The sequence below is a fragment of the Streptomyces sp. CA-179760 genome (assembly GCF_050937045.1).
GTDB lineage: Bacteria > Actinomycetota > Actinomycetes > Streptomycetales > Streptomycetaceae > Streptomyces.
This window is the reverse complement of record NZ_JBNJLZ010000001.1, coordinates 1,653,003-1,697,500: the sequence shown is the minus strand read 5'-3', so window position 1 is coordinate 1,697,500 and position 44,498 is coordinate 1,653,003. Positions and strand designations below refer to the sequence as shown.

Annotated in this window: 41 protein-coding genes, 2 rRNA genes, 2 pseudogenes and 1 riboswitch (2 of these 46 cut by a window edge); of the genes and pseudogenes, 29 read left to right on the top strand and 16 right to left on the bottom strand. The window is 69.1% G+C overall.

The window, feature by feature from the left end; genetic code table 11:
* The 12 genes from ACQEV8_RS07480 to ACQEV8_RS07425 all read left to right on the top strand — a co-directional run.
* A 23S ribosomal RNA gene (locus ACQEV8_RS07480) occupies nucleotides 1-2,197 on the top strand; it begins 924 nt to the left of the window's first position.
* Between the two features lie 92 nt (nucleotides 2,198-2,289).
* Nucleotides 2,290-2,406 (top strand): 5S ribosomal RNA (gene rrf / locus ACQEV8_RS07475).
* 108 nt (nucleotides 2,407-2,514) lie between these two features.
* Nucleotides 2,515-3,123, top strand: coding sequence for a CDP-alcohol phosphatidyltransferase family protein (locus tag ACQEV8_RS07470; protein ID WP_432958377.1), 609 nt, complete (start codon nucleotides 2,515-2,517; stop codon nucleotides 3,121-3,123).
* Between the two features lie 116 nt (nucleotides 3,124-3,239).
* Entirely contained in the window at nucleotides 3,240-5,735 is a 2,496-nt protein-coding gene (locus ACQEV8_RS07465; RefSeq protein WP_432958375.1) for a sugar phosphate nucleotidyltransferase, read from the top strand.
* A 98-nt stretch (nucleotides 5,736-5,833) separates the two neighbouring features.
* The gene (locus ACQEV8_RS07460; RefSeq protein WP_432958373.1) at nucleotides 5,834-6,745 is read left to right on the top strand and encodes a DUF881 domain-containing protein; all 912 of its coding nucleotides are present in this window, start codon (nucleotides 5,834-5,836) and stop codon (nucleotides 6,743-6,745) included.
* Complete coding sequence (locus tag ACQEV8_RS07455; RefSeq protein ID WP_003988855.1) at nucleotides 6,742-7,074, top strand: small basic family protein; 333 nt, start codon at nucleotides 6,742-6,744, stop codon at nucleotides 7,072-7,074. Before ACQEV8_RS07460 ends, ACQEV8_RS07455 begins: the two co-directional genes overlap by 4 nt.
* 5 nt (nucleotides 7,075-7,079) lie before the next feature.
* On the top strand, nucleotides 7,080-8,018 hold the full coding sequence (locus ACQEV8_RS07450; RefSeq protein WP_432958372.1) for a DUF881 domain-containing protein: 939 nt from the start codon (nucleotides 7,080-7,082) through the stop codon (nucleotides 8,016-8,018).
* A gap of 61 nt (nucleotides 8,019-8,079) precedes the next feature.
* Nucleotides 8,080-9,027, top strand: coding sequence for a zinc-ribbon and FHA domain-containing protein (locus ACQEV8_RS07445; protein ID WP_261683213.1), 948 nt, complete (start codon nucleotides 8,080-8,082; stop codon nucleotides 9,025-9,027).
* A 54-nt stretch (nucleotides 9,028-9,081) separates the two neighbouring features.
* A complete protein-coding gene (gene ftsR / locus ACQEV8_RS07440) occupies nucleotides 9,082-9,822 on the top strand; it encodes a transcriptional regulator FtsR (RefSeq protein WP_432958370.1) in 741 nt (246 codons plus the stop codon).
* An 85-nt stretch (nucleotides 9,823-9,907) separates the two neighbouring features.
* On the top strand, nucleotides 9,908-10,381 hold the full coding sequence (locus ACQEV8_RS07435; protein WP_432958368.1) for a bifunctional nuclease family protein: 474 nt from the start codon (nucleotides 9,908-9,910) through the stop codon (nucleotides 10,379-10,381).
* A 313-nt stretch (nucleotides 10,382-10,694) separates the two neighbouring features.
* Nucleotides 10,695-11,378 (top strand): MerR family transcriptional regulator, encoded by a 684-nt coding sequence (locus tag ACQEV8_RS07430; protein ID WP_432958366.1) that lies wholly within the window; start codon nucleotides 10,695-10,697, stop codon nucleotides 11,376-11,378.
* A gap of 134 nt (nucleotides 11,379-11,512) precedes the next feature.
* On the top strand, nucleotides 11,513-12,919 hold the full coding sequence (locus tag ACQEV8_RS07425) for a DNA polymerase IV (protein WP_432958365.1): 1,407 nt from the start codon (nucleotides 11,513-11,515) through the stop codon (nucleotides 12,917-12,919).
* 17 nt (nucleotides 12,920-12,936) lie between these two features.
* Here ACQEV8_RS07425 and ACQEV8_RS07420 read toward each other — a convergent pair whose 3' ends face one another.
* Entirely contained in the window at nucleotides 12,937-13,311 is a 375-nt protein-coding gene (locus tag ACQEV8_RS07420) for a PRC-barrel domain-containing protein (RefSeq protein ID WP_432958363.1), read from the bottom strand.
* 113 nt (nucleotides 13,312-13,424) lie between these two features.
* A riboswitch (glycine riboswitch) is annotated at nucleotides 13,425-13,520 on the top strand.
* 176 nt (nucleotides 13,521-13,696) lie between these two features.
* Between ACQEV8_RS07420 and gcvP the strand changes: the two genes are divergently transcribed.
* Entirely contained in the window at nucleotides 13,697-16,582 is a 2,886-nt protein-coding gene (gcvP, locus tag ACQEV8_RS07415; RefSeq protein ID WP_432958362.1) for an aminomethyl-transferring glycine dehydrogenase, read from the top strand.
* 74 nt (nucleotides 16,583-16,656) lie between these two features.
* Here the strand turns inward: gcvP and ACQEV8_RS07410 are convergent, their stop codons facing one another.
* The 4 genes and pseudogenes from ACQEV8_RS07410 to ACQEV8_RS07395 all read right to left on the bottom strand — a co-directional run bounded on the left by ACQEV8_RS07410 (nucleotide 16,657) and on the right by ACQEV8_RS07395 (nucleotide 19,995).
* The gene (locus ACQEV8_RS07410) at nucleotides 16,657-17,076 is read right to left on the bottom strand and encodes a TOBE domain-containing protein (RefSeq protein ID WP_432972514.1); all 420 of its coding nucleotides are present in this window, start codon (nucleotides 17,074-17,076) and stop codon (nucleotides 16,657-16,659) included.
* A 180-nt stretch (nucleotides 17,077-17,256) separates the two neighbouring features.
* Nucleotides 17,257-17,597 (bottom strand): annotated as a pseudogene (locus ACQEV8_RS07405) (molybdate ABC transporter permease subunit); the annotation flags it as partial.
* Between the two features lie 137 nt (nucleotides 17,598-17,734).
* Nucleotides 17,735-17,829: pseudogene (locus tag ACQEV8_RS07400) on the bottom strand (TOBE domain-containing protein); the annotation flags it as partial.
* A gap of 186 nt (nucleotides 17,830-18,015) precedes the next feature.
* Nucleotides 18,016-19,995: an amino acid transporter gene (locus ACQEV8_RS07395; RefSeq protein WP_432958360.1), complete on the bottom strand. Its 1,980-nt coding sequence runs from the start codon at nucleotides 19,993-19,995 to the stop codon at nucleotides 18,016-18,018.
* A gap of 446 nt (nucleotides 19,996-20,441) precedes the next feature.
* Here ACQEV8_RS07395 and ACQEV8_RS07390 point away from each other — a divergent pair, with 446 nt between their 5' ends.
* The 4 genes from ACQEV8_RS07390 (at nucleotide 20,442) to ACQEV8_RS07375 (ending at nucleotide 24,719) form a co-directional block, all read left to right on the top strand.
* Entirely contained in the window at nucleotides 20,442-21,734 is a 1,293-nt protein-coding gene (locus ACQEV8_RS07390; RefSeq protein WP_432972511.1) for an extracellular solute-binding protein, read from the top strand.
* A gap of 6 nt (nucleotides 21,735-21,740) precedes the next feature.
* Complete coding sequence (locus ACQEV8_RS07385) at nucleotides 21,741-22,739, top strand: carbohydrate ABC transporter permease (RefSeq protein WP_432958359.1); 999 nt, start codon at nucleotides 21,741-21,743, stop codon at nucleotides 22,737-22,739.
* Nucleotides 22,736-23,569 (top strand): carbohydrate ABC transporter permease, encoded by an 834-nt coding sequence (locus ACQEV8_RS07380; protein WP_432958357.1) that lies wholly within the window; start codon nucleotides 22,736-22,738, stop codon nucleotides 23,567-23,569. The genes ACQEV8_RS07385 and ACQEV8_RS07380 overlap by 4 nt, the downstream gene beginning before the upstream one ends.
* Nucleotides 23,570-23,642: 73 nt before the next feature.
* Nucleotides 23,643-24,719 carry an endo-1,4-beta-xylanase gene (locus ACQEV8_RS07375; RefSeq protein ID WP_432958356.1) on the top strand — a complete coding sequence of 359 codons (1,077 nt, stop codon included), beginning with the start codon at nucleotides 23,643-23,645 and terminating at the stop codon, nucleotides 24,717-24,719.
* Nucleotides 24,720-24,733: 14 nt separating this feature from the next.
* Here ACQEV8_RS07375 and ACQEV8_RS07370 read toward each other — a convergent pair whose 3' ends face one another.
* From ACQEV8_RS07370 to ACQEV8_RS07360, 3 genes are all read right to left on the bottom strand, one after another.
* Entirely contained in the window at nucleotides 24,734-25,768 is a 1,035-nt protein-coding gene (locus ACQEV8_RS07370) for a LacI family DNA-binding transcriptional regulator (protein ID WP_432958354.1), read from the bottom strand.
* Nucleotides 25,769-25,982: 214 nt separating this feature from the next.
* Nucleotides 25,983-26,189, bottom strand: a complete 207-nt coding sequence (locus ACQEV8_RS07365; protein ID WP_432958352.1) for a DUF5999 family protein — start codon at nucleotides 26,187-26,189, stop codon at nucleotides 25,983-25,985.
* Nucleotides 26,190-26,633: 444 nt separating this feature from the next.
* Nucleotides 26,634-27,218, bottom strand: coding sequence for a hypothetical protein (locus ACQEV8_RS07360; protein WP_432958350.1), 585 nt, complete (start codon nucleotides 27,216-27,218; stop codon nucleotides 26,634-26,636).
* Between the two features lie 572 nt (nucleotides 27,219-27,790).
* Between ACQEV8_RS07360 and ACQEV8_RS07355 the strand changes: the two genes are divergently transcribed.
* Both ACQEV8_RS07355 and ACQEV8_RS07350 read left to right on the top strand, forming a co-directional pair.
* Nucleotides 27,791-29,308, top strand: coding sequence for a glutamate-cysteine ligase family protein (locus ACQEV8_RS07355; protein WP_432958349.1), 1,518 nt, complete (start codon nucleotides 27,791-27,793; stop codon nucleotides 29,306-29,308).
* A 123-nt stretch (nucleotides 29,309-29,431) separates the two neighbouring features.
* Nucleotides 29,432-30,235, top strand: coding sequence for a CPBP family intramembrane glutamic endopeptidase (locus ACQEV8_RS07350; protein ID WP_432958347.1), 804 nt, complete (start codon nucleotides 29,432-29,434; stop codon nucleotides 30,233-30,235).
* Between the two features lie 91 nt (nucleotides 30,236-30,326).
* Here the strand turns inward: ACQEV8_RS07350 and ACQEV8_RS07345 are convergent, their stop codons facing one another.
* Nucleotides 30,327-31,145, bottom strand: a complete 819-nt coding sequence (locus tag ACQEV8_RS07345) for a PhzF family phenazine biosynthesis protein (protein WP_432958345.1) — start codon at nucleotides 31,143-31,145, stop codon at nucleotides 30,327-30,329.
* Between the two features lie 116 nt (nucleotides 31,146-31,261).
* Between ACQEV8_RS07345 and ACQEV8_RS07340 the strand changes: the two genes are divergently transcribed.
* The gene (locus tag ACQEV8_RS07340) at nucleotides 31,262-31,930 is read left to right on the top strand and encodes a HEAT repeat domain-containing protein (RefSeq protein WP_432958344.1); all 669 of its coding nucleotides are present in this window, start codon (nucleotides 31,262-31,264) and stop codon (nucleotides 31,928-31,930) included.
* Nucleotides 31,931-31,936: 6 nt separating this feature from the next.
* Complete coding sequence (locus tag ACQEV8_RS07335) at nucleotides 31,937-32,941, top strand: HEAT repeat domain-containing protein (protein WP_432958342.1); 1,005 nt, start codon at nucleotides 31,937-31,939, stop codon at nucleotides 32,939-32,941.
* A gap of 114 nt (nucleotides 32,942-33,055) precedes the next feature.
* Here the strand turns inward: ACQEV8_RS07335 and ACQEV8_RS07330 are convergent, their stop codons facing one another.
* Nucleotides 33,056-33,709, bottom strand: coding sequence for a class I SAM-dependent methyltransferase (locus ACQEV8_RS07330; RefSeq protein WP_432958340.1), 654 nt, complete (start codon nucleotides 33,707-33,709; stop codon nucleotides 33,056-33,058).
* 364 nt (nucleotides 33,710-34,073) lie between these two features.
* On the opposite strand from ACQEV8_RS07330, the gene ACQEV8_RS07325 reads away from it, so the two are divergent.
* The gene (locus ACQEV8_RS07325) at nucleotides 34,074-34,709 is read left to right on the top strand and encodes a PadR family transcriptional regulator (protein ID WP_432958338.1); all 636 of its coding nucleotides are present in this window, start codon (nucleotides 34,074-34,076) and stop codon (nucleotides 34,707-34,709) included.
* Between the two features lie 66 nt (nucleotides 34,710-34,775).
* Here ACQEV8_RS07325 and ACQEV8_RS07320 read toward each other — a convergent pair whose 3' ends face one another.
* Nucleotides 34,776-35,204, bottom strand: a complete 429-nt coding sequence (locus ACQEV8_RS07320; RefSeq protein ID WP_432958337.1) for a type II toxin-antitoxin system Rv0910 family toxin — start codon at nucleotides 35,202-35,204, stop codon at nucleotides 34,776-34,778.
* 218 nt (nucleotides 35,205-35,422) lie between these two features.
* Between ACQEV8_RS07320 and ACQEV8_RS07315 the strand changes: the two genes are divergently transcribed.
* Nucleotides 35,423-35,980, top strand: a complete 558-nt coding sequence (locus ACQEV8_RS07315) for a Clp protease N-terminal domain-containing protein (RefSeq protein ID WP_432958336.1) — start codon at nucleotides 35,423-35,425, stop codon at nucleotides 35,978-35,980.
* 85 nt (nucleotides 35,981-36,065) lie between these two features.
* The gene (locus ACQEV8_RS07310; RefSeq protein ID WP_432972508.1) at nucleotides 36,066-37,070 is read left to right on the top strand and encodes an EamA family transporter; all 1,005 of its coding nucleotides are present in this window, start codon (nucleotides 36,066-36,068) and stop codon (nucleotides 37,068-37,070) included.
* A gap of 3 nt (nucleotides 37,071-37,073) precedes the next feature.
* Here the strand turns inward: ACQEV8_RS07310 and ACQEV8_RS07305 are convergent, their stop codons facing one another.
* Nucleotides 37,074-37,760 carry a pyridoxamine 5'-phosphate oxidase family protein gene (locus ACQEV8_RS07305; protein WP_432958334.1) on the bottom strand — a complete coding sequence of 229 codons (687 nt, stop codon included), beginning with the start codon at nucleotides 37,758-37,760 and terminating at the stop codon, nucleotides 37,074-37,076.
* Nucleotides 37,761-37,796: 36 nt separating this feature from the next.
* Between ACQEV8_RS07305 and ACQEV8_RS07300 the strand changes: the two genes are divergently transcribed.
* Complete coding sequence (locus ACQEV8_RS07300; protein WP_432958333.1) at nucleotides 37,797-39,158, top strand: aminotransferase class I/II-fold pyridoxal phosphate-dependent enzyme; 1,362 nt, start codon at nucleotides 37,797-37,799, stop codon at nucleotides 39,156-39,158.
* Here the strand turns inward: ACQEV8_RS07300 and ACQEV8_RS07295 are convergent.
* Entirely contained in the window at nucleotides 39,149-40,105 is a 957-nt protein-coding gene (locus ACQEV8_RS07295; protein ID WP_432958331.1) for a DMT family transporter, read from the bottom strand. The two genes, ACQEV8_RS07300 and ACQEV8_RS07295, sit on opposite strands and share 10 nt — an antisense overlap.
* A 75-nt stretch (nucleotides 40,106-40,180) precedes the next feature.
* On the opposite strand from ACQEV8_RS07295, the gene ACQEV8_RS07290 reads away from it, so the two are divergent.
* Nucleotides 40,181-41,083 (top strand): LysR family transcriptional regulator, encoded by a 903-nt coding sequence (locus ACQEV8_RS07290; protein WP_432958329.1) that lies wholly within the window; start codon nucleotides 40,181-40,183, stop codon nucleotides 41,081-41,083.
* 26 nt (nucleotides 41,084-41,109) lie between these two features.
* On the opposite strand, the gene ACQEV8_RS07285 is transcribed toward ACQEV8_RS07290, so the two are convergent.
* Nucleotides 41,110-41,580, bottom strand: a complete 471-nt coding sequence (locus tag ACQEV8_RS07285) for a pyridoxamine 5'-phosphate oxidase family protein (RefSeq protein WP_432958327.1) — start codon at nucleotides 41,578-41,580, stop codon at nucleotides 41,110-41,112.
* 136 nt (nucleotides 41,581-41,716) lie between these two features.
* Here ACQEV8_RS07285 and ACQEV8_RS07280 point away from each other — a divergent pair, with 136 nt between their 5' ends.
* The gene (locus ACQEV8_RS07280; protein ID WP_432958325.1) at nucleotides 41,717-42,367 is read left to right on the top strand and encodes a cysteine hydrolase; all 651 of its coding nucleotides are present in this window, start codon (nucleotides 41,717-41,719) and stop codon (nucleotides 42,365-42,367) included.
* Here ACQEV8_RS07280 and ACQEV8_RS07275 read toward each other — a convergent pair.
* Complete coding sequence (locus ACQEV8_RS07275) at nucleotides 42,354-42,791, bottom strand: Rieske (2Fe-2S) protein (protein ID WP_432958323.1); 438 nt, start codon at nucleotides 42,789-42,791, stop codon at nucleotides 42,354-42,356. The two genes, ACQEV8_RS07280 and ACQEV8_RS07275, sit on opposite strands and share 14 nt — an antisense overlap.
* Nucleotides 42,792-42,987: 196 nt before the next feature.
* Here ACQEV8_RS07275 and ACQEV8_RS07270 point away from each other — a divergent pair, with 196 nt between their 5' ends.
* Complete coding sequence (locus tag ACQEV8_RS07270; RefSeq protein ID WP_432958322.1) at nucleotides 42,988-43,743, top strand: HipA family kinase; 756 nt, start codon at nucleotides 42,988-42,990, stop codon at nucleotides 43,741-43,743.
* Complete coding sequence (locus tag ACQEV8_RS07265) at nucleotides 43,740-44,153, top strand: DUF3037 domain-containing protein (RefSeq protein ID WP_432958320.1); 414 nt, start codon at nucleotides 43,740-43,742, stop codon at nucleotides 44,151-44,153. Before ACQEV8_RS07270 ends, ACQEV8_RS07265 begins: the two co-directional genes overlap by 4 nt.
* Nucleotides 44,154-44,177: 24 nt before the next feature.
* On the opposite strand, the gene ACQEV8_RS07260 is transcribed toward ACQEV8_RS07265, so the two are convergent.
* On the bottom strand, nucleotides 44,178-44,498 hold the 3' portion of the coding sequence (locus tag ACQEV8_RS07260) for an excalibur calcium-binding protein (RefSeq protein WP_432958318.1). The gene runs 102 nt beyond the window's last position; only the last 321 of its 423 coding nucleotides appear in the window; its start codon lies beyond the right edge, outside the window; it ends in the stop codon at nucleotides 44,178-44,180.

Below are 44,498 nucleotides of genomic sequence, written 5' to 3'. Positions count from 1 at the left end.
TGCATTTAGGTGCAGCGTCGTGTGTTTCTTGCCGGAGGTAGAGCACTGGATAGGCGATGGGCCCTACCGGGTTACTGACCTTAGCCAAACTCCGAATGCCGGTAAGTGAGAGCGCGGCAGTGAGACTGTGGGGGATAAGCTCCATGGTCGAGAGGGAAACAGCCCAGAGCATCGACTAAGGCCCCTAAGCGTACGCTAAGTGGGAAAGGATGTGGAGTCGCAGAGACAACCAGGAGGTTGGCTTAGAAGCAGCCACCCTTGAAAGAGTGCGTAATAGCTCACTGGTCTAGTGATTCCGCGCCGACAATGTAGCGGGGCTCAAGCGTACCGCCGAAGTCGTGTCATTGCGATATATACCCCCAACGGGGATCGTGATGGGTAGGGGAGCGTCGTCTGCCGGGTGAAGCAGCCGCGTAAGCGAGTTGTGGACGGTTGACGAGTGAGAATGCAGGCATGAGTAGCGATTCACACGTGAGAAACGTGTGCGCCGATTGACTAAGGGTTCCTGGGTCAAGCTGATCTGCCCAGGGTAAGTCGGGACCTAAGGCGAGGCCGACAGGCGTAGTCGATGGATAACCGGTTGATATTCCGGTACCCGCTGTGAAGCGTCAAACATCGAGCATCGTGATGCTAAGGCCGTGAAGCCGTTCCGGACCCTTCGGGGAAAGGAAAGTGGTGGAGCCGCCGAACCAAGCGGTTAGTAGGTGAGTGATGGGGTGACGCAGGAAGGTAGTCCATCCCGGGCGGTGGTTGTCCCGGGGTAAGGGTGTAGGCCGTGGTCTAGGTAAATCCGGATCACTTGTGGCTGAGACCTGATGCCGAGCCGATTGTGGTGAAGTGGATGATCCTATGCTGTCGAGAAAAGCCTCTAGCGAGTTTCATGGCGGCCCGTACCCTAAACCGACTCAGGTGGTCAGGTAGAGAATACCGAGGCGTTCGGGTGAACTATGGTTAAGGAACTCGGCAAAATGCCCCCGTAACTTCGGGAGAAGGGGGGCCACATCCGGTGATCCGATTTACTCGGTGAGCTGGGGGTGGCCGCAGAGACCAGCGAGAAGCGACTGTTTACTAAAAACACAGGTCCGTGCGAAGCCGTAAGGCGATGTATACGGACTGACGCCTGCCCGGTGCTGGAACGTTAAGGGGACCGGTTAGTCAAGATTCGTCTTGGCGAAGCTGAGAACTTAAGCGCCAGTAAACGGCGGTGGTAACTATAACCATCCTAAGGTAGCGAAATTCCTTGTCGGGTAAGTTCCGACCTGCACGAATGGCGTAACGACTTCTCGACTGTCTCAACCATAGGCCCGGTGAAATTGCACTACGAGTAAAGATGCTCGTTTCGCGCAGCAGGACGGAAAGACCCCGGGACCTTTACTACAGTTTGATATTGGTGTTCGGTTCGGCTTGTGTAGGATAGCTGGGAGACTTTGAAACTCGCACGCCAGTGTGGGTGGAGTCGTCGTTGAAATACCAGTCTGGTCGTGCTGGATGTCTAACCTGGGTCCGTGATCCGGATCAGGGACAGTGTCTGATGGGTAGTTTAACTGGGGCGGTTGCCTCCTAAAGAGTAACGGAGGCGCCCAAAGGTTCCCTCAGCCTGGTTGGCAATCAGGTGTTGAGTGTAAGTGCACAAGGGAGCTTGACTGTGAGACCGACGGGTCGAGCAGGGACGAAAGTCGGGACTAGTGATCCGGCGGTGGCTTGTGGAAGCGCCGTCGCTCAACGGATAAAAGGTACCCCGGGGATAACAGGCTGATCTTCCCCAAGAGTCCATATCGACGGGATGGTTTGGCACCTCGATGTCGGCTCGTCGCATCCTGGGGCTGGAGTCGGTCCCAAGGGTTGGGCTGTTCGCCCATTAAAGCGGTACGCGAGCTGGGTTTAGAACGTCGTGAGACAGTTCGGTCCCTATCCGCTGTGCGCGTAGGAATATTGAGAAGGGCTGTCCCTAGTACGAGAGGACCGGGACGGACGAACCTCTGGTGTGCCAGTTGTTCTGCCAAGGGCATGGCTGGTTGGCTACGTTCGGGAGGGATAACCGCTGAAAGCATCTAAGCGGGAAGCCTGCTTCGAGATGAGTATTCCCACCTCCTTGAGAGGGTAAGGCTCCCAGTAGACGACTGGGTTGATAGGCCGGATATGGAAGCACGGTAACGTGTGGAGTTGACCGGTACTAATAGGCCGAGGGCTTGTCCTCAGTTGCTCGCGTCCACTGTGTTGGTTCTGAAACCACGAACAGCCCCATGCCAGGTGATGGTGTGGTGCGGCAGTTCAACAGTTTCATAGTGTTTCGGTGGTTTTAGCGTTAGGGAAACGCCCGGTTACATTCCGAACCCGGAAGCTAAGCCTTTCAGCGCCGATGGTACTGCAGGGGGGACCCTGTGGGAGAGTAGGACGCCGCCGAACTCCTTTTAGAGCTCTGGCTCTTGGGCACACAGCCCGAGAGCCAGAGCTTTTTTGCGTTGAGGTAAGGTCAGTGAGCATCGTTGGCACGTTCCCACAGGAGGCCCCCGGGTGGAGGTTCAGGAGACTCGCGTCCAGACGGACCGTGTGCTCACCATCCCGAACATCCTCAGCATGGCTCGGCTCGTCGGCGTACCCCTCTTCCTGTGGCTGATTCTAAGGCCTGAGTTCGGTGGGCCCAAGAGTGATGGATGGGCCCTCCTGGTGCTGGCCCTGAGCGGTATCAGCGACTACCTGGACGGCAAGCTCGCTCGGCGCTGGAACCAGATCAGCAGTCTCGGCCGGCTTCTCGATCCGGCAGCGGACCGGCTCTACATTCTCTCGACTCTGGTCGGTCTCACCTGGCGTGAGATTCTGCCTCTTTGGTTGACCGCTGCACTTCTGGCGCGAGAGCTGGTTCTGCTGGTGATGGTGGGCATCCTCCGCCGTCATGGCTATCCGCCTCCCCAGGTGAACTTCCTGGGCAAGGCCGCCACCTTCAACCTGATGTATGCCTTCCCGCTGCTCCTGCTCAGTGACGACAGCGGGTGGATCTCGTCACTCGCTGCTATTTTCGGATGGGCGTTCGCCGGATGGGGTACAACGCTGTACTGGTGGGCAGGAGTCCTCTACGTGGTACAAGTCCGCCGCCTGGTCCGTGCGGACGCCATGGCCGACTGAACTTGCGGATTGGTCCCACCGTGGCTGTCCGATGGCCCGTGGTCGAAAAGTGGGGGACAATCCTGGCGGGGGAAGTCGGCTAGACCGTCGTCTGTTTAGAGGAGGACGCTTCCGACATGAAGGCCGTCGTGATGGCCGGAGGCGAAGGCACGCGTCTTCGCCCCATGACCTCAAGCATGCCCAAGCCGCTCCTGCCCGTGGCCAACCGCCCGATCATGGAGCACGTGCTGCGGCTGCTCAAAAGGCATGGGCTCCATGAAACAGTCGTTACTGTCCAGTTTCTGGCCTCGCTCGTCAAGAACTACTTCGGTGATGGCGAAGAGCTCGGGATGGAGCTGACCTATGCCAATGAGGAGAAGCCACTCGGTACCGCCGGAAGCGTCAAGAACGCCGAAGAGGCATTGAAGGACGATGCCTTCCTCGTCATCTCCGGCGATGCTCTGACCGATTTCGACCTCACCGAGCTCATCAATTTTCACAAGGAAAAGGGTGCGCTGGTCACTGTTTGTCTGACGCGTGTTCCCAATCCGTTGGAATTCGGCATCACCATTGTCGACGAGGAAGGCAAGGTGGAGCGCTTCCTCGAGAAGCCCACCTGGGGCCAGGTTTTCTCCGACACGGTGAACACCGGCATCTACGTGATGGAGCCCGAGGTCTTCGACTATGTCGAGCCCGATGTGCCCGTCGACTGGTCCGGTGACGTCTTCCCGCAGTTGATGAAGGAAGGCAAGCCCGTCTACGGCTACATTGCCGAGGGGTACTGGGAGGACGTCGGCACGCACGAGAGCTATGTGAAGGCGCAGGCCGACGTCCTGGAGGGCAAGGTCGACGTCGACATCGACGGATTCGAGATCTCCGCAGGCGTCTGGGTTGCCGAGGGCGCGGAGGTGCATCCCGACGCCGTGCTCCGCGGTCCTCTTTACATCGGGGACTACGCCAAGGTCGAGGCCGGGGCCGAGCTGCGTGAGCACTCCGTCGTGGGTTCCAACGTGGTGGTCAAGAGTGGTGCCTTTCTGCACAAGTCGGTCGTTCACGACAACGTCTACGTGGGGCCGCACAGCAATCTGCGCGGGTGCGTGGTCGGGAAGAACACCGACATCATGCGCGCGGCGCGGATCGAGGACGGGGCGGTCATCGGTGACGAGTGCCTGATCGGTGAAGAATCGATCGTCCAGGGCAATGTGCGGGTCTATCCGTTCAAGACCATCGAGGCCGGTGCCTTCGTCAACACCTCGGTCATCTGGGAGTCCAGGGGACAGGCGCACCTCTTCGGAGCCCGTGGTGTGTCCGGAATCCTGAACGTCGAGATCACGCCGGAGCTGGCCGTGCGGCTCGCCGGTGCCTATGCGACCACCCTGAAGAAGGGTTCGACCGTCACCACGGCCCGGGATCATTCGCGTGGCGCCCGTGCGCTGAAGCGGGCGGTGATCTCCGCGTTGCAGGCGAGCGCCATCGACGTACGGGATCTGGAGAACGTTCCGCTGCCCGTGGCCCGGCAGCAGACCGCGCGGGGCAGTGCGGGCGGGATCATGATCCGTACCACGCCCGGGGTGCCGGACTCCGTGGACATCATGTTCTTCGACGGGAACGGTGCCGACCTGTCGCAGGGCAGCCAGCGGAAGCTGGACCGGGTGTTCGCGCGGCAGGAGTACCGGCGGGCGTTCCCCGGTGAGATCGGGGATCTGTATTTCCCGGCCAGCGTCTTCGACTCGTACACCGGGTCGTTGCTGCGGAACGTCGACACGACGGGTATCTCCGAGTCCGGGCTGAAGGTCGTCGTGGACGCGTCCAACGGCAGCGCGGGACTCGTGCTGCCGAGTCTGCTCGGGAAGCTCGGTGTCGACTCGCTGACGATCAACCCCGGTCTGGACGAGTCCAGGCCGACGGAGACGGCCGACATGCGGCGGTCGGGGATGGTGCGTCTCGGGGAGATCGTGGCGTCCTCCGGTGCCGCCTTCGGGGTGCGGTTCGACCCGGTGGGTGAGCGGCTGTCCCTCGTCGACGAGAAGGGGCGCATCATCGAGGACGACCGGGCGCTGCTCGTGATGCTGGACCTCGTTGCCGCCGAGCGGCGTAGCGGCAGGGTCGCGCTCCCGGTGACCACGACCCGGATCGCCGAGCAGGTGGCGGCGTACCACGGGACCCAGGTCGAGTGGACGACGACCTCTCCCGACGACCTCACGCGCGTCGGTGGTGAGGAAGGGACGATCTTCGGCGGTGACGGCAAGGGCGGGTTCATCGTCCCCGAGTTCAGCAGCGTGTACGACGCCACCGCGGCCTTCGTACGGCTCATCGGGCTGGTGGCGCGGACGCAGCTCACGCTCAGCCAGATCGACGCCCGGATCCCCCGGGCGCACGTCCTGAAGCGGGACCTGGCGACCCCCTGGGCTGTCAAGGGCCTCGTGATGCGGCGGGTCGTCGAGGAGGCCGGAGACCGCTTCGTGGACACCACGGACGGTGTGCGTGTGGTCGAGACCGACGGGCGCTGGGTGATGGTGCTGCCCGATCCGGCTGAGGCCGTCACCCACCTGTGGGCCGAGGGGCCGGACGACGCCTCTGCCCAGGCACTGCTGGACGAGTGGTCGGCGGTCGTGGACAGCGCCGGCCGGTAGAACTGGCTGTACGCGTGCGTGCCGGACAAGTGTCCTCAACGGGGCCTGTCCGGCACGCCGGTGGGGCCGTTCGGAGGTAGTGGCCGCGACGTGCGACGATGTGCGGCATGCCGCAGCAACCCCCCATTCGGAGCACACCGACGCGGCCCCGGCGCCTGGATGCGTCCATGTCGTTGCTCACCAACGTCATGGACCACAGTCTCGACGACGGATATGCCGAGGCCGCCGAGCGGAAGAGGGCCGCGGGCGACGCCGGCATGCCGAAGACTCTCAGGGCGAAGCTGGGACTCGCGGTGGGCCTGGTGCTCGCCGCACTGATCGTGACCGTCGGAGCGGCACAGGCGCGCGTCGCCGCCCCCGTCGTCGCCAAGGAGCGGGAAGAGCTGGTCGACCGCATCGACCGGGAGAGTGAGACGGCGGACAAGCTGGAGGACTCCGTCGACGAGCTGCGTGCGGACGTGAGCGCCCGGCAGCGCGAGGCGTTGAAGCACAGTGGCAGCGCCGGGTCCGATCTGGTGGGCATCCTGTCCGGCGCTGCCGCGGTGCACGGTCCCGGCGTGAAGCTCGTGGTGAACGACGCCAAGGACACCGGTGCGGGCGGCGACGGCGACCCGCGCGAGGCCTCCGGGTTCTCGGACACCGGCCGGGTGCGTGACCGGGACATGCAGCGCGTGGTCAACGGGCTGTGGGAGTCGGGCGCCGAGGCCGTCTCCATCAACGGGCAGCGGCTGACGGCGCTGTCCGCGATCAGGGCCGCGGGGGACGCGATACTGGTCGACAACAAACCGCTGGTGCCGCCGTACACGGTGCTCGCGGTGGGGGACGGGCAGCGGCTGAGCACGCGGTTCCAGAACAGCGCGGACGGGTTGTATCTGAACGCGCTCCAGGAGAGCTACGGAGTCAGGACAGCCATCTCCGCGGAGGACGACCTCCGGCTGCCCGCCGCACCGAGCGTGATCGTACGTACAGCACAGCCGAGCACTGAGAAAAGCGAGAAGGGCACATCGTGATCGCCGTACTGGGCCTCGTCGTGGGAGTCGTGGCCGGCCTGTTGGTCCGGCCTGAGGTTCCGGCGGTGGTCGAGCCTTATCTGCCGATCGCTGTCGTGGCGGCGCTGGACGCCGTCTTCGGCGGTCTGCGCGCCATGCTCGACGGCATCTTCGACGACAAGGTCTTCGTGGTGTCGTTCCTGTCGAATGTGGTCGTGGCCGCGTTGATCGTGTTCCTGGGTGACAAGCTGGGGGTGGGCGCTCAGCTGTCCACCGGTGTGGTGGTCGTCCTGGGTATCCGGATCTTCTCCAATGCCGCGGCGATCCGCCGGCACGTGTTCCGGGCGTGAGGCCGATGAGCGAGAACGACGAGAAGCGCGCTGAGAAGAGCGGCGACACGCGAGCGGAGCAGCGCGACAGGAACGGCGAGTCCGGGAACCGGCTCCGCGAGGAGCTGCCTCAGGAGGTGGCCGCGGCGGAGCCTGCCACCCAGGACACCCCGGAGCCCGAGCAGGTCCCTGAGCCGGCGCCCCATCCGGAGCCGGATCCGGAAGTGGCGCCCGAGCCGCGGCTGACCGGTCGGCGGCGGCTGGTGCAGGGGCTGTGGCCGCCGCGGGTCAGCCGGGCCCAACTCATCGTCGCGCTGCTGCTGTTCGGTCTGGGCTTCGGGCTGGCCGTGCAGGTGGCCTCGAACAGCGACAGTGACAGCGCCCTGCGCGGTGCGCGCCAGGAAGATCTTGTCCGCATCCTCGATGAACTGGATGACCGTACCCAGCGTCTTGAAGACGAGAAGCAGGGTCTCGAGAAGCAGCGCGACGAGCTGGAGAACAGCTCGGACCAGGCCGAGGAGGCCCGGAAGCAGACGGTGGAGAAGGAGCGGCAACTCGGCATCCTGGCGGGGACGGTGGCCGCGCAGGGGCCCGGCATCACCATGACCATCGAGGACACGAAGGGGACGGTCGAGTCGGACATGCTGCTCGACGCGGTCCAGGAACTGCGTGCGGCGGGTGCCGAGGCGATCCAGGTGAACGGCGTACGGGTCGTCGCAGGTACGTATCTCACGGATTCCGGCAAGGGTGTGAGCGTCGACGGGAACAAGATCAACGCGCCCTATCGTTTCAAGGTCATCGGCAAGTCGCAGGACCTCGAGCCGGCGCTCAACATCCCCGGAGGCGTGGTGCAGACTCTCGAGAAGGAACAGGCCATCGTCACCGTGGAGCGGTCGACCAAGATCATCGTCGACGCCTTGCGAGCAGCGAAGCGGCCTGACTACGCTCGGTCGTCCTCCCAGTGAACCGGCGGTGCATGGGCGGCGTCCGGCGAGGGCATGAGGTTGCGGGGGGTCGGCGCACCGAATGGGTGGTGCGTGGTGGAAACTGTCTGGTGCAGACGGACGTTGTCAGGATGTCCGGGTCGGCCAGAGTGTTCAGTCAGGGTTCGTCCTGCCCCACGGGCGGGTCTGTTTCGGTCAAGGGGAATCGCCCGTGAAGTTGTTTGCGAAGTTGTTCGGCAAGAGCCCGCGAGAGGGCAGCGACAATGCGACCGCCCGTCATCGCGCACAGCCTGACGCGGAGGGCCAGCGGCCGCTGTTCCGGGACCAGGTCGGCGGTCCGGGCGGCGATGTTTCCGGAGGTCAGGGCGCGCCGTCGGTTGACCCTGCGCAGCCCGGCGGCATAGGTTTCGGGCAACCCTCAAGTGCGGGTGGAGGGTTTTCCGACCCGTATGCGTCCAATGCTCCCGGTGGGCAGCCGCGGCAGGAGGATCCCATGTCGGCCCTGGTGTGTACGAGGTGCGGCAACCGCAACGCGGAGAACAGCCGCTTCTGCTCCAACTGCGGCGCGCCGCTGCGGGCGGGTGCGACACCGGAGCGTCCGTCCGAGACGACCTCCACGATCTCCATCTCCGGGCTCGAGGCGTACGACGCCGAGGCCACCGGCCAGACGCCCACGCCGACGTTGTCTCCCGAGGCGCAGGCGGCCGTGGACGCGCTCCCGCTGGGTTCCGCGCTCCTGGTCGTGCGCCGCGGGCCGAACTCGGGCAGCCGCTTCCTGCTGGACGGCGATCTGACCACGGCCGGCCGTCATCCGCAGAGCGACATCTTCCTGGACGACGTGACCGTTTCCCGGCGGCACGTGGAGTTCCGTCGCGGTCAGGACGGCTCGTTCACGGTGGCCGACGTGGGCAGCCTGAACGGCACGTATGTGAACCGCGAGCGGATCGACCAGGTCGCCGTGAGCAACGGTGACGAGGTGCAGATCGGCAAGTACCGACTGGTCTTCTACGCCAGCCAGCGGGGCTACTGACCCGGGACTGTCTCCGGGACACCCCAGCGAAGGTCCGTCCGTCAGGGAAGGTCCATGCTTCATACACCGAGCGGCGGTGCCGGGCACGGCGCCGCCGCCACGGACAGTGGGCTGATGAGCATCGGCACAGTGCTGAACGTGCTGCGCGTCGAGTTCCCCGAAGTCACCATCTCCAAGATCCGCTTCCTGGAGTCGGAGGGGCTCATCGAGCCGCAGCGGACCCCCTCGGGGTATCGCAAGTTCAGCGCCCGTGACGTCGAGCGCCTCGGGCATGTCCTGAGGATGCAGCGGGACCACTATCTGCCTCTGAAGGTGATTCGCGAGCACCTGGAGGCCATGGAGCGCGGCGAGGCCGTCCCGCTGCCGACCGTGGGCCGTCAGCGTGACGGAGATGCCGCGCCTGAGCCCTTCGAGGGGCCGCCCACGGCTGCCAGGGTCGGGCGTGACGAGCTGCTCGCCGCCGCCGGGGTGGACGAGGCAGAGCTCAGGGAGTGGGAGTCGTACGGGCTGGTCACTCCACTGGAGGACGGGGCGTATGAGGCGGAGGCGGTCACCGTGGCGGCGCTCGTCGCCGAGCTGGGGCGGTTCGGGATCGAGCCGCGGCATCTGCGGGTGATGAAGGCCGCCGCCGACCGCGAGGCCGGGCTCGTGGACCAGGTAGTGGCCCCGTTGAAGCGGCACCGGAACCCGCAGACCAGGGCTCATGCGGAGGACCGCACCAAGGAGCTGGCGGGGCTCACGGTGAAGCTGCACGCCGCGCTGGTGCAGACGGCGCTCGGGGTGCGGTTGCCGTGAGACGGCCGGATGCGTGAGGGCCGGATCAGGCGCCTGATCCCGGCCCGACTACCCAAACGTCCCGGGCACGGCCTAGGGTTGCTGTGTGAACGAGCTCGATGTCGTAGGTGTCCGGGTCGAAATGCCCTCCAACCAACCGATCGTGCTGCTGCGTGAAGTGGGAGGCGACCGTTACCTCCCGATCTGGATCGGGCCGGGTGAGGCCACGGCGATCGCCTTCGCCCAGCAGGGCATGGCTCCCGCGCGGCCGCTGACCCACGACCTGTTCAAGGACGTGCTGGAAGCCATCGGTCAGGAGCTCACGGAAGTGCGTATCACGGACCTGCGTGAGGGCGTCTTCTACGCGGAACTGGTCTTTGCCAGCGGCGTCGAGGTGAGCGCCCGTCCGTCCGACGCCATAGCGCTGGCCCTGCGGACCGGGACGCCGATCTACGGGAGTGACACGGTGCTCGACGATGCCGGCATCGCGATTCCGGACGAGCAGGAGGACGAGGTGGAGAAGTTCCGCGAGTTCCTCGACCAGATCTCCCCGGAGGACTTCGGCAGCAGCAGCCAGTGAGCTCCGGAGGCCGGTGAGTGGTGCCCGGCAGGGAGCGGCAGCGGTCGTGAGACGCGTGGGCGGCCCGGCGGACGGTGAGTCCGCGGCAGGGCCGCCGTCGTATGTGTGAGGGGTGAATTGCCCGCATGTGCCGGTGGCGAGTGAGAGCGTCACACGGCCCGTTCCGAAGGCATTCGGCTAGCCTTTCCCCGCGGTGGGGCACGGGAAACCACTCTTAGGGTGATTATCACTCGGCGTGGCGAGTGTGGCGATCGTTGACGCACCCCGGGTGACTGCCTACCGTCGAGAAGGCAGGTCAAGGACGGAGGTCGGCGTGAGAAGCAGCGGCGACGGTACGGCTGGGGGCGGCCCCGAGCGCAGTCTCGGGGCGAGCGGTCCGTACGCTCCCCCCGGCTCTCGGCTCGTCTCGGGCGGAGGGTATCCCCAGCCCGATGGTTCAGCCGATCATGCTCCGCAGCGACCGTCGGTGGTGCCGAGCAGCGGAGGGACGACGTCCATGGCGTCCGAGCAGATCGGCTATCGCGGCCCCACGGCCTGCGCGGCCGCCGGTATCACCTACCGGCAACTGGACTACTGGGCCCGTACCGGTCTCGTCGAGCCGAGTGTGCGCCCTGCCTACGGGTCCGGGACGCAGCGGCTGTACAGCTTCCGGGACGTCGTCGTTCTGAAGATCGTCAAGCGATTCCTCGACACCGGGGTGTCGCTGCAGAACATCCGCACGGCGGTCCAGCATCTCAGGGAACGCGGTTTCCGCGACCTGGAGCGGATGACGCTGATGAGCGACGGTGCGACGGTCTACGAGTGCACCTCGCCGGACGAGGTCCACGCGCTGCTCCAAGGGGGACAGGGCGTCTTCGGGATCGCCGTGGGTGTGGTGTGGCGGGACGTCGAGGGCGCGCTGTCGCAGCTGCACGGGGAGCGGATCGACACCGGGGAGACCCTGGTCGGGCCCAACCCGGCGGACGAGCTGGCGCGGCGGCGGAACCGGGCCGTCTGACGGGTTGGACAGTGCGGTGTGCGTGCGGCCGCGGTGGGCGGGACGGTTCCGCGCCGGGCCGCGAGCGGTGTCTCCCGGAGCGACCGGGATGGTTCGGCACGGCGTTGTCAGTGGCGTAGGGCAGCATCGGAGGTGTGAGAACCGCGCCCACGATCCTGCATCTCGACATGGATGCCTTCTTCGCCTCGGTGGAGCAGGCCTCCAAGCCGAGTCTGCGCGGAAAGGCCGTGGTCGTGGGCGGACTCGGGCCGCGGGGTGTGGTCGCGACCGCCTCGTACGAGGCCCGGGTCTTCGGGGTGCACTCGGCGTTGCCCATGGCGCAGGCCCGGCGGCTCGCGCCCAACGCCGCGTATCTCGTGCCGCGCTTCGGGTTCTACCGGGCGATCAGCGAGCGGGTGATGGAGCTGCTGCGGGCGCTGTCGCCGCTGGTGGAGCCGCTGAGCCTGGACGAGGCGTTCGTGGACCTGGAGGCCGGAGGGGCGGCCTGGGACGAGCGGTCGGCGCGGCTGGCCGGGGTGAAGCTGCGTGCGGACATCCGGGCGGTCACGGGGCTCACGGGGTCGGTGGGGCTGGCCGCATCCAAGATGCTCGCGAAGATCGCCTCGGAGCAGGCCAAGCCGGACGGACTGGTGACGATCGAGCCCGGGACGGAGCGGGCGATGCTGGGGCCGATGTCGGTGCGGACCCTGCCGGGAGTCGGTCCGGCCACGGGTGACCATCTGCGGCGGGCCGGGATCACCACGGTCGAGGAGATCGCCGAAGCGGGTGAGGACGAGCTGGTCCGGCTGCTGGGAAAGGCGCACGGGCACGGGCTCTACGCCATGGCCCTGGCGCGGGACGACCGGCCCGTGGTGGCGGAGCGGGAAGCGAAGTCGGTGTCGGTCGAGGACACCTACGACGTGGACATCCACGACCGGCTGCGGGTCGGGCTGGAGGTGCAGCGGCTCGCCGACCGCTGCGTACGGCGGCTGCGCGGGGCCGGGCTGTCCGGGCGGACCATCGTGCTGAAGGTGCGGCGGTACGACTTCTCGACACGCACCCGGTCCGAGACGCTGCGCGGTCCGACGGACGATCCCGGGGTGATCCGTGAGGCGGCGGCGAGGCTGCTGGACTCGGTCGACACGACGGGCGGCGTGCGGCTGCTCGGCGTGGGTGTCAGCGGGCTCGCCGACTACACGCAGGAGGACCTGTTCGCGCAGGCGGCCGGGGAGCGGGCGGTCGCGGAGGGTCCCGTCGAGGAGCGCGCCGCGACGCCGGTCGTCGAGGAGCAGCCCGCGCCGGCCGAGCGGCGGTGGCCCGCCGGGCACGATGTGCGGCATGCCGGGTTCGGGCACGGCTGGGTGCAGGGCAGCGGTCTGGGACGGGTCACCGTACGGTTCGAGACGCCCGACTCGGAGCCCGGGCGCGTGCGGACCTTCCGGGTCGACGATCCGGAGCTGGAGCCGGCGGATCCGCTGCCGTTGGTGTTACGAGAGCCGGAGGGGGGCCATGGGCCGGATGGTGACTCCGGGAGCGTGGGGCTGCGCTCCGCCGCCCCTTAGGAGGCTTGCCCGGGGCCTCAGGCCGTCTCGTCCTTCCCTGCCAGTTTGCCGAAGTCGTGGTCCTGCAGCGGGGGAGGGGCGGCGACGTCGAGGCCGTAGTGGTGGTAGAGCTGGAGTTCCTGCTCGGGAGAGAGGTGGCGGCCCACGCCGAAGTCGGGGGCGTCCTTGATGAGGGCGCGATCGAAGGGCACGTGGAGGGCGCCGTCGATCAGCTCACTGGGTTCGAGGGGGACGAAGGCGTCCCGGCTGAACAGGCCGGTCCGTATGGCCGCCCACTCCGGGACGGCGGTGGCGTCGTCGAGGTAGACCTCGTCGATCGTGCCGATCCTGGTCCCGTTGCGGTCGAACGCCTTGCGGCCGATCAGGTTGCGCGGATCGATATCGGTTCGCACGGGCCCTCCACATGGTCGCAACTCATCCGTAACCACTACAAAACGGCACAATCGAGGAGGCGGCCACTCGAAGGTTCGTGCGTCGACCGCGCTGGTAGGCTGACAACGGCTGCTGACCCCGTGCGGGAGAGTCCTCCAGACATCATCGGAGGCGCCGAAGGAGCAAATCCTCCCCGGAATCTCTCAGGCCCACGTACCGCACGGACGAGGTCACTCTGGAAAGCAGGGCGGATGTCACGGCTTCCGCTCTCACCGACGGTGAAAGCCGGAGGCCTTCGGGCGATCCGGTGAAGCTCTCAGGTTGACATGACAGAGGGGGAGGCCGTCCGGGTACCCGTGCCGTGGTGCCCCTCGAAGGTCGTGTCAGACCAGGAGGCCTCCGCATATGACCGCCCATCGCATTCCGCTCTCCGAACTCGAAGAGGCAGTCCCCTTCGAGCAGCGCCACATCGGCCCCGACCACGAGGCGTGCGCCAAGATGCTCGCTCACGTCGGCTACGGCTCGCTGGACGAGCTGACGGCCGTGGCTGTCCCGGCCGTGATCAAGAGCGCCGAGGCGCTGGACCTTCCGGGCGCCCGCAGCGAGGCCGAGGTGATCGCCGAGCTGCGCTCCCTCGCCGACCGCAACCAGGTCCTCGGCTCCATGATCGGGCTCGGCTACTACGGCACGTTCACGCCGCCGGTCGTCATGCGCAATGTCATGGAGAACCCGTCCTGGTACACGGCCTACACGCCGTACCAGCCGGAGATCTCGCAGGGCCGGCTCGAGGCGCTGCTCAACTTCCAGACCATGGTCGCCGACCTGACCGGACTGCCGACCTCCGGCGCCTCTCTGCTCGACGAGGGCACCGCTGCGGCCGAGGCCATGGCGCTGTCCCGGCGTCTGGGCAAGAACAAGAAGGGCCTGTTCCTGGTCGACGCGGACGCGCTGCCGCAGACCATCGCCGTGATTGAGACCCGGGCCGAGCCGACCGGTGTCGAGGTCGTCGTCGCCGATCTCAGCGACGGCATCCCGGCCGGGATCGCCGAGCGCGAGATCAACGGCGTGCTGATCCAGTACCCGGGCGCCTCCGGAGCCGTACGGGACATCAAGCCGGTCGTCGACCAGGCGCACGCGCTCGGGGCGCTCGTCACCGTCGCCGCCGATCTGCTCGCGCTGACCCTGCTGAAGTCGCCCGGTGAGCTCGGCGCCGACATCGCGGTCGGGACGACGCAGCGGTTCGGCGTGCCGATGGGCTTCGGCGGACCGCACGCCGGTTACATGGCCGTCGGGGAGAAGATGGCGCGCAGCCTGCCCGGGCGGCTCGTCGGAGTGTCCGTGGACGCCGACGGGAACAAGGCCTACCGGCTGGCGCTGCAGACGCGTGAGCAGCACATCCGTCGCGAGAAGGCCACCAGCAACATCTGCACCGCGCAGGTGCTGCTCGCCGTGATGGCCGGCATGTACGCCGTCTACCACGGGCCGGAGGGCCTGAAGAGCATCGCGCGGCGCACCCACCGGTACGCCACGGTCCTCGCCGCAGGGCTCGCGAACGGCGGGGTCGAGATCGTGCACGGGGCCTACTTCGACACCCTGACCGTGCGTGTCGAGGGCCGGGCCGCCGAGGTCCTGGCCGCCGCCGAGCGGAACGGGGTCAACCTGCGTCCCGTCGACGCCGACCACGTCTCGATCTCCTGCGACGAGACCACGACGCGGGCCCAGCTGCGTGCCGTATGGGCCGCGTTCGGGGTCGAGGGTGTTGTGGAGGCGCTGGACGCCGCAACGGAGGACGGGCTTCCGGGTGCCCTGCTGCGGTCCGACGAGTACATGACCCACCCCGTCTTCCACCAGTACCGTTCCGAGACCGCCATGCTGCGCTACCTGCGCCGGCTGGCGGACCGCGACTACGCGCTCGACCGCGGCATGATCCCGCTGGGCTCCTGCACCATGAAGCTCAACGCGACCACGGAGATGGAGCCGGTCACCTGGCCCGAGTTCGGGCAGTTGCACCCCTTCGCGCCCGCCGGGCAGGCCGAGGGCTACTTGACGCTCATCCACGAGCTGGAGGACCGTCTCGCCGAGGTCACCGGGTACGACAAGGTGTCCCTCCAGCCGAACGCCGGGTCGCAGGGCGAGCTGGCCGGTCTGCTCGCCGTACGCGGGTACCACCGGGCCAACGGTGACGAGCAGCGCACCGTGTGCCTGATCCCGTCGTCCGCGCACGGCACCAACGCCGCGAGCGCGGTGATGGCTGGCATGAAGGTCGTCGTCGTCAAGACCGCCGAGGACGGCGAGATCGACGTCGAGGACCTGCGGGCGAAGATCGAACAGCACCGTGACGAGCTGGCGGTGCTGATGATCACGTACCCCTCGACCCACGGTGTGTTCGAGGAGCACGTCTCCGAGATCTGCGCGCAGGTGCACGAGGCGGGCGGGCAGGTCTACGTCGACGGGGCCAACCTCAACGCGCTCGTGGGGCTCGCCAAGCCGGGGCACTTCGGTGGGGACGTCTCGCACCTGAACCTGCACAAGACCTTCTGCATCCCGCACGGCGGCGGCGGGCCCGGCGTCGGTCCGGTGGCGGTGCGTGAACACCTCGCGCCGTATCTGCCTAACCATCCGCTGCAGCCCGAGGCGGGCCCGGAGACCGGGGTCGGCCCCCTCTCCGCGGCGCCGTGGGGCTCGGCCGGCATCCTGCCGATCTCGTGGGCGTACGTCCGGCTCATGGGCGGCGAGGGGCTGAAGCGTGCCACGCAGGTGGCCGTGCTCAGCGCCAACTACATCGCCAAGCGGCTGGAGCCGCACTACCCGGTGCTCTACACGGGCCCCGGTGGGCTCGTCGCGCACGAGTGCATCATCGACCTGCGGCCGCTGACCAAGGCGACCGGCGTGAGCGTCGACGACGTCGCCAAGCGGCTGATCGACTACGGCTTCCACGCGCCGACGATGTCGTTCCCGGTGGCCGGGACGCTGATGATCGAGCCGACCGAGTCGGAGGACCTGGCCGAGCTGGACCGGTTCTGCGAGGCGATGATCGCCATCCGCGCGGAGATCGAGAAGGTCGGCTCCGGTGAGTGGCCCGCGGACGACAACCCGCTGCGGGGCGCCCCGCACACCGCGGGCGCGCTCGCGGGGGAGTGGGGGCACGCCTACAGCCGTGAGGAGGCCGTCTTCCCGGCCGGAGTCACGGCGTCCGACAAGTACTGGCCGCCGGTGCGCCGCGTCGACCAGGCCTTCGGCGACCGGAACCTGGTGTGCTCCTGCCCGCCGCTGGACGCGTACGAGGACTGATCGACCGATGGGTCAGAGGGAGGGGCTCCGCTGATGCGGGGCCCCTCCCTCATGTCCCTCATGCGCCCCTGCCGTCATGCGACCGCGAGTGACACCTCGGTCGACTTGATCAGGGCGACGACCGGGGTTCCGGCCGACAGGTGGAGATCGTCCGCGGCGTCCTTGGTGATCGCCGCCGTCAGTTCGCCGGCTTCGACGGTGATCCGGACGGAGGCCATCGCGTCACCGGCCGTGATGCCCGTGACCGTGCCGGGGAGGCGGTTGCGGATGGACAGGCCCTCGACGGGGGCCGTGGCCAGCGCGACCTCCGTCGACTTCACCAGGGCGCGCACGGCGGTGCCCGATGTGAGACCGAGGTCGTCGGCGGCCTCGCGGGTGATCGCGGCGGTGAGGTCCTGGCCGCCGGTGAGGCGGACCCTGACCGTCGCCATGGCCTCGCCCGGCGTGACGGCGGTGACGGTGCCGGGGAGCTGGTTGCGGATGCTCAGGCTCATGGGTGCACGGTAGCCCGGAGAGTACCGTATGCCGGGCATGTGTGCGTATACGTCGCCTTGGCCGTCGCCCAGACCGGTGCCCCGGGGTGCAGATCGAGTGATCGTCGCGCCGAACTCGCCGAACTCGCCGAACTCGCCGAACTCGCCGAACTCGCCGAACTCGCCGAACTCGCCGAACTCGCCGAACTTGCCGAGCGCCCGGGCCCAGGCCAGCACGGCACCGGCCGCGTGTCCGGCGCGATCAGAGGCAGGGTGACCCGGCGGAACGCGGTGAAGTGGGAGGCGCCCAGGGTGGTGGCAGCATCCTCGAAGCGCGGGTCGGCGGCCCGCAGGGTGCCCTCCACGCTGATCACGAGGAACGGCACCGCCACGAAGGTCTCGGCGAGGACCACACCAGCCGTGGTGAAGGGCAGGGTGATCCCGAACCAGGAGTCGAGCCACTGCCCGATCACGCCGTTGCGCCCGAAGGCCAGCAGCAGGGCCACACCGCCCACGACCGGTGGCAGCACCAGTGGCAGCGTCCCCCGCCGGGCCCATCCGGTACGTCGATCGTGCTGACGCATATGCGAGGGAGGGATCTCCTGTCAGTTCGCATGAGCGAGGGTGAGTGGCCGTATCGGTGTGTATGTGTGTTCTTACGTACGGGCTTCAGGCGCGGGTCGATGTGGACGTTCGTCGACTCACGCGGGCCGTGGCCTCCATGCCGACCTCCAGCCCCAGCTCCTCGACGGCCTCGCGGGTGAGCAGGGAGACGCCGGGCGGTGTCCGGGCTCACGCCGAGCAATCGTGCTGCCTGGCCGATCGTGTAGGACTGCATGCCGGTCACGATAGGGGCGGGGAAGGGGAACGGTGGGTGCGTGGTTGGCCGATGGGAGATCCGTTCGTCGTTCGGCGAGGTGACGCTCGACTTGCAGGAGAGGATCCAGCTGCTGAGGCCGGTCAGCCGACGTGCACCCGCGGCCGCCGCTTCCGGTCGCGTTCCGCCTCGCGCAGGACCTCGCGGGTCACCGGGGCGACCTCGCCCTGGCCGAACAGGAAGAAGCGCAGGAGGTTGGTGAAGGGACCGCCCTCGGTCCACTCGAAGTAGATGTGCGGCGTGCAGCCGGTCAGGTCGCGGGTGTGCAGCAACAGGGCGGCCAGCGCGTTGGGGACGGAGGAGGACTCCAGGGTCAGAACACGGTAGCGGCCGTGCAGCACCTCGCCGCGTACGGTCAGGCTCGCCTCGAACTCCGACGGGTCGGTGACCGTCACCTCGACGAAGATGAAGTCCTCCTGCCCGGGCACGTCGTTGTCCTGCCGGATCTGCTCGATCTTGTCGCGGTACTCCGCGATGTCGCGCCGGTCGGGCTCGTTGGCGATGAACCGCATCCTGCGGCTGGCCATGTCCCGGACGAAGCGCTCCGCCATGCCGTCCAGCGACACGCTGGTCACGCGCAGCTCGAACGCCCGGGCCAGTCGCGACAGCAGGGAGACCAGGATGATCCCGGCGATGAAACAGGCGCCGATCTTGACGCCGTCCGGGCGCTCGATGACGTTGAGCACGGTCGTGTAGAGGAACACCACGGAGATGACCGCGAAGCCGATGGTCCAGTTCCGTTGCCGGGCCTTGCGGGCGGCGATGGTCACCGCGATCGCGGCGGAGCTGATGAGGACGAGGACACCGGTGGCGTAGGCGCCGCCCTGGGCGTTGACGTCGGCGTCGAAGATCCAGGTCACCAGGAAGGCGATCAGGGTGAAGACGATGACCATGGGCCGTACGGCGCGGGCCCAGTGCGGGGCCATGCCGTAGCGGGGGAGGTAGCGCGGCATCAGGTTGAGCAGGCCGGCCATCGCGGAGGCGCCGGCGAACCACAGGATGGCGATCGTCGAGGCGTCGTAGACGGTGCCGAAGGTGTTGCCCAGGTAGTCGTGGGCCAGATAGGCCAGTGCGCGTCCGTTGGCCGGGCCGCCCGGTTCGAACTCCTTCTCGGGGATGAGGAGGGTGGTGATGAAGCTGGTCGTGATCAGGAAGACGCTCATGATGAGAGCGGCCGTGGTGAGCAGCTTCTTCGTGTCCCGGATGCGGCCCTTCGGGTTGTCCTCCGTGTCGCCCTCGTCGCCCTTGACGTGGGGCATCACGGCGACGCCGGTCTCGAATCCGGACAGGCCGAGGGCCAGCTTCGGGAAGACCAGCAGGGCGACGCCGATCATGACGAATATGTTGCTGTGCTGAGTGGTGAGGGCGCTGGACCAGTCGGTGACCACATGACCGGCGGTGATCACGTGGTAGAGGCCGACGACCACCACGACCGCGTTCAGCGCGAGATAGGCGCCTACCAGGGCGACCGCGACGCCGATGGCCTCCAGGAAGCCCTTGAGGAACACCGCGCCGAGCAGCGCGACCAGGATCAGGGTGATCAGCAGCTGCTTGTCGTGCAGGGCACTGTTCAGGTGCGGGTTCTCCACCAGGTGGGTGGAGGCGTCGGCGGCCGACAGCGTGATGGTGATCAGGAAGTCGGTGGCGGCGAAGCCCAGCAGGGTCAGCACGAACAGCTTGCCCTGCCAGAAGGAGAGCAGCCGCTCCAGCATCGCGATCGAGCCCTCGCCGTGGGGGCTCTCCTCGGCCACCCGCCGGTAGACCGGCAGTGCGCCCGCCAGCGTGACGATCACCAGCACGATCGTCGCGATCGGGGAGAGCAGTCCGGCGGCGAGGGCCGCGATGCCCGGCTGGTAGCCGAGCGTGGAGAAGTAGTCGACGCCGGTCAGGCACATCACCCGCCACCAGGGCTGGCCCTTGTGCGGGGGCTCCGGTTCGGCGTGGGGTCCGGTGTGGCCGCCGCCCTTGCCCATGTCGGACAGGCCCTCCAGCATCCAGGCCCGCAGGCGACTGGGCGGGGTGGGCTCCGTACGGCTCGCCGGCAGGTGCTCAGTGGTGGCCATGGAGGGTGCTCCCGAGAGGCGGCGCAGGGTGTTTCCGGCCATCACTGGACGGCCCGCTCAGCGTAAGCGGAGCGTGATGTCGTGGCCCGTGGATGAGAGGGCCGAGCGCGTCAAGCTTCCGTTAAGACTCGGCCTCGGGTGCCTTTGGCCGGGTGCCGGGGGGTGTGAAACGCGAGCTTAGGGCGGGTGGGGCGGCTGTCGAGAGGTCCGCGCGGGCGCCGGCGAGGTGTTCGACGCCGGCTCGTGTCTGAACACCCTGTGTGATCGACCGTCGGATGAGCTCCGTAATGTTCGTTGAGTAGATCGAATGTTTCGACGCTGGCCTATGCGTTTGCCTCGCGACGTGATTCACCGTGCACGAGGGGTTGTCACCCTTTGGCTGCTGTCTCTAGGGTGCGGCATCGACGCAGCTTTCTGGAGTTCATCCGAAACTTTCGAGGAGCATGATGGGCGACCCGGCACTGTCCCGCCGCGGCTTCCTGGCGGCCTCCGCCGCAGCCGGACTGGGGATGACGGCACTGACCGCATGCGGCGGGGACTCGGACGGAGGGTCCTCCGGGACGACCACGATCGAATGGTGGAACATCTCCACCACCGAGCCGACCAAGGGTGTCTGGGCCGCTCTCGCCCGCAAGTTCGAGGCGCAGAACCCCAAGGTCAAGATAAAGATCGTCCAGCTGGAGAACGACGGGTTCAAGTCGAAGATGACGGCCCTGACCTCGTCCGGGAAGCTGCCCGACATCTTCCACACCTGGGGCGGCGGGGTGCTGAAGCAGCAGGTCGACGCCGGACTGGTCGAGGACCTCACGGACAGCACCAAGCCATGGGGCGACGCCCTGCTCCCGGTCGCCAGGGAGCCGTACCTGCTCGACGACAGGGTCTACGGCGTCCCGTTCGACATCGGCATGATCGGCTTCTGGTACAACAAGGCCCTCTTCGAGAAGGCCGGCATCAGCGCGCCCCCGACCACGTGGACCGGCTTCCTCGACGCCGTACGGAAGCTGAAGTCCGCCGGGGTCACACCCCTCGCCCTGGCCGGCAAGGAGAAGTGGCCCGGCATGTACTACTGGGCCTATCTCGCGATGCGCACCGCCGGCGCCGACGCGCTGCAGAAGGCCTACGACGCCAAGGACTTCACCGGCGCCCCCTTCGTCGAGGCGGGAGAGCACCTCGACGAACTCGTCGGCCTCCAGCCGTTCCAGAAGGGCTACCTCGGCGCCGCCTACTCCTCGCCCACCGGCCAGGCCGCCACCGTCGGCAACGGCAAAGCCGCCATGGAACTCATGGGGCAGTGGGCCCCCGTGGTGCAGGCCGACGCGGGCAAGGGTCTCGGCAAGGACCTCGGCTACTTCCCGTTCCCCGCGGTCGAGGGCGGCAAGGGCGCCCTCACCGAGGTGTTCGGCGGAGGCGGCGGGCACGCCCTGCGCCGGGGCGCCCCGCAGGCGGCCGTCGACTTCCTGAAGTTCTTCGCGTCCGAGGCCACCGACCTGGAACTGGCCAGGAAGACCGGTGTCCTCCCTGTGGTCCCGGCGGCCGAGAAAGCCATCACCGACCCCAACATCAAGGCCGTACAGGAGCAGCTGAAGAAAGCCACCGGCTTCCAGCTCTACCTGGACCAGGCCTACGCGCCCGCCGTCGGCCAGGAGGTCAACGACAGCGTCGCCGCGCTCATCGCCGGATCCAAGTCCCCCGGGCAGGTCGCCCAGTCGATCACCAGGACCGCGAAGGAAGAGCAGTAGCCGGCGATGACCTCCACGTTCCTGCCGGACAAACGGACCGGACCCGATGTCGGCCCTCCGCCCCCGGCCGCGGAACGGGCCCGGAGCCGGGCCCGGCGACGCGCGCTGAACTGGCTGACCGCGACCGGCTTCCAGCTGCCCGCCCTGGTGCTGTTCATCGGGCTCGTGCTGCTGCCGATGCTGTTCGCCCTGTACGCCGCGTTCTTCCGCTGGGGCGGCTTCGGCATGCCCTCCGACTACGTCGGTGGCGAGAACTTCACCCGGCTCGTCCAGGACGAGGTCTTCCTGGGTGACCTGTGGCGCTGTCTGGTCCTCGTGGTGCTGTCGCTCCTCCTTCAGCTGCCGTTCGCGCTCGCCATGGCCGTCCTGCTCAACCAGCGCATGCGCGGCCGGGCGGTGTACCGGATGCTGTTCTTCGCCCCGTACGTCCTGTCCGAGGCGATCACCGGGATCCTGTTCGGCATGATCTTCGCCCCGGACGACGGCTTCGCCGACCAACTCCTCGGCAGGATCGGGCTGGACGGGGTGGGCGGGGAGTGGTTCGCCGACCCGTCCACGGTCATGGCGACCCTGTTCCTCGTCATGACCTGGAAGTACTTCGGCTTCCACATGATGCTCTACCTGGCCGGACTCCAGGCCGTCCCCAGGGAGCTGACCGAGGCGGCGCTCATCGACGGGGCCGGTCCCTGGCAGCGCTTCCGCAACGTGACCTTGCCGCTGCTCGCGCCCACTCTGCGCATCAGCGTCTTCCTGTCGGTCATCGGGTCCATCCAGCTCTTCGACCTGGTGTGGGTGACCACCGCGGGCGGTCCCGACCACCACTCCGAGACCATGGCCGTGACCATGTTCCAGTACGGCTTCAAGCGCTACCAGGTCGGCTACGCCAGCGCGATCAGCGTGGTCATGTTCGGCATCAGCCTCGTCTTCGCCCTCGCCTACCAGCGGTTCGTGCTCCGGCGCGATCTGGAAGGGGCCACCACGACCATGCGGGGGGACGGAAAATGACAGCCCGTCAGAAGAGCCGCCGGAACCTTCCGCTGCATCTCGTCCTGGTAGCCGTCGGCGCGGTCATGGCAGTCCCCCTGGTCTACGCCACGCTCTCCGGCTTCAAGTCCACCGACGAGCTGTCCCGCAACCCGGTCGGTCTGCCCGAGTCGTGGGTCACCTCCAACTACACCCAGATCCTCGGCTCGGGGGACTTCTGGCGGCTGATCGGCAACAGCACGCTGATCGCGGTCGGCACGACCGTCCTGGTCGTGGCGGTCTCCGCCCTCTCGGCCTTCTCCTTCGCGCGGTTCGCCTTCCGCGGCCGGGAGACGCTGTTCACGCTGTTCACGATGGGGCTGATGTTCCCGTTCGCGGTGGCGGCCCTGCCGCTGTTCCTGCTGCTGCGTTCCCTCGGCCTGCTGGACAACCCCCTCGGCGTGATCCTCCCGCAGGCGGCCTTCGGGCTGCCGATGACCATCATCATCCTGCGGGGCTTCTTCCGGCAGATCCCCGGTGAGCTGGAGGAGGCGGCCACGCTCGACGGCTGCAGCCCGTTCGGCTTCTTCTGGCGGGTGTTGCTGCCCATGGCGCGGCCCGCGCTCGGCACGGTCTCGGTGCTGGCCGTCGTCACCAGCTGGAACAACTTCTTCCTGCCGCTGCTGGTGTTCACCGACGCGCAGTGGTGGACGCTGCCGATCGGCGTGCAGCAGTTCCAGGGGCAGTACTCCGCGGAGTACGCCAAGGTCTTCGCCTACCTGGTGCTGGCGATGGTCCCGGCACTGGCCTTCTACTCGGTCGCCGAGCGCCAGCTCGTCGGCGGCCTCACCGCGGGCGCGACGAAGGGCTGACGCGCCGCGGACGTACGGCTCACCCACCCACCTGATCCGATCCGAATGGATCGCGAATCGTGAGGAGTCGACCATGCGCAGGACAGCCATACGGCTCAGACTCGCCGGGGCGCTGGCCGCCGTGCTGGTGGCCGGAGGCATCGCCACCGGCCCGGCGGCACAGGCCGGCGAGGGGTACGGCAAGGGGTACGGCAAGGAACCCACCCTCGCGGACCTCGCCCAGCGGCACGGCCGCTACTTCGGCAGCGCGACCGACAATCCCGAACTCGTCGACGCGCCGTACAAAGCCCTGCTCGGCAGCGAGTTCGACCAGATCACGCCCGGCAACGGCATGAAGTGGTACGCGACCGAGCCGCAGCAGGGCGTGTTCGACTTCTCCAAGGGCGACGAGATCGTGAACCTCGCCCGTGCCAACCGGCAGAAGGTGCGCGGCCACACCCTGGTCTGGCACAGCCAGTTGCCCGGGTGGCTCACGGGGCGGGAATGGACGGCGCCGGAGCTGAGGGCCGTGCTGAAGAAGCATGTCCAGGCGGAGGTCCGGCACTACCGGGGCAAGGTGTTCGCCTGGGACGTCGTCAACGAGGCGTTCAACGAGGACGGTACGTACCGGGAGTCGGTCTTCTACAAGACGCTCGGGCCCGGCTACATCGCCGACGCGCTGCGCTGGGCGCATCAGGCCGATCCGCGCGTGAAGCTGTACCTCAACGACTACAACATCGAGGGAATCGGCCCGAAGAGCGACGCGTACTACAAGCTGGCCAAGGAGCTGAAGGCCGAGGGCGTCCCGCTGCACGGCATCGGCCTCCAGGCCCACCTCGCCCTCCAGTACGGCTATCCCACCACCCTGGAGGACAACCTCCGGCGCTTCTCCCGGCTGGGCCTCGACACCTCGCTCACCGAGGTCGACGTACGGATGATCCTGCCCGCGACGGAGGAGAAGCTGGCCCAGCAGGCGCAGTGGTACCAGGACCTGACCGAGGCGTGCCTGGCGGTACGCCGGTGCGTCGGCGTCACCCTCTGGGACTACACGGACAAGTACTCATGGATCCCAGCGTTCTTCCCGGGCCAGGGCGCGGCCCTTCCGTGGGACGAGCAGCTCAGGCCGAAGCCGGCGTACTTCGCGCTGCGTGAGGCGCTCGGGGGGAAGTAGGCAGCGCGGGTCTCTCAGCCCCGCCCGGCCGGAGAAGCCGTACTCGCCCGCACCACCAGGTCCGTCCCGAGCTCCACCCGGGGCGAGTCCGGTTGTTCGTCGCGGGTCAGGCGGAGGGCCGTGCGGGCGGCGAGTTTGCCCATGTCGGCGAGGGGCTGGCGGATCGTGGTCAGTGGGGGAGACGACCAGCGGACTTCCGGAAGGTCGTCGAAACCGACCACGCTCATGTCCTGCGGCACGCGCAGCCCGCGCCGCCGCAGTGCCTCGATCGCGCCGAGTGCCATCTGGTCGCTGGCCGCGAACACGGCGGTCGGCGGCTCGGGCAGGTCGAGCAGGGTGGTGCAGGCGGTGAAGCCGGACTCGGGGCGGAAGTCGCCGGGGACGACGAGGGACGTGTCCATCGCGACACCGGCGCCTTCGAGGGCCGCCCGGTAGCCGTCCAGCCGGGCCCGGGAGCACAGCAGGCGCGGTGGGCCGGCGATCAGGCCGATCCGGCGGTGGCCGAGGGAGAGCAGATGCTCGGTGGCGGCCATGCCGCCCGACCAGTTCGCGGCCCCGATCGTGGGCGCGTCCAGGGCGGGGGAGCCCGCCGGGTCGACGACGACCAGCGGGACGCCGAGGATCCGCAGCTCCTCGTGGAGCGTGGGCTCCAGCGCCGAGGTGACGAGGATGACGCCGTCGGAGGCGCGGGCCCGGAGGTTGCGCATCCACTCGCGGGCGTCGCCCGACCGCCCGTGGATGGCCGACACCACCGTGCCGACCCCGGCCGCGTGCGCGACCTCCTCCACCCCGCGGATGATCTCCACGGCCCAGGGACTGTCGAGGTCGTTGAAGACCAGGTCGAGCAGGGCCGCACTGGTACCGGGGGCCGCAGGGCGCTTGCGGTAGCCGTGCCGGCGCAGCAGCTCCTCGACCCGGGCCCGGGTCTGCGGCGACACGTCGGACCGGCCGTTGACGACCCGGGACACGGTCGGCACGGACACGCCGGCCTGCCGGGCGATCTCCGTGATCGTGACCTTGCCCTCGGCGTCGGCCTCACGTGCTGCCACTTGCCCCACCTCCGTCGACGGGTGACCGCGAAACTTCCAGGAGTCTTCCGGAAAACGGGCAGTCGTGGGAAGGCGTACGAGCAGGGAACGGAGAAGTCGCGACAGGTGACGGGGAGTGACGACCCCCGGACATGCGTCGGGGCCGGTTCGCAGGGTGTCCCTGCGGCCGGCCCCTCATGTCTGCGGGCGGGGCGTCACCCCCGCCCGGCGGTCCTCAGGCAGCCGTCATCACCTGGCTGCTGGCCAGTGGACGGTGCGGGGCGATGATCCGGCCGTCGGGCAGAAGCTCACCGGTGTCCTCGAAGAGCACCACGCCGTTGCACAGCAGGCTCCACCCCTGCTCCGGGTGGTGCGCCACAAGACATGCGGACTCCCGGTCGGCGGATTCGGCTGACGGGCATGGTGTCTGGTGCTGGCACATGGGTGGGATCTTTCGCTCTGTCGTGATGGATGAGGTGACTGAGTCGTCTGAGTCGGTCGTCGTGTCTGTTCCGCGGCTAGAAGTGTCGTTCATGGCCGCCCCCCGTAATAAGTGGTCGGAACCCAGTGTTGCCCCACGGGCGTCATTCCGCAGGGATTTCGCGGCACCGCTTCTCACAGGTTCAGGACGCATCACCCGCGCGGACGGTTCATCCCAACTGGACTGGCACTTCGGGTGGTTCGCAGTGGCCGGATAGGGCTAGTCACGTCGGATCGCAGGCCATTTCCGGCTCGTACGAGCTATTAGGCGCTCGTACGAGCGATAAAATGCCCGCACCCCGTCGACGGGAATTCGGCGACGGGGTGCGGGAGGCTTCGCGCGGGGTGATTCAGGTGGGCTGATGCGGGCGAGGTGTTTCAGGCGGTGCGGTTCAGACGGTGCGGTTCAGGCGGGTGAGCCGAGCAGTCGCGTGGGAGTCGCGCGGTGGGTCAGCACCGGGAGGAGTTCGGCGACGCGGTGCGGGCGGTGTGCCGCGATGCCGGGAGGCGCGGGCGCCAGCGGGACGAGCAGATCGGTGGCGGCGGGGTGGCCGGCGGCACCGTCCGCGGTGCAGTCCTCGTGCAGCCAGAGCGTCAGCATGTACAGGCCGGGTACCGACAGCAGGCGGGGCTGGTACGGCTGCGGCATCGTCTCGGCCTGGCGCAGGGCGCGCTCGGTGGAGGTGATGTACGGGCCTTCGAAGAAGTGGGAGAAGGTCCAGCCGTCGGGGGTCAGCATGGTCTCCGCGGCGGCCACGGCCCGCTCGCCGGAGCGGATGAGGAAGCGCCACCCGGCCAGCCGGGTGGCCGACACCCCCTCGGCCGTGACCCGGTCGAGAACGTGGACGGGCAACGGAAGCTCGGCTGCGACAGGTCCCTGGGCGCGGAGCAGGGAGGGTGTTCGGGCCTCCCGGACCGCGGTGGGCGAGGAGAGCGCGGTCAGGACGGAACGGAGTGCGGGCGCGGGAGCCGGGGGGACATGCAGCGGCATGGTGGGTCGCCTCTCATTCAAAGGCACGGTGGCACGAGGGCGGGGGCGGACGGCGCTGTCTGCTCACGAGGGTCGGCAGAGGCAGGGCCGGGTCTCATGAGCGAGAGGGGGTGGGGTCCGCCGAACATCGTCGAACGTCGACTCGACGGCAGGACCCATCGACCGTGGGCGCCAACCTTCTGCCTTGCTCGCGGAGTTTATACGACACGGGATCAGGCTGGGTTTCGTCTAGCCGTTTCCGGTGAGTAGAACAAGGGTACATTCGGTCGGCGATACGCGAGAATTATCCCGATTCCTGGCGGGGGTGTGAGGTGATGACCTCGGTGAATGTCCGCGAACCGGTCGGCCCATTCTCGTCGGCGTTTTTCACGAGTTCGCGGACATCGAGCGGACGCCGAAACCTGTCCCGTGTGACATGCCGATTGAATGTGCCACTGGTCACACGCGACCAGCGTAGCGGTCGGCGGACCCGTCCGGGACGTTATCGATCGCTTTCGCTGGGCATCCTCCACCTGACCGTGACCCCGGCGGCCGGATCTTGAGGCCCGCATCATCCGAGGAGGGACGCTTCGATGGGGGAGAAGGTCGTGGCAGGGCGGTTCGACCTGTCCGATCGCCAGCGATACCGCGACAAGCTCCGTCGGTGCCTGACGGGCTTGGAGCGGCTCCTGGCGGAGAAGCGGTTCGATCGCCCCAAGAACCTCATGGGGCTGGAGATCGAATTGAATCTCGCGGGCGCCGACGGCATGCCGAGAATGTTGAATGCGCAAGTCCTGGAACGGATCGCGAGTCGCGACTTCCAGACAGAACTCGCCATGTTCAACCTGGAAGTGAACATTCCTCCACACCGCCTGGGTGGCCGGGTATTCGACCGCCTCGGGGAGGAACTCCGCACGTCACTGGCGTATGCCGACCGAAAAGCGGGAGAGGTCGACGCGGGAATCGTGATGATCGGCATTCTGCCGACCCTCGACCGGGACGACCTGGTGTCGTCGAATCTCTCCGACGTCGATCGCTACACCCTCCTCAACGACCAGATCGTGGCCGCCCGGGGCGAGGAGTTCACCCTCGACATCGACGGCGTGGAGCACCTCACCTGCACCTCGAAGTCCATCGCGCCGGAAGCCGCCTGCACCTCCGTGCAACTGCACCTCCAGGTCACCCCGGGCCGGTTCGCCGATGTGTGGAACGCGGCCCAGGCGGTCGCCGCCGCGCAGATCGCCGTCGGTGCCAACTCGCCCTTCCTGTTCGGCCGCGAGCTGTGGCGCGAGTCGCGGCCCCCGCTGTTCCAGCAGTCCACCGACACCCGCCCGCCCGAGCTCCAGGCCCAGGGCGTGCGGCCGCGCACGTGGTTCGGCGAGCGCTGGGTCACCTCGGCGCACGACCTCTTCGAGGAGAACCTTCGCTACTACCCGGCCTTGCTGCCGATCTGCGACGACGAGGACCCGCTCGAGGTGCTCGACCAGGGCGGCACGCCCTCGCTCGCCGAGCTCGTCCTGCACAACGGCACCATCTACCGCTGGAACCGCCCGGTCTACGGCATCGCCGACGGCATCCCGCACCTGCGCGTGGAGAACCGCGTCCTGCCCGCCGGGCCCACCGTCACGGACGTCGTCGCCAACGCGGCGTTCTTCTACGGCGTCGTCCGCGCCCTCGCCGAGGAGCCCCGGCCGGTGTGGAACCGGCTGCCGTTCGAGGCGGCCGCCGCCAACTTCGACGCCGCCTGCAGGGACGGCATCGACGCCCGCTTCACCTGGCCCCGGCGCGGCCGCTACGGCGGCACCACTCAGGTCGACGCGGTGAGCCTCGTACGGGACGAACTGCTGCCGCTCGCCGAGGTCGGGCTGGACGCGTGGGGCGTCGAGCCGGCCGATCGCGACCTGTACCTGGGCGTGATCGAGGAACGGTGCCGGCGCCGGGTGAACGGGGCGAGCTGGCAGGCCGCGACCTTCCACAAGGCCCTGGACGCGGGTCACACGCGGGAAGCCGCGCTGGCCGCCACCACCCGCCGCTACCGCGAGCTGATGCACAAGGGGGATCCGGTCCACACCTGGCCGGTGGGCCTGCCGGAGCCGGTGCCGCTGGGCTGACGCGCCGGCGGGGTGACATCCTGCTGCCTTCATACTGATCCGGCAGATCGTTGTCGGCAGATCGTTGCCGACAGGTCGTGTTCGAGAGATCGTTCTCGACTGGTCGGTGAAGTGGAGGCAGGTGTGCAGGCGGAGGCGAGCCCGGTGGCCGACGATTCCATTCCTCAGCAAGGGCTCTCGCGACGGATGCTCCGCGACGAGACCCTGCTCGTGCTGGCGCTCTCGCTGGGGGCGAGCGGGGTCTCCGCCCTGATCAGCTTCATCGGCTCGGTCACCAAGCCCGGCGGGCTCAAGGACCAGGCGGCCGGGATGAACGTCTCGGCCGCGCCCGGCCGTCCCTGGCTCGACCTCGCCTGGCAGCTCTTCGGGATCACCACGGCGCTGGTGCCCGTCGCCCTCGTCGCGCACTTCCTGCTGCGCGAGCGCGCGAGTCTGCGCACCATCGGCTTCGACCGCACCCGCCCGTGGCCCGACCTCGGCCGCGGCGCCGCGATCGCGGCGGTCATCGGCAGCACGGGGATCGCCTTCTACCTGGCGGCTCGCGGCCTCGGCTTCAACCTCACCGTGGTGCCGGAGGCACTGCCCGCCGTGTGGTGGAAGTACCCGGTGCTGATCCTCTCCGCGATCCAGAACGCGGTGCTGGAGGAAGTGATCGTCGTCGGCTACCTGCTGCGCCGCCTCGGGCAGCTGGGCTGGACTCCGACGGCCGCTCTGGTCGGCAGCTCGGTGCTGCGCGGCTCGTACCACCTCTACCAGGGCATCGGCGGCTTCGTGGGGAACCTGGCCATGGGCGTCGTCTTCGTCTACCTGTACCGCCGCTGGGGCCGCGTCGGTCCTCTCGTGGTGGCCCACTCGCTGCTCGACATCGGGGCGTTCGTCGGGTACGCGCTGCTGGCGGGCAAGGTCGGGTGGCTCCCGACGGCGTGAAGACCGGGGGAGGGGCGTACGGCGGTGTCGTACGCCCCTCGTTCATGGAGCCCCTTGTTCATGAGCCCCTTGTTGCATGCAGCCCCTCGTCTCAGGCCAGCAGCTCGCCCTCGATGACTGTGACCGCCCTGCCCGTCAGCAGGGTGCGGTCGCCGCGCAGCTCCGTGCGAATGCGGCCGGAGCGGTGTGAGGCCTGGAGGCCGGTGAGGCCGGGGCGGCCCAGGCGCTCGGACCAGAACGGGGCGAGCGCGGTGTGGGCGCTGCCGGTCACCGGGTCCTCGTCGATGCCGATGTTCGGGAAGAAGCAGCGCGAGACGAAGTCGTAGCCCTGGTCCGGGTCTTCCGCGGGGGCCGTGGCGATGACGCCGCGTGCTGAGTGGGCGGCGAGGGCCTTGAGATCGGGGCCGAGGCCGTGCACCGTCTTCTCGTCGGCGAGTTCGACGAGCAGATCGCCGACGTTCGGTCCGGTGTCGAGGACCGTCAGCGGCTCGGCTCCCAGGGCCTCGGCGAGGCCGCGGGGCGGGTCGACCCGGGTGAGCGGAGCCGTCGGGAAGTCCAGAGTGATGGAGCCGTCGGCGGTGGGTGTGGCGACGAGCACGCCACTGCGGGTCGCGAACCGCACCGGCCCCTCGTGGGCGCCGGTGGTGTGCAGGACATGGGCGGTGGCGAGGGTCGCGTGGCCGCACATCGCGACCTCGGCGGCCGGTGTGAACCAGCGCAGTGCCCAGTCGGCCTCGCCGCCGCCGGGGAGGGGATGGGTGAAGGCCGTCTCGGCGTGATTGACCTCCAGTGCGATGTTCTGCAGCCGGCTGTCGTCCGGGAAGGCGTCCGCGTCGTTCAGGAGCATGACCCCGGCCGGGTTGCCGGTGAAGGGACGGTCGGTGAAGGCATCGACGATTCGAATCCGCATGCCCCGACGCTAGAGGTCCGTCCAGGCCGTGGACCAAGGCCAATTCACGAGTCCTGGCCTCCCCTTGACCTTGACACCGTGACAAGGTCTTCACTGTGGCCGAGGAGGTGGTCCCGATGACCATGCCACTAGAGGGCAGGAGCACGACGCGAGCGCTCCGGGAGCTGGAGAACGGCGACTCGTCGCTCCGCCTGCGGGCGGCGCTGGCGATCGGCACGACCCCGGATCCCCGGTTCGTCGACAAGCTCATCGAACGATGCGCGACCGAGCCCGAGTTCTCCGTGCGCGAGATGCTCACGTGGGCGCTCACCCGCCACCCGTCGTCCATAGCGGTCCCCAGGCTCGTCGACGAACTCCGCGCGGAGGGTTCGCGGGCACGAAGCCAGGCGTTGCACACGCTGTCCAAGATCGGGGACCGGCGGGCGTGGCCGTCGATCACACGGGCGCTGCTGACCGACCCCGACGACGAGGTGGCGCGGAGCGCCTGGCGGGCGGCGGTCGTCCTCGTGCCCGAAGAAGAAGTACCCGGGCTGGCCGCAGTGCTGGCGGCACAGCTCGGACGCGGCGATCGTGAGACGCGATTGAGCCTCAGCCGGGCGTTGATCGCGCTCGGAGAGGTGATCACGCCGACCCTGCGCGCCGCGATGACGGATCCCGACCCCCGTGTACGTCAGCACGCGGTCGCCACGGAACGGCTGTGGCGCGACCCGGATGCCGGATTCGGGTTCGCGATCGAGGAGGCCAAGCGTGTCGTGGCCCTCGGCGGGACCGGCCAGGAGGGATGACGGGCAGTGCTGATCGGTGAGGTGGCACGGCGGTCCGGGGTCAGCGCCCGTATGCTCAGGCACTACGAGTCGCTCGGCCTGGTGCGGCCGACGGGCCGTACCGACGCCGGCTATCGCGCGTACTCCGGCGAGGACATCCGGCGGATCTTCCATATCGAGAGCCTGCGCTCACTGGGGCTGTCGCTGCGCGAGGTGGGGCGCGCCCTGGACGATCCCGGCTTCCGGCCCTCGGAGCTCGTCGACGACCTCACCCGCCGCACGCGCGAGCGCATCGCGAGGGAGACGGAACTGCTCACGCGCCTCCGTCGGATCGGTGCCGCGGAACCCGCCGGCTGGGAGGACGTCCTCCAGATCGTCGGTCTCCTCCACGCGTTGGGATCGAAGAGCGCCGGGACACGCCAACTCGCTGCCCTGTCCTCGGCCGAAGAGGTTCCGTGGCCGGTGGAAGCCCTGGTCGAGGCAGCGTTGAGCGAGACGGACCCGAACGTCGCCGGAGCCCTTCGATGGGCTCTGGCGCAATCGGGCGACGCCGGATCCGCCCTGCTCGCCGAGGGCCTCGGCTCATCTGTGGCCGAGGTCCGCAAGCGTGCCGTCCAGAGTCTCGTCGAGATGCCGAACGGCGACGCGACCGCACTGCTGGGGGACGCTCTCCAGCATCCCGACCTCGTGGTCCGCAGATACGCGGCCCTGGAGCTCGGGGCACGTGGAGTGGCCGAGGCGATCCCGACGCTCATCGACATGGTCGTCGAGGCGGCGAACGACGTCGACGCGGCCGATGCGCTGAGCGCGCTGGCGAGTGATCCCGTTTCGGCGGACCGGATCGCCACCGGGCTCGTCGACCGCCTCGCCCACGGCACCGTCGAACCGTCCACGCGCCGGCGCCTGACCCAGGCGCTCGCGGACATCCCGGGACCCACGGCGTCCCGTGCCCTCGAGGCGCTGGCCCATGACGAGGACCACGTCGTCGCACTGACCGCCACGTACATCCTCGGGATTCGCGACGCACGCTGAAGCCGCTGCTTCGGAATCCGCCTCGTTCGGAGGCTGCTGTCCCGTCTCAGCGAAGTCGGTCGTGCTCGGTGCTGGTGACCTGCGTGGACTGGATTGGATGAGACGCGTGGACTGTCAGCCGGCGATGGTCGGCGGTTCTGCGATGCCGATGAAGTTCCCGGCTTTGGTCTGGATGCGGACCGACCACCCCAGCGCGGTGAGGTCGTCCGTGAGGGTCTGGGCATCGTGGAACACCTTCACAATGCGGTACCGGCTGCCGTCATCGAGCCGACGCAGGGCTGCTGGGATCGGCTGGTTCGCGAGGACTTCCTCGTATGCGGCTGCGGCTGGGCCGTCGTCGATGAAGATCGCTTTGCCGCCGGGCGCGAGTGCGGCCGAGACGGTGTTCCAGAAGTCGGGCAACCGCGTCGGCGGGATATGGGAGAGCCAGAAGGCGAAGAACACAGTGTCGTAGCGTCGTGGCGGCTGCCACTCGAACAGGTCGGCCTCGATGAACTGGACGGTGGGGGATGCGGTGCGCGCCCGAGCGAGGGCCAGCACTTCGGGTGAGGCGTCGACAGCCGTCACGGACCGCGCCCGCGCGGCGAGCCTCGGGGTCCACTGGCCCGTTCCGCAGGCCAGTTCCAATACATCCCCGGCAATCGGGAGGTCATCGACGACAGCCAGCAATTGCTGAAGGGCTTCGTACTCTGCGTAGGGCCGGTCGTATTCGGCTGCGGCGGCCCTGTAGTAGGCCCTCTGCTCCGCCAGGAGAGCGTCGTCATCCATGCGGGTTCCTCTCATCCGGGCTCGGTCAGCCAAGCGCGCTCAGCTCGTCGGCTTGGTTGTCCCGGACACCGTCGGCCTTCACCTTTGGGCAAGGTCAAGAGTCACGAGGGTCCCCTTCTCTCGCAGCAGGCCGACGCCGATCCGCACAGGCACGCTGAGAGGTCCGACGCGGATGCCGACGACGCTCCTGAACGGCGTCCACGTACGACAACTCGACGCACGGCCCTGGTTTGATCCACCCCAGCCGGTACAGCCATCCAGCAGGACGGCGGCCGCTCGGTCGGAAGGGCCTTGCCACACGAACACTACCGATATATCGTCGAAGCATCGCGACAGATCAACGATGGAATGGAGAGTGGTTGCGATGCGTACCCACGGATACGAGCACGGACATGGCCACGGCGGACCGCGTCACGGCCGGGGCGGCTTCGAGGGGCTGCGTGCGGCCTTCGGTCCCTTCGGGCCCGGCGGTCCTGGTGGTCCCGGCTGGGGAGGGCCCGGTGGTCCGGGCTTCGGGCCCGGCCCCTGGGGCGGGCGAGGGCGCGGCGGGCCGAGGGGAAGGGCGCGGCGCGGTGACGTGCGGGCCTCGATCCTCGCCCTGTTGAAGGACCGGCCCATGCACGGCTACGAGATGATCCAGGAGATCGCCGAGCGCAGCGGCGGGGCGTGGAAGCCCAGCCCGGGTTCGGTGTACCCCACCCTTCAGCTGCTGGAGGACGAGGGCCTCATCGTCAGTGAGTCCGAGGGCGGCAAGAAGCTGTTCTCGCTCACCGAGGCGGGCCGCACAGCGGCCGGCGAGGGGCCCGAGGCGCCCTGGGAGGAAGCCTCCCGCGGGGTCGACTGGGAGGCCCTCGGCGAGATCCGCCAGGCCGGCTTCGGGTTGATGGAGGCCTTCGGCCAGGTCTGGAAGACCGGCAGCAAGGAGCAGAAGGAGAAGGCGCTCGGCGTCATCAACGAAGCCCGCAAGAAGCTCTACCTGATCCTCGCCGACGAGGACTGAGGGCCGGCCCTCGTGGCGCAGGCGCCCCCCGGAGTGATCCGGGGGGCGCTTCTTCGTGCCGGGGTGTCAGGCCGCCGGCCCGGCCAGCTTGCGCAGCGACTCGTTCAGGGCCGCCGTGGCCGAGTCCCTGAGCTTCCCCGCCATCAACGACACGGCCGCACCCGTGAACTCGCCGTCGATACGGACCGTCGTCGCGCCGCCGTCGGGCGTCAGGGTGTAGCGCGTCGCGACGGTCACGCCCATCGGGCCCTGGCCGCGGATGGCGAGCACCCGGGCCGGTTCGAGTTCCTCGACGGTCCACTCCACCTCGGCCGGGAAGTTCATCAGCCGCATGTTCTCCTGGAAGGTCGCGCCCACTTCCAGGCTCTCGGGGCCACCCGAAGGGAAGCTGGTGTGGGTCGCGTTCCACTCGCCGTACGCGGACCAGTCCGTGAGTCTGGCCCACACCTTCTCGGCCGGCGCCCCGAGGCGTGCCTCCGCGCTGACTTCGGCCATGCGACCACCTCTTCGAGTCGGGTGTCGCGGAACGTAGCCGCGCCGGCCGCAATGTTCAATACTGACGAACAGTCAGGCATGGCGGGGTCGGCGGGCGATACAGTCTGATGTCCTCCGTAAGGATGAGATTCCGACCGGGGAGGTCCACTTCCTGTGGGACGCGAAAATGCTCCCCATCGGGGATGACCCGGGCTCGCGGGACTGATGGGGTAGGGGATGTGCAACCCCGTATCCCCAGGCAGTCGGCCCCTGAGCACGGCATCCACCGCGCGGAGAACGATGCCAGGCTCAGTGACGAGCTGGCGTCGGTGATCGGCGGTGCCCGTCGCCGGGCGGTCAGGGACGGGGACCGGCAGATCGACACCGCCCATCTGCTCCACTCCCTGCTGGAGTCCGACCCCGAGGCGCGTGCCGTCTTCGGGGACGGGCCGCGCATCGCGCGACTGCTCGGCTATCTCGTCCAGCGCAGCATCGGTTACGGCCTGCGCTGGCAGAGCGCCGTCGAGGACTCCGGCGCCGTCCCCGTGGTGGCGGAGTGCGCGGGTTTCTCGCCGCTGGCCGCGGCGTCGATGGAGTACGCCTGCGAGCTCGCCGCCCGTCGCGGCGGACCGGCCCGCGGTATCGACCTGCTCGCGGCGATCGTCGTCGACCAGCAGGCGCGCGCGGTCGAGGTGCTCGCACGCGCCGGGATCGACCCGCGCGAGGTGCTCGCCCGGCTCGGCGGCCGGCCCGGCCGGACCGGGGAGTGGGCCGGAGGCTCCGAAGCCGCACCCTGACCGGACCTGCCCCGATCGGTCGCCCCGTCCAGGCAGTGAGACAGGTGCCATGAGGAGTGACGCTCCTGTCATGGCCTGTCATCATGTGCCGGTGCGTACCTCTGAGAGCAGTCCGAGCAGGCGCGGCAGGGGCATGGGGCTCGGCCTCGCGCTGTTGTCCGCGGTCGCCTTCGGCGGATCCGGAGTCGCGGCCAAGCCGCTGATCGAGGCGGGCCTCGACCCGCTGCACGTGGTGTGGCTGCGCGTGACCGGGGCCGCCCTGGTGATGCTGCCGCTCGCCGTACGTCACCGAGCGCTGCTGCGCCGCCGCCCGGGCCTCCTCGCCGGATTCGGGCTGCTGGCCGTCGCCGGTGTCCAGGCCTGCTACTTCGCCGCGCTCTCCCGCATCCCCGTCGGGGTGGCGCTGCTCATCGAGTACCTGGCGCCCGCGCTCGTGCTCGGCTGGGTGCGGTTCGTGCAGCGGCGGCCCGTGACACGTGCCGCCGCGGTCGGTGTCGTCCTCGCGGTCGGAGGGCTCGCCTGCGTCGTCGAGGTGTGGTCGGGCCTCGGCTTCGACGCCCTGGGGCTGCTGCTCGCGCTCGGCGCGGCCTGCTGCCAGGTCGGCTACTTCGTCCTCTCCGACCAGGGCAGCGACGCCGGAGACGAGGCGCCCGACCCGCTCGGCGTCATCGCCTACGGTTTGCTCGTCGGCGCGGCCGTGCTGACCGTCGTCGCCCGGCCCTGGACCATGGACTGGTCCGTGCTCACGGGCACCGCGCGCATGGACGGCACTCCCGTCGCCGCCGTCGTCCTGCTGGCCTGGATCGTCCTGGTCGCCACGGTCGTCGCGTACGTCACCGGCGTCGTCTCCGTGCGCCGGCTCTCCCCCCAGGTCGCCGGTGTCGTGGCCTGTCTCGAAGCGGTCATCGCGACCGTCCTGGCCTGGGTCCTGCTGGGCGAGCACCTGTCGGCGCCGCAGATCGCCGGTGGCGTCATTGTGCTGATGGGCGCGTTCATCGCGCAGTCCTCGACACCCGCGAAGGGCTCCGATCGGCCGGTGGCCGGCGGCGGCCCGGAACGGGAGTTGTCCACGCCCGGAACCGCCGCATAGGCGTCACCGTGCCGTCAAGTAGTCAGGCAGTTCGGTGCCGGCGGCCAGGTCCGGGTCGGGGATCGGAGTGCCGTAGGTCGTCCGGACCGGGACCACGCCGGCCCAGTGGGGGAGGCTGAGGTCCTCCGGTTCGTCGTTCACTCCGCCCGTGCGGAGCTTGGCGGAGACCTCGGCCAGGTCCAGGCGGAGTACGGCGGTGGCGGCCAGTTCCTTCCTGTTGGCCGGGCGGGAGTCGGCGGCGCGGCCCGGTACGACGTGGTCGACCAGGGCGTCCAGGGCCTGCCGCTTCTCCTCGGGGTCTGTCACGTCGTGGGCGACGCCGTGCACCACCACGGAGCGGTAGTTGATCGAGTGGTGGAAGGCCGAACGGGCCAGGATCAGGCCGTCGACGTGCGTGACGGTCAGACAGACCGGAAGGCCCGGGTCGGCCTGGCCGGCCGCCCGCAGCGGGCGCGAGCCCGTCGAGCCGTGTACGTAGAGCCGCTCGCCGGCCCGGGCGAACAGCGTGGGCAGCACGACCGGCGCGCCGTCGCGGACGAATCCGAGGTGGCAGACGCAGGCCTCGTCGAGTATCGCGTGCACCAGGTCCCTGTCGTACGAGGCCCGGTCCGGGGAGCGCGTGGGGACGGTGCGGTCGGTCGGGGTGTAGGCGGTGGCGGACTGCGACGGCGTCGATGTGGTCCCCTGCATTGGCGCTCTCCATTGCACTAGTGCATAATCTGCTTTGTGCTAGGAGAGTATCGGATCAGCGGGCGCCGTGCAGCGGACATTTCCGCGAGCGTCGAGCGGGCGGTGGGGACCGGTGAGCTGCAGCCGGGGCAACTTCTGCCGCCCATGCGGGAGTTGGCGGAGCGACTGGGAGTGAATCCCAATACGGTCGCGGCCGCGTACCGGACCCTGCGTGAGCGCGGGGTCATCGAGACCGCGGGCCGGCGCGGCAGCCGGGTGCGGCCGGCGCCGGCCACGACCGGACGGGACCAGATCAGGGTGGACGTCCCCGAGGGCGTGCGTGATGTGGCCGCGGGCAATCCGGATCCGGCGTTGCTCCCGCCGCTCGGTGCCGCGTTCGCGGCGGCGGCCGCCGAGGCGGACCGCGCGCCCCTGCTGTACGGAGAGGCCCCCGTGGAGCCGGAGCTGGCCCGGATCGCGCGGGCCGGCCTCGACGCCGACGGGGTGCCGGACGGGCCGCTCGCGGTGGTCTCCGGGGCACTCGACGGTGTCGAACGCGTGCTGGCGGCCCACCTCAAGCCCGGCGACACCGTCGCCGTCGAGGATCCCGGCTGGGGTCGCACCCTCGACCTCGTGCCGGCGCTCGGGCTCAGGACCGTCCCCGTCGGCGTCGACGACGACGGGCCGTGCGCCGAGGACGTGCGCCGGGCGCTGGAGGCCGGGGCCCGGGCCCTCATCGTCACCGACCGGGCGCAGAACCCGACCGGAGCCGCTGTGAGCGCCACGCGTGCGCGTGCCTTGCGGGCCGTGCTCAGGGAACACCCGGAGACCCTGCTGATCGAGGACGACCACGGTCACGGCATCGTCGACCTCCCCCTCCACCCCCTCGCCGGCGTCACCCGGCACTGGGCCTTCGTACGCTCGGCCGCCAAGGCCTACGGCCCCGATCTGCGCCTCGCCCTGCTCACCGGGGACGCCGTCACCGTCGACCGGGTCCGTGGCCGGCAGCGCCTCGGGCCGGGCTGGGTGAGCCGGCTGATGCAGCGAGCCCTCGTTCGGCTGTGGGCCGACGGGGCGGTGGACCCGGTCGAGGTGGCGGCGTCGTACGGGCGGCGCCGGGACGCACTGATCGAAGCGCTCGGCCGACGCGGTGTCGCGGCCCACGGGCGCAGTGGAATGAACGTGTGGGTGCCCGTGCCGGACGAGACCGGAGCCGTCGCCCGGCTGCAGCACGCCGGCTGGGCGGTCGCGCCGGGCGCCCGCTTCCGCCTGAGCGCACCGCCCGGCATCCGGGTCACCGTCTCGACGCTCGCCGGGAACGGCAGCGGGGCCGGGGGCCGGAAGGAGAGTGAGATCGAGGAGCTGGCCGACGCGATCGCCGCGGCGCTCGGCCCGGCCCCGTCGCGCAGTTACGTCTGAGGTTGCGGCTGTGCACGGGGCTTCGGCCGGACCTGTGTGAGGGCCGCGCCCGTCAGTACGATCGCCGCGCCGACCGGCGTCGACCAGGTGAGGGACTCGCCGAGCAGTGCGACGCCCGCGGCCGTGGCGATGACGGGGACGAGGTAGGTGACCATCTGGGCGGTCGTCGGGCCGACCTCGGCGACCAGGCCGTACTGGAGGAGCATGGCGAGGCCCGTGCCCAGGGTGCCCAGGGCGGCGATCGCCAGCAGCGGCACGACCGGCACAGCGCTGGGCAGGGTAGTGAACAGCGGGGTGACGACGGACAGTTGGACAGTCGCCAGCAGTAGCTGTGCGCCGGTCATCGAGAGGTGTGAGTGGCTCGTGCCGGCCAGGGTGCGGCGGACGTAGATCCAGCCGATCGGGTAGCTGAGGGAGGCCAGCAGGGCCAGTGCCGTGCCGGTGGCGTCCAGGCCGTGGAAGCCCTGCCAGGCGCCCAGCACCGTGAGCACCCCCAGGAAGCCGAGACCGAGGCCCGCGACCCGCACTCGGGTCGGGCGGTCCTCCGACAGGGCGACCAGGGACAGCGCCATGCCCCACAGCGGTGAGGTGGCGTTGCAGATGCCCGCCAGGGTGGACGGGATGGTCAGCTCGGCATACGCGAACAGCGAGAACGGCAGGGCGTTGAGCAGGAAGGCGGCGACCGTCAGATGCCCCCAGGTGCGCGCCCCGCGCGGCAGCCGCTCGCGGCGCACCGCCATCGCGGCGGCCAGTACCGCGGTACCGAACGCCAGCCGCCCCAGCGTGACCTGGAACGGCGCGTACCCCTGCGTGCCCACCTTGATGAGCAGGAAGCTGAAGCCCCAGATCAGGGACAGCGCGGCGAAGCGGAGACGCCAGTCGAGGCGGCGCCGGGGCCGGTCGGGCGAGGCCGTGGGGGCCTGGGGCGTGGTGGTGACGATGGTCATGGCAGCCACGATGCTGGAGCGGAACCTCGAAGCACAATCGAGATTTCGCACCCGATATTGCGTAGCGTTGCTTAGGTGTTGAATCTGGAGCGCCTACGCACCCTCGACGCCCTCGCGCGGCACGGTTCGGTCAGCGGCGCGGCCGAGGGCCTGCACATCACGACCTCCGCGGTCTCGCAGCAGATGTCCAAGCTGGAGCGGGAGGTCGGTCAGCAACTCCTCGCCAAGAACGGCCGGGGCGTGCGGCTCACCGACGCCGGCCGGCTGCTCGCCGAGCACGCCGCGCGCATCCTGTCCCAGGTCGAACTCGCACGGGCCGACCTGGAGGCGCAGCGCGGGGAGGTCGTCGGTGAGCTCAGACTGTCGGCGTTCCCGACAGCCGCCCGCGGCCTGTTCCCGCTCGCCCTGTCCGCGCTGCGCGAGCGGCATCCCGCGCTCCGGCTGCGCTCCTGCGAGCTGGAACCGGAGCACGGCATCGCCTCGGTCGTGCGCGGCGACCTCGACCTCGCCGTGGTGCTCGACTGGTACAACAAGCCGATGGCGCTGCCCGACGGCCTGGTCAAGGCGCCGATCCTGGACGACCCCGCGGATGTCGCCATGCCGGTGGACCACCGGCTCGCGGGCCGTGACGAGGTGGACCTCGCCGAGTTCGCCGACGACGAGTGGATCACCTGGGGCGAGGGCGAGTTCTGCCACGAGTGGCTGATGTTCACCCTCCGCTCGAAGGGCATCGAGCCGATCGTCGGCCATCGCGCAGCCGAGACCCATACACAGCTCGGGCTGGTCGCCGCGGGCCTCGGGGTGTGTGTCGCCCCGCTGCTCGGCCGCCAGCCGGTGCCCGACGGAGTCGTGACCGTCCCGGTCAGACAGCGGGTCCGGCGGCATGTCTACGTCGTCTGGCGCGCGGACGCCGACCGCCGCCCGTCGATCAGGGCGGCGGTCAAGGCCCTGCGAGCGGCGGGGGAGAGCGTCACCTGAGCGCTCCGCGCGGGGTCCGGAGCTCCTCAGGCGGGCCCGAGCTTGCGGAAGTCCCAGGAGACGATCTTCTGCGGTGTCAGGCGTATCCAGGCGTGCCGGCCGTCGTGCGGCATCTCCTCCAGGCCGAAGTTCTTCCGGGCGAACAGCGTCTCCGGGACGTCGAGTTCGGCGCGCAGCTCGCCGGTGCGCGGGATCTCGCCGACGAACTCGACGGCACCCGACAGCTCGGCGCCGCGAAGCTCGTCGTACTCCTCGCCGGTGTCCACCACGATCGCCACCCGGGGGTCACGACTGAGGTCGGTCCACCGCTTGCTGCGTACGACCGAGTACAGCCACATCGAGGCGCCGTCCCAGGCGAACCAAAGCGTGCTCACGTGCGGAGCGCCGCCGGCCGAGATCGTGGCGACCCGGCAGGTGCGCTGCGTGGTGAGGAAATCGTCCAGTTCGCCCGGCGTCATCATGATCTTCCGGCCCCTGCGCTGCTGCGTGACGGTCATGCTCCCCCTCTTTCTTCTTCTCACGTCGTGTCAGAGAGATCCTCTGACATCACGTCAGAAAAGAATGAGTGCTCTTCCTTCCGTACGCAACGGTGGCTACGCTCACCCGACCCGCCGTCGGCGCCCAGGGGGAACCGTGCCCTCGTCCGAAGAGCTCAGCGAACTCCTCGATCCGCGGACCACCGTGCTGCTCACCGTCGAGTGCCAGGAGGGCGTCGTCGGAGCGGACAGCGCACTGCCCGAACTCGCCGCCGAGGCCCGCTCCGGCGGTGTGCTCGCCAATGTCGCCCGCCTGGTGGACGCGGCCCACGAAGGCGGTGTCCAGGTCGTCCACGCCGTCGCCGAGCGCCGTCCCGACGGCCGCGGCGCCAACCGCAACGCCCGCCTCTTCCGGGCGGCCGCGCGCCTGCCCGTCCAGCAGCTGTCCGGCACGCCTGCGGTGCGGGTCGCCGCCCCGATCGAGGTCGCCGAGGAGGATCTCGTCGTACGCCGCCTGCACGGGCTGTCGCCCCTCCAGGGCACCGATGTCGACCCGCTGCTGCGCAACCTCGGCTGCCGCACGCTGATCGTCACCGGCGTATCGGCCAACGTGGCCGTGCCCAACGCCGTGTTCGACGCCGTGAACCGCGGCTACACCGCCGTCGTTCCGACAGACGCCATCGCGGGGGTGCCGTCCGACTACACTCCCGCGATGATCCGCCACACCCTGGCCTTGGTCGCCACGGTCGCGACCACGGACGAGGTGTCGGCGTGTCTGAAGCGTGCGCGTGGGGTCAGGCGAGCGTGATGGAGTCGCCCTTCACGGTGATCTGCTTCGCCTCGAGCGGCTCGACCGCCGGCTCGTGCTTCACGCTGCCGTCGAGGACGGAGAACTGGCTGCCGTGGCAGGTGCAGGAGATGATGTCGTCCTTGAGGTCCACCATCGGACAGTTCTTGTGGGTGCAGACCGTCGAGAAGGCCTTGAACTCGCCCGCGGTCGGCTGCGAGACCACGACCTTCTCGTCCTTGAAGATCTTGCCGCCGCCCTCCGGAATGTCGGAGGTCTTCGCGAGCACCGCACCACCGCCTGCGCCCTGTTCGGTGGACGAGCCGGATGCCTTGTCGTCCGACCCGCACGCCGTCAGCGCGACGGTGAGCCCTGCCGCGCCAGCTGCCGCCACAACGGCACGGCGGCTCGGTCCGGACATCGGCTGAACTGATTCGCTGGTCATGCTGACGTTCCTTCCGGGGATTCGTGATCTGCGGAGAGGTACGGCCCTTGAGGACCGGCTGTTCAGACAATGTCGAGATCCTGACTCGTTCGTGGAAGGACGTGGGTAAAGCGGAGCTGTCGGTTCGCTGTCGGGTTCCGGCCCACCGCCGCGGGGCCGTCGCCTGTACCTCCGTCCACGTCAGTAACCTGGGACGATGCTCAAGGAAGTGATCGCGACCCGTTTCATCGCGCCGCTGCGCGAGGGCGGTTCGCTGCCGGGACTCGTCGAGGCCGACGACCACGGGATGTACGTCCTGAAGTTCAGCGGCGCGGGACAGGGCCGCAAGACGCTCGTCGCCGAGGTGGTCTGCGGGGAGCTCGCCCGCCGGCTGGGACTGCGGGTGCCGGGCCTGGTCACGGTCGAGCTCGATCCGGAGCTGGGGCTGGGCGAGCCCGACCAGGAGGTGCAGAACCTCCTCAGGTCCAGCGGCGGCACCAACCTCGGCATGGACTTCCTCTCCGGCGCGCTCGGCTTCGACCCGCTCGCGTTCTGGGTGGGCTCCGAGGAGGCCGGGCGGATCGTCTGGTTCGACGCGCTGGTCAACAACGTCGACCGGTCCTGGCGCAACCCCAACCTGCTGATGTGGCGGGGCGAGGTGTGGCTCGTCGACCACGGCGCGACCATGATCTGGCACCACAACTGGCCCGGCGCGCAGGCCTCGGCGGCCCGCCCCTACGACGCCTCCGACCATGCCCTCGCGCCCTTCGCGCCCGATGTGGCCGCCGCCGCGGCCGAGTTGGCGCCCCAGGTCACCGAGGAACTGCTCGCCGAGGTCACCGCGCGGATCCCGGGCGCCTGGCTGGCCGACGAGCCCGGCTTCGACACGCCGGACGACCTGAGGCAGGCCTACGCGCGGCCGCTGCTCGCGCGGGCCTCCGTCATCCACGACCGCATCCAGGGGACGAAGTGAGCGACCGGCACATCATCAGGGGCGGAACACGGGACCGCCAGATCTACGAGTACGCCGTCCTGCGCGTCGTCCCGCGCGTCGAGCGCGGCGAGTGCATCAACGCCGGGGTTCTCGTCTACTGCCGTGCCGAGTCCTACGTCGGCGCGCGCACCCACCTCGACGAGGCACGGCTGCTGGCCCTCGACCCCTACGCGGACGTGGCCGGCGTCCGGGCCGCGCTGCGGGCCGTGGAGAAGATCTGCACGGGCGGCCCCGCGGCCGGCCAGGCCGCGGGCGACGACCCGGGCCGCCGCTTCCGCTGGATCGTCGCCCCCCGCTCGACGATCGTCCAGCCCGGGCCCGTACACACGGGGCTGACCACGGACCCGGCGGCGGAGACGGAGCGGTTGCTGGACCTGCTGGTGAGATAGTGGATCACCCGTCCCGCAGCGCTGTCAGCGCCGACGGCGTTTCACCAGGTAGCCGGCCGAGAGCGCGGCGCCCGCCGCGAAAATCAGGCCGATGGCCGGCTCCCAGTCGCTCGGCCCTGTGGCCACCGCGCCCCCGATTCCGCCTCGTACGCCTCGGGACGGGGCGGTGGTGGGCGTGGTGGTGACGGGAGCGGACGGGGTGGCGGAGGTGATGGGGGAGATGACACCACGGCGGGGCAGGACCTCACACGCGATGCCGTCGTCCGGGCCCTGGTCCTCGTCGAGTCTGTTGGGATCGCTCGGATCCGCGTCGAAGACGGCCTGAGCGTCCTCCTGGAAGGAGAA

What these genes read in the sequence shown, in the direction of transcription:
- ACQEV8_RS07465 (WP_432958375.1), top strand. Translation starts at nt 3,240, where the DNA reads ATGAAGGCCGTCGTGATGGCCGGAGGCGAAGGCACGCGTCTTCGCCCC.
- ACQEV8_RS07460 (WP_432958373.1), top strand. Translation starts at nt 5,834, where the DNA reads ATGTGCGGCATGCCGCAGCAACCCCCCATTCGGAGCACACCGACGCGG.
- ACQEV8_RS07450 (WP_432958372.1), top strand. Translation starts at nt 7,080, where the DNA reads ATGAGCGAGAACGACGAGAAGCGCGCTGAGAAGAGCGGCGACACGCGA.
- ACQEV8_RS07445 (WP_261683213.1), top strand. Translation starts at nt 8,080, where the DNA reads ATGGGTGGTGCGTGGTGGAAACTGTCTGGTGCAGACGGACGTTGTCAG.
- ftsR (WP_432958370.1), top strand. Translation starts at nt 9,082, where the DNA reads ATGCTTCATACACCGAGCGGCGGTGCCGGGCACGGCGCCGCCGCCACG.
- gcvP (WP_432958362.1), top strand. Translation starts at nt 13,697, where the DNA reads ATGACCGCCCATCGCATTCCGCTCTCCGAACTCGAAGAGGCAGTCCCC.
- ACQEV8_RS07410 (WP_432972514.1), bottom strand. Translation starts at nt 17,076, where the DNA reads ATGAGCCTGAGCATCCGCAACCAGCTCCCCGGCACCGTCACCGCCGTC.
- ACQEV8_RS07395 (WP_432958360.1), bottom strand. Translation starts at nt 19,995, where the DNA reads ATGGCCACCACTGAGCACCTGCCGGCGAGCCGTACGGAGCCCACCCCG.
- ACQEV8_RS07390 (WP_432972511.1), top strand. Translation starts at nt 20,442, where the DNA reads ATGGGCGACCCGGCACTGTCCCGCCGCGGCTTCCTGGCGGCCTCCGCC.
- ACQEV8_RS07385 (WP_432958359.1), top strand. Translation starts at nt 21,741, where the DNA reads ATGACCTCCACGTTCCTGCCGGACAAACGGACCGGACCCGATGTCGGC.
- ACQEV8_RS07380 (WP_432958357.1), top strand. Translation starts at nt 22,736, where the DNA reads ATGACAGCCCGTCAGAAGAGCCGCCGGAACCTTCCGCTGCATCTCGTC.
- ACQEV8_RS07375 (WP_432958356.1), top strand. Translation starts at nt 23,643, where the DNA reads ATGCGCAGGACAGCCATACGGCTCAGACTCGCCGGGGCGCTGGCCGCC.
- ACQEV8_RS07365 (WP_432958352.1), bottom strand. Translation starts at nt 26,189, where the DNA reads ATGTGCCAGCACCAGACACCATGCCCGTCAGCCGAATCCGCCGACCGG.
- ACQEV8_RS07360 (WP_432958350.1), bottom strand. Translation starts at nt 27,218, where the DNA reads ATGCCGCTGCATGTCCCCCCGGCTCCCGCGCCCGCACTCCGTTCCGTC.
- ACQEV8_RS07355 (WP_432958349.1), top strand. Translation starts at nt 27,791, where the DNA reads ATGGGGGAGAAGGTCGTGGCAGGGCGGTTCGACCTGTCCGATCGCCAG.
- ACQEV8_RS07345 (WP_432958345.1), bottom strand. Translation starts at nt 31,145, where the DNA reads ATGCGGATTCGAATCGTCGATGCCTTCACCGACCGTCCCTTCACCGGC.
- ACQEV8_RS07340 (WP_432958344.1), top strand. Translation starts at nt 31,262, where the DNA reads ATGACCATGCCACTAGAGGGCAGGAGCACGACGCGAGCGCTCCGGGAG.
- ACQEV8_RS07330 (WP_432958340.1), bottom strand. Translation starts at nt 33,709, where the DNA reads ATGGATGACGACGCTCTCCTGGCGGAGCAGAGGGCCTACTACAGGGCC.
- ACQEV8_RS07325 (WP_432958338.1), top strand. Translation starts at nt 34,074, where the DNA reads ATGCGTACCCACGGATACGAGCACGGACATGGCCACGGCGGACCGCGT.
- ACQEV8_RS07320 (WP_432958337.1), bottom strand. Translation starts at nt 35,204, where the DNA reads ATGGCCGAAGTCAGCGCGGAGGCACGCCTCGGGGCGCCGGCCGAGAAG.
- ACQEV8_RS07305 (WP_432958334.1), bottom strand. Translation starts at nt 37,760, where the DNA reads ATGCAGGGGACCACATCGACGCCGTCGCAGTCCGCCACCGCCTACACC.
- ACQEV8_RS07295 (WP_432958331.1), bottom strand. Translation starts at nt 40,105, where the DNA reads ATGACCATCGTCACCACCACGCCCCAGGCCCCCACGGCCTCGCCCGAC.
- ACQEV8_RS07285 (WP_432958327.1), bottom strand. Translation starts at nt 41,580, where the DNA reads ATGACCGTCACGCAGCAGCGCAGGGGCCGGAAGATCATGATGACGCCG.
- ACQEV8_RS07275 (WP_432958323.1), bottom strand. Translation starts at nt 42,791, where the DNA reads ATGACCAGCGAATCAGTTCAGCCGATGTCCGGACCGAGCCGCCGTGCC.
- ACQEV8_RS07270 (WP_432958322.1), top strand. Translation starts at nt 42,988, where the DNA reads ATGCTCAAGGAAGTGATCGCGACCCGTTTCATCGCGCCGCTGCGCGAG.